The following is a 57671-nucleotide window of genomic DNA, read 5'->3' as shown; positions in this document are numbered from 1 at the left end:
CAGCCGCGCCGCTCCACGTCCCTGCTGATCGCTTGGGAGACGTCGCGCAGAAAGCGTTCCAACTGCGGGAGGGCCGGTCCCGGGCCGCGCAGAGCCGAACGCCAGGCTCCGATCGCGTCACTGTTATAGCTGTCCAGAGCCTGCAGGAACAGGGCGTGTTTGTCTCCGAAGGCCCCGTACAGGCTTCCGCGTCCCAAGCCCGTGACGGCGCTCAGATCATCGATGGAGGTTCGGTCGTAACCGTGGGACCAGAACTGGTCGCGAGCAGCCCGAACAACCTCCTCGTCGTCAAACTGCCGAGGCCGGGACATGAGAAAACTGTACGCCGCATACGGGGCATTACGGGGCGAAGACAGGACAGTACGAGCCTGTTTTGAGGCTTGCGAACATCGGCTCGCCCGAACGGCCAAGCTTGTACTGCCTGCCCCGCTCGCCCTCAGAAGGGGACCCCGGGAACCCCTATGACCCGATGAACGGAAGAAACGGCAGAGGCCCCTTCGCCGACTGCAGCGGCGACACGCTTGATGGACCCATGTCGTACATCGCCTGCAGCAAATACACGGGGAATGCTCGTTTCAAAGGGAAGCGGGGGACGTTGCAGTTCCTGCCAGGGCGGCCCCAGACTTTTTTCAGCAATGTGCACATCGGTATATATGAATCCGTCCTTGTCGGCTGCGCAGGCATCATTCAGCCAGTCGGTTGCCGGCGTTGCACCTATGAAGCAGAAAAGCCCGCTGCATCTCAGCAGAGATTCGACGCCAGTGGCGGAATTTCGGATCCTGATGGCCTCCAGGGAGTCTTCCCCTTCGAGTGCTGTCACTTCGCTTGACGTATGAACGGTAACGCGCGGATCCGCGAGGAGGCGGCGAACAAGATAGGAGGACATGCGAGCCAAGATGTTGTCGCGGCGCAGGATGATGTTCACTGCAATTGATTTACCGGCCAGGAACAGAGCTGCTTGCCCTGCAGAGTTCGCCCCTCCCAGCACAGCCACCGATCCGCCTGCGCACGAACGGACTTCTAGCTCAGTCGCAGCGTAATAGATTCCCGCGCCTTCGAAGTGTTTCCAGCGGGCGATTGGAAGGGACCGGTAGCGGGCGCCGGTGGCGATAATAGCGGCGCGGGCAAGTATATCCGTGCCGTCGGACAGGGAAATCTGAATCCGGTCGACAAGGGGCTGGAGGCTTACGGCGCGTGAAGGCGAGTAGAGGCGAGATCCGAATTTCAGCGCCTGTATGGCGGCGAGGCGGGTCAGTTCGGCGCCACTGATTCCGTTAGGGAATCCCAAATAGTTCTCGATGCGGGAACTTGCTGCTGCCTGACCTCCAGGGCCCACGGCATCAAGCAGGACTGTTCCGAGTCCTTCTGATGATCCATACACGGCGGCGCCCAGCCCGGCAGGGCCACCCCCGATGACAGCGAGGTCTATCTCTTCATCCTTGATTCTTTCATGTGAAAGTCCCAGATTCATCGCGAGGCTTCCGGGCGTGGCGTTGCGCAGCGAGCGCCCCGGAAGGAGAACGGCAGGCAAATCACCTGCGGTGAGCGAAGCGAGCCCCATCAACAGCAACCCGTCTGGCGTTGCATCGTCCATCCAGCGATACGGAAGTGCCATGTGTTCAAGGTACGAGCGCAGCGCCAGGCACTCGGCAGAGGAAGCGCTTCCGATGACCTCAATGGTGTGCGAGGCAGACTCCATCAAAATTTCACGTCGAGCCCTGAAAGCGGTGAGCAGGATGTCGGATAGTGCGGTCTCGGTTTCCATCAGCAAGCGAAACCGGTCGGGTGGAATTCGATAGATACGGCCATCCGTGGCAGCGCGGGCAGGGAGATACACCAACTGTCCCGTGAGAATGCTGAGTTCACCGATAAATTCTCCGGGTCCGAAGGTGACAATCACCTCCTCGGAATAACCCGGCCCTGCCTCTCTGATGATTTCAAGCTGGCCTTCTTCGATGACCACCAGGTCATACTTGTCATCTCCCAGACGGAATACAAACTGCCCTGCGGAGATGTTCTGCGGAACTCCGAACTCAAAAAGTCGGGCCAGCTGGTCTCCCGCAAGATGCGGATAGGCTCTATCGCCCCAGATTCGGCGGCCCGGTTGTCGCGAGGGCATGACCTGCTCCCCTAGATCGAGGCATTACATCAGCAGCCGGTCCCGCACTGCACTGACATAGGTTGGCCCTTCCCGGCTCCGAGTTCTTCGACGCCTGAGGCAAGAATTAGCACTTCAAGGACAGGGGCGCAGTTCCCCAGGCCTCCGCCGGCAGCCGGGCCAATCCGTCTTCGGGCCTCTCTTCGCGGCGATGCCAGCACATGGCGGCCGTATTCAGACCTGGACAAGGCCGCCGTCAACGAAGAGCTCGGCTCCCGTGGTGAAGGAGCTCTGGTCAGAGGCGAGAAAGACGGCCGTGGCGGCGACTTCGTCGGGGCGTCCTATCCTGCCGAGGGGAATCTCGTCGGCGAGACGGTCTGCCAGTTGCCGTTCGCCCTTTGCCGGGCTGCCCAGACCGCGGATGCCAGGTGTCTCTATCGGTCCCGGGCTGAGGGCATTGACACGGATGCCGCGCCCCGCGAGTTCGGCGGCCCAGGTGCGGGCCAGGTTGCGGATAGCTGCCTTGGTGGCGCTGTAGACCGTCATGGCCTGGACGCCCATCGAGGCGTTGGTGGACGAGAGCACGATGACCGAGGCGCCGTCCGGCAGCAACGGGAGTGCCTTCTGGACCGTGAAGATCGTCCCCTTGACATTGATGTCGAAGGTCGAACGGTACTGCTCCTCGGTGATCTCCTCCAGCCGCGCCAGCTCGCCGCCGCCGGCGTTGGCGACGACGACGTCCAGCCGTCCGCTGCCGCCCTGGATGATCGCGAACAGCTCATCCAGCGCATCGAGATCCGAGACATCACTTTGTATGCCGATGGCCCGTTCCCCGAGGGTTTCCACAGCCGCGTCAAGTTCGGGTTTGCGCCGGCCTGTGAGGTACACGGTGGCGCCCTCGGCGACGAACCCACGTGCTATGGCCAGACCGATCCCGGTCGAGCCGCCAGTCACCAGGCTGATCTTGCCATCAAGCTGTCCCATGATGTCCACATCTCCCTTGCGGCAACCCGACCAGAGACCGACTGAAGGCCCAGCGCACCGGCACGCGGCAACTACGCCCCACCCGACGGCGGAGCCCTCCGCGGCCTAGCTCACGGACCGCATGGTTTAGATCGATTTGTACCTATTAGTAAAGAAGCTCTGAGTGGCGCGCTGCAACCGGAGGGGGACGCGCCTGCGGACTGTCGAATCCTGGATCAGCCAACGGGAGGGCTCTGGCAGCGATTCAAGCTGAGCGGTGCCCGGGCCCGGGGAAGTCCACAAGGTCCGCGAGTTCGATCACCGAGTTCTTGTCCGATCGCGGCGGTCTCGGCGCTGCCGAGCCCGCCGAACTGGTCGCTCGGCCTCTCGAATGTGACAGGCGAGAGTTCCCATGCCCACCCCTCCAAGACGAAGTGCGCACATCGCGGTCGGGGTCTATGGCCGTGATCGCTGCCGGGCGGCGAGGTAGGGCGCCCAGCTGTTCCCGGCGAGCTGGGACCAGCGGTGGGCGGTCGCGGGGCTGATGCCGAAGAGGTCGGCGACGACGATGGGCGGCAGGTCGGTGATGGCCTCCATCAGCGCGGTGTTGCGTGCAGCGCGTAGGGGAAGCCCGTGGTGCCTCATCTGGTCTGCCAGACCGGCGGGGTTGCGGGGACGGCCGGGCACGGCGCCCGGCAGGAGGAGGTGTCGGCGGCCCGGCGGGGCCAGAGGATCGTGAAGTTGAGCGATCTGCTTATCCACAGGCCGGCGTGTGACCGGCTGCAGGCCCGTACGGTGTGGGCTTCGCTGATCACGAGCACGGGGGTGCGTTGTGCCGTACGAGGTTGACCTGGCCATCCGGGCGGAGGATGCGCTGGAGGACCTGCCGCCGCAGGGACGCCAAGAGGTCATGGAGACGATTGCCGCGGCGCTGGTGTGGCCCCGCGCGTGGCCGGAGCCCGGCGGGTGGCATGCGGCGGTGGTGTTCGGGCCCCGCTCGTGGGTGTCGTTCACCGCGTTCCTCGGTGGCATCGAGGTGATCGACGTGGGCTGGGCGGGTTGACGCAGTCCGGCGTGCTCGCAAGGAGCGCGGCCGCGCAGGCCAGCACGTCCTGCGGAGTGTGCTGGGCGAGCAGGCCTTGCAACTGCGACTCAAGACGGTGACGCCTCTCGCGTCGCTCGCGCGCGAGACCGGTCGTGATCCGCTCGCCGAGTACGTCCCGAGGGCGCCGACCGCTGGCGGCCGCCTCCCGGCGGATCAGAGCATGGAGGTCCTGGGGGAGGCCGACATTGAGCAGCACGCGGCCATCGCGATCGGGGTAGTGCGTGGTCAACACGTCGATCGGCAGAACATCGTCCAGCCTGCGCCGCAGCCGGTGCAGCGCACGGCCCGGACTCGTGCCGCTGTGCACCGTCATCAGCCGGGTGCGGTCGGCGTTCGCCGCGAAAGGCATCCTGCGACGGGCCCGGTCGAGCTCCCGGGCAGTAGCGGGTCTGGTCAAGGAGATCTCGACGGCATACTGGTGCATCGTCACGAGTGGGCCTGCCGAGGTGCGGGACTGCCGGGACCGGGACGGCGCCGGTGTGCGGGCAGGCGGGTGTGGATGTGTTCGTGGTGACGGAGCGGGTCGAAGAGCTCCCAGTCCGCCACAGCGAGATCACCAGCCGTAGGGGTGGCGTCATGCTGAAGACACCGCTGACTGCGCCAGCGCAACTGCTCCTGATACGGCAGCGCAGACAGGCTGTAGACAGCCATGACGTCCGACGGCAGCGCCAGTTGACCGCGCTGCGCGCTCACGGGCACCAAACTCCACATGCCACGCAGAGCGCCAGAACCGAGTACCTTGTCGCGGCAGCGCACGCGGCGCCGGGTCTGGGTGACGCACTGGATTTCCTCGATGGGACAGGACGCCAGGTAGCGCAGGTACAGCAGCTGCACCACGGGCCTTGCCGGGCGGCATACCTCCTCACCCGGTCGCGAGCCATTCTGCGGCGGGGCCGCAGACGGGGCGAAGACCCCAGCATCCAGCAGCCTGCGCGTGCGCAGCGCAAGAGAACGCCGCAGCCCGGATAGCTGCGGTGCCTCCAGCGGTGCCGGACGCGCGGGACACAGCACGGCGTGCGGCAGGCGGCACCAGCTGCTCCCGTCGCCAGAGGGATGAGCGACACCGGAGCTGACGTGCCAGCGGCAGGACTCCGGCACCCGGCTGGCAGGCATCTCCTGCGGATGCATCCGCACCCGGCGCTCGTCACTGCGCACGTACCACTCGACCGCATTGCCGCACTCGCGGCAAGACGCGGTCTGGCCACAGCGCAGCAGCCGGCTGACACCCTCCGGGTCGACCCGCAAGGACCTGCGGGGTGGGGCGCTCACGCGGCTGCCGTCCCAGCGCCGCGCAGAAGGATGAGGCGAAGAGCACATGCGGGCGAAGCTGCCAGCCAACACGCCGCGCCGACAGCACCCGGCCCGCCGGATCCCCCGGGCAGACCAAAACAAGGCGACAGCAGTACGAACGGCTGATCGCGCGTTCGATCACCACTGCCGGTTCGGGTGATTCGCGGCATCCCACGCCGCCCCCTGATCAGCCGTCGCTACCCCGGGGCGGCTCGTGTCCGCGACAGAGGGTGGCGAAGAGCTCGTCGAACGGCGTCTCAAAGGCATGGGCGAGGGCATGCCACGTCTTGAGCGTGCCGACGGTGCGCCCCTGCTCGATCTCGATCACAGTGCGCCTGGCCAGGCCGCTGCGGGCCGCGAGCTCGTCGTAGCTCCACCCGCGGGCGGCCCGCAGTCGCGCCAGCTCCAGCCGTAGCGCGTCGAGGTCCGGATCGGGCGGCAAGATCGTCACCCGACCATCCGACGGGGCAGACCCCTGCCCTGTCAGTGCAGACCTCTGCCCTATTTCTCCCGGCTGCCCCGGCGGCGAGAGGGCAGAGCTCTGCACTACGGTGACGGCCGCCCGCCACAAGACAGGAGGGATCGGTGCCGGATCGGGAAGGAGGGCCGCTTGTTCATGCCACTGCGCACCGTGCGTCCTGCAGCGCCGCGCGCCTGGACGGTGGAGCTGCGGTCCCAGTCCGGCCGACTGGTCATGACATGCCAGCAGTGCCCCCTGGCCAGCCGGCCGGTCACCGCGGCCTCCGCCCGTTCGGCGGCGCTGGCCCACCTCGCCCGGCACGCTCGCGGTGATCTGCGAGCACCTCATCTGCGGACATGCCACTGCCATGAACGCGGTTGCCGCTGGCACCGCCGCCACCGCGGGTGCGACGGTCCCATTCGCCTGCTCCTGGCCTGTGAACGTGGTGGTCGGGTATGGCGCCTCGTCGACGCCTGCGGCGCGTGCGCCGCAGCAACCGACCAGGCCGCTGTCGTCCCCGACACCGCCATTGTCGGCTCCCTCCACCCGACTTCCACGCGGCCGCGGCGCCCACGGCTCATGAGAGGGCCGGGCGAGCACGTGCGTGTGGGCGAGATCCTCAGCTACCTCGCCGTGGCCCTACCTTCGGAGGTGTCCGCCGAAGCAAGGCTCCTCGCCCTGCAGTGCGCGCTGCGCATGAACGCACAGATGAGGGTCGCCCTCTCTGCAGGCGTGCTGCACAGCCTTCGCGTCGGCGCAGCACAAGCCTGTCGCGAGTTGGAGCAGGCGCGGTGGCTGCGTCTCGATGACCCGCCCGGAACGGCCGGAACTGCCGCGCAACTACTTGATGCCGCACTGCTCGCCCAGCCACCCGCCCGTCCTGACCGAAGACGCGCCGCCGACTGGGCGCTGCGCACTGGGTGCCCGGCACGGATCGGGGTGGCAGAGCCACAGATGCAGCTCCTCGGTACCTCCCTCATCGCCCACACCGATCCGTCTTCAAGAGAAGGGCTGCGCGAAAGCGACCGGGTCCTACGTGACTGCGGTATGCCCGAACACGAACTCGCCCGCGTTCTGAACCGTTTGGCGGACAGCGGCGTTCTGGAGAGGTGGCAGATCTGCCCGCGCTCAGGCGACGTCCATTGGACTCTCACACGGAGGCGCTGAACTTGCGCTCGAGCCAGGTGCAGCTCCGGGCCGGATACAGCAAGGTGCTGGCGGTCAGGGCTCTTCGGCCGCACGCGATGCCCGCGCGTGGTAAGTGGGTCAACGCGGCCAGCCGCTCGACGAATACGGCGCGCTTGTCCTTGTGGAAGGTGCGGGAGGTGAGGGTGAGGCGATCGAGTTGGCGGTGGGCTGCCTCGATCAGCGCGGGGTGGCGGTGGCCGAAGCAGAGGGCTGAATCGCGGTTCGGGACCGGTTCCTTGGCGCGGAACAGGTCTGCGGGCGACGGAACGTCGATGCCCAACAGGCAGATCGTGGAGGGGAGATACTGCCGGCCCGCATGTGCCGCCAGGTGAAATTGTGCGGCGCCCGCGATGCTCTGCTGGAAACATGGTGGCCCGTGGGCACGACGCTGGTCAGTTCGACCAGGCGTCACCGTCTCGCCCGCCACGCGCGTCACACACATCGCGCGGCGCGCAGAACCAGGAGACGCCGATGACAGAGGCTGCCGACTCGCCGAACCTCCACATGGCCCCACCGTCGGTCTATCTCGATCTGTGGGTGTGGATCCGGCTGGCCTGCGCGGCGAACGGAGCGCAGCGCGACGCATACGACACCGCCGTGCTCGCCGCCGTCAGGGACGCTTCCGCGGCAGGTGTCGTGTCCCCGCTCTCGGCCACCCACTACACGGAGATCGGGAAGATCACCGACCCGCGCCAGCGGGCGGACGTGGCCCGGATCATGGCATCGGTCTCCCACTGCCGCACCATGCGTTCACACCGTGTCCTGCTCCGGCACCAGATGCTGCACGCCATGCATGTGAGCTTCGGCCGGCCGGCGTTCCGGCCCAGCCCACCGCGAGTGCTCGGCATCGGGGCAGCATGGGCGCTCGTGGGCGAGCGCGCCCCGCTGGTCCTGCGTGGTCCCTCCGGCGACGTCGACATGGACACGGTCCCGGAGCTCCGCGACTTGCTGCGCAAGGCCAACCAGTACGCCGAGTTCCAGCTGCTCGCGGGGCCCAGGGACGAGGAGATCGAGGGCCTGCGGCGGCTCGGGTACCGGCCCGAAGCTGTACGGGACGCTGCCCGGAGCAGGCTCGAATGGGAGCAGACGTATGCCGGGATGCTCGCAGACGATCCGATCAGTCGGCACGAACTGCGCGTACGGGTCCAGGCACGCGAAATCCTGCACGAGCACTACGAACTGCTCCGGGAGCTACTGGCCGAGTACCGCATCGACCTTCACCGGGAGATCGGACTCGACACGGCTCACCCGAGGTCGGGCCGGCCGCGCATGACCGCGTTCACGGACCGGATGCCGTCGGTGCGCATTGCCGTGGACCTGAAAGCCGAGCTGTTCAGCAACCAGACCAAGGCCTGGACGGTGAACGCCCTGTACGACATCGATGCGTTGGGCATCGCGGTGCCGTACTGCCACGTCGTTGTGCCGGACCGAGAGATGGCGAATCTGCTGTCACGGTCCAAGGCCGGTCCGCGTAACGGCACTCGCGTCGTCACGCGACTGCGGGACCTGCCGGGCGAGCTGGCCGACCTCCAGGCTCGGATCCGTACCGCCGACGGTGGCCGATCGGAAACCGACTGGATCGCTCCTGACGAAGACTTCTGCACCAACATGGAGGATCTGCGCGCGCTCGCACCGCGCCGCCCTGCCGCGTGATCGGGTGAAGGCGCCGACTGAGCTCAGCAGCCCCCGTGCCATGACCGCTGATACGTTGAAATGGCGCATTTCCGGGGCGCGGGAGTGTGGAGACGCCACGTCACACAACGGATCTGCGTCGGTCCGACGTGGTCACGGGCAGCACATGGGGCGGGGATGGCTGAAGTGAACGCGTTGGGCTATCGGCTGGTGCAGCGCAATGTGCGGCCCCCGCGTGCCCTGACTCTGCTGTGTTCGGGCGGGGACTGGCGGGCGGATGTACTGCGGATGGTGGAGTGCTATGCGCGCACGTGGGGTGGTGACGGCCACGGTCTGATCGCTTGCTCGCCCGAGTGGGAGGTCGCGGAGCCGTTCTGGAGGCTCGCGGAGGCTTTCGACGCGGATCACTGGGCGGTGTTCGCCCGGACAGGGCGGGGCCTGCAGATGTCGGACCCTCAGGCGTACGAGGCGCAGCTCGCCTCGATCGTGGAAGGGTGGGCCCGGGAGAACGACGTTGACGAAGCCCAGGCCCGGCGGATGCTAGAGCCTCAGCTCCTGTCGTCCGGGGGCGCGGGGAGGGTGGCGCCGCAGGAGCTGGGGGACCGTATCCGGCGGCGCATGGCTCCGCTGGCGTCGGCACAGGTCGCGGTAACAGCGGAGTTCCGGGCGGACGAGGCGCCGCCGCACCGGCTGGTGGACATGTGCGGGTTGACGTTTCAGCCCGAGCGCATCACCGGCCTCGACGTGGACGGGCTGCCGCCTGCGGTGCAGCTGCTCGTTGCCGCGCGCGCCGGCCTGGTGGCGCCGGGGCATCTGGCGCGGCTGCGAGAGCGCGGCGAGGTGGACCACGCCACCGTGCCGGTGGACCGGGAGGACCTGGTCCAGGTGCTGCGGTACGCGTGGACGGGCCGGCCTGAGACCGGCGTCGGTTTCACCGAGCAGGAGTTCCTGGACGATATGCCGCTGGCGCAGTCCCGGCTGGGCTGCTCCTGGTTCACCACGTTCGACGCGGACGCGGACAGCGAGCCGTTGGTGGTGATCTGCGGGGACGGCGCCGAGGACTTCTGCTACGCCTACACCCGCCAGCGTGTGGTGGGGGATGCGCACTGGCTGCCGGTCGGCCCGGACACCGCAGATCTCAGCCTGGAGCTGTATACCGAGTTGATGCGGCTCCTGTACGACCTTGCGGTGCCGCCGGTCTCCGCCCGTCCGGTCCTGCTGTCATCACTCACTCTCGATGAGGACCAGCTGCACGAAGTCCGTGACCGGCTGCTGGCCACGCCGTGGGGGCGGATGGCCGCCTCCGGCTCCCCAGGCCGTTTGGACGTGCGTGTCTGTGCCCCGTCGGATCTGCCGGTGCGCCGCCGCCTCCACCTTCTCGACAAGGCGCACGTCGGCGACACCTTGCACGAGCCGTTCCTTGGGACCGACCAGGCACGGAAGGTCGAGATCCCGCTGCCCAGCGAGGCGGTCGGGGTCCAGCCGGACTCCTGCCGGTGGCAGGTGGACGTCCTGGACCCCAAAGCCGTCCTTCCTGCCCGGTGGGCCCTGAACGACGTGATCACCGCCGACGGCACCTCGTGGGGAGTCCGCTCCAGCACATCCGGTATCAGCATCGACTCCCACGGCCGGATCTTCACCGTCACCGGGACGTCCCTGGCCCAACTTCTGGTCCAGGTACGGCTGCGGGTTCCGACAGCCCGTCAGGTGTTCAGCACCCTCCTTGCGGGGGCGGGCGTCACCCTGGAGGAGTCCGACAAGGGCCGTTACACCCGTCGCATGATCGAACTGTGGGGAGACTTCGCGGCCCTGGCCGCCGATCTCAAGGAGGGTCCTGCCGCGAACCTGCTGTCCGGGTGGATCTCCGCCGGGAAAGAGCCCGGGCGGGTCTACCAGGACCGCAAGTACCTCACGCTCGCCGATGTCCGCATGATGACCGGCGGGAGCGAGGAGAGTGCCCGGCAGCTGCTGGATGGTTACCTGCAGCGGTCCATCGCGACGCGGGGCCTGCTGTTGACCTGCGGGCAGTGTGTCGGCACCGGCTTCTACCGGCTGGAGGACATCGGATCGCATTTCCGCTGCCAGCGCTGCCGGCAGCACAACCCGATCGTCCGGTCGGCCTGGAAGGGGCAGGAGTTGGAGCCGCAGTGGTACTACGGCCTCGATGAGGTCGCCTACCAGGGCCTGCGCTCGAACATTCATGTGCCGATCCTCGCTCTCGCGGCGCTCGCGGAGCCGGCGCACTCCTTCCAGCACATGCCCGAGGCGGTCGTCCGCCGGGACGGCTACCCGGACCTGGAGGTCGACCTCTGGGCCATCGTCGACGGCCGGATCGTCATCGGCGAGGCCAAGATCAGCGATCGACTCGAGCCGACGAAACGCGAGGAAGCGCGGCGTTGCGCCGCCCTCAAGGGCCTGATCGACGATCTCAGCGCGGACGAGTTCGTCATGGCCACTACCGGCCCCGCGTGGGACCGGCGGACCGAGACCCTGGTGAACGAGAAGATTGCGCAGGCAGCCAAGGTCACCTGGCTCACCAACCTGCGCTGATACCCAGCGCCGCTGCAGCACCACGACGCGCTCCGCCCCCCCGGTGCCGCGCTTCAGCCTCCTGCCGTCGAAGCGCCGTGTCCGGTGATCGGCGGCAGCAACGGGCGGGGCAGACGGACAGAGTCTGTTGGCGTCAGCTGTGGCGACTGTGCTCGCCGGCGCAGTCAAGGGCTAATGCGTCCAGCCTTGCCGTGACGGACTCAACCCGATCAAAATCGAACAAGTGTGCAATAAGTCATGACGGTGAGTCTTGCGTGTCTGTAGCCTGTCCGGCACGCTGAAAGGACAAGTCCTCTGCAGACTGTTGACTGAGTAACGCCGCTGCTATTGAGGAGGAGCCAGCTGTGGAAGCGCTCTCGCCTCAAGGCGCTCTGCTCGTGGCGTGCATTGCCCGTCTACCGGAGCGTTCTCTGCCGAGGCATGCGTGGGCGGCCGAAGTCCTTGTGGAGCAGCTCTGGGCAGGCTCGCCTGGCGAGCACGCCGAAACGTGGCGTGAGGTGCTTGCTCCGATGATCGGGCAAGGGGGCGTTGATGCGCGGCGCGTGCGGGCCGAGATCTGGGAACTCGCGCGTTCGGGCGCGCTGGTGCCTGTCGGTGCGGGAAACGCGGCGAGGTACGAGACGGCCGACTTCGCCGAGGCTATGGCCGACAGGGACCTGTCACCACAGGAGGGGCAGGTTGTGGAGTTCGCTGTGCGTCAGCTGACGGCCAGACTGTTGGCGCTCTCGAAGACGGCCAGCGCGGCGCTGTGATCCAAGCTGGGGACCGTTGCATCCTTTCCCAGTCGGCGCCATGAGAGCGTCTTCTTGCGGTGCGTGGTCAGGATGATCCCTCCCTCTTTGGAGGGTTTCGCTGTGATGCGCACGCGGGTCTTCGGGTTGCGGAGGAATGGCGCCTCCCAGGTCTGTTCCTCGGTCTCCTGCCAGTCCGCGATGCGGATCTTGGCGATCTGGTCGCTCATCTCCCGGGCCGTCTGGAAGCGGCGGGCCGGGTTGGGGTCGGTGGCTTTCTGGACGAGCTTCCGCAGCGACTTGCACACCCATGCGGGCAGGACCGTGTCCTCTTTGCGCAAAGGTGGCTGGCCGGCCAGGAGTGCGTCGACCACGTCAGTGGTCGTGTACGAGGCATAGTCGAATCTCCCCCGGAGCAGTTCGAGAAGGACCACGCCGAGGGAGTACAGGTCGGAGGACCGGGTCAGTGCCTCTCCGGTCAACAGTTCGGGCGGAGCGTACAGGTGAGGCGCGTTTACACAGGGAGCTCTGCCTGTGTCGTCCATGGCACCGGCCAGGCCCAGGTCGCCGATCTTTACCGTGTCGGCGTCGCCGGTGAGGAACAGGTTCGGGCTCTTCACGTCGCGGTGAAGGATCTTGTACCGCTCATGCATCTCGGCCAGGCCTTGCAGGGCCGCGCGGATGATGCGCAGCGACTGGGCTGCTGTGAAGTGCTCGCCCTCGAGCATCGCGTCGGTGATGCTGCCTTTCTCGTAGTAGGGCATGAACACTTCGACTACCTGCATGGGCGCTTTGTAACTGGGGATGCTCGCGACCGAACGCACCTTCACCACGTTCGGGTGGTTGATCATCTCCATGACCCGGGGCTCCACCAGGTCCGCGCCCTGGACTTCGGACAGGTCAATGCGTTTGCCGACCAGCCACGTCTCCAGGACCGGATCCAGCCACACGCGCACCTCACGCAGGCCGCCCGGCATGCTGTGGAGGCACTCGTAGTCCAGGATGAGCGGTCTCTCGCGCTCGTTCACTGCCCTTATCCTTCGCTGCTCTCGCTGGACATCTCGACGACGTAGGCCTTGGCCGCGGCGAACGCCTGCACGCGCCCGGCCGCCCAGTACAGGGGGAGCTGAGCGAACCCGGCCTCTTTGCAGTCGAACGAGGCCAGCTTGGGCGCAGGGACGCCGACGAGCTTACCGATCCGCTCCGTGCTCCACTCTTCGCATGTGACCCCCTGCTCCACGCAGGACAGCATGAGTGCCGAGATCAGCGAGATGCGGTCGAATGCTTCGCGGTACACCCACTGGTTCTTCCTGCGGGTCGCCACGATGATCACGGCGTCGGGCTGCAACACACGGATCTCCTGGGCGATCCTCTGGTGGGTGTCCCCAAGTCGCTGAGCTCCCGTCAGGCCGAGCGCGGGCACCAGGCGTTCCGGGGCCCCTGGCGGGTGAGATATGTCCTGCGTGCCCTGGGCGGCAGTGAGTGCTCCGTAGTGGATCGCGCCTGCTGAGACAGCCACACCCAGGACCTTCATGCGTCACGTCTTTCCGGGAAGTCCCGACCTGCGGCCCCTGCGGGCAGGCCGGTTGTGAGCGGATCATTGTCATGCCTGCGGCGGTTAGCCGCGCCAGCTACCCCTTGATCAACCGCAGGTCGGGCCGCACGGGCGCCGACTGCCTGCCGCCTCCGTCGACGCCGATAGGGACCAAGCCGAAGACGTACTCATTGAGTTCCTCAGGATAGATGTTCAACTCAGCCGCGACATCTGCCGGCGACATACTCAAGGGCTGGCGCAGCGCCTCGAACACCTTTGCGAGCAACTGGCTGCTCTCGCGGACAAGGGAAGAGCCCGGCTCGTCACGGCGGTATCCCCTGCGCGCGAGCTCCTTGACGGTCTGGGTGTAGCGCCATTCGGAGAGCAGCTCGAGCTTGCGCAGCCGGTAGGTCAGGGCCATGGCCGACACGCCCCACTTGCGCTTGGCGCTCAGTATCCGGTCGAGAGAGGCGTTGTTGAGCCTCTGGGCGAGGATCCCGGCCCGCGGCATGAGGAAGGCGGAGGCGAAGTCGTTGGCCTCGCCCTCGGAGTCCCGCCCGTGGGGGATGCGGTGCTCACAGTGCAGTACGAGATGCCCGAGCTCGTGGGCGGCATCGAAGCGGCCCCGTTCCCCGGTCTTGCGGGTGTTCAGGAAGACGTAAGGGGTGCCCGCGTTGATGGTCGAAAAAGCGTCGATGTCCAGGCAGTCCGACGGCAGGGAGAACACACGCACACCGTTGGCCTCCAGTAGGTGCACCGTGTTGGGGACGGGCGCCTCCCCCAGGCCCCACGCGGCGCGCACCTGCTCGGCCGCTGCCTCCGGCTTCAGATGGGGATAGGTCGGCACGTTCGGCCTCGGCAGTTTGAACAACCCTGTCAGCCAGGTGTTGAGCGCCACGGCCACGGCCCCTGAGCTCAGCGCGCTGTCACGCTCCGAGGCTGTCATTTTCGACGGCGCCCTGAAGCTGACCGCGTCCAGCTGCAGTTGAGCCGGCGGAGGAGCCTCGAAGAACGCGACCGGGTAGTGAAGCGCGGCCGCGAGGGAGGAAAGCGTCTCCGGCGACGGCGGTCTGCGGTGGTTCTCGAACGCAGTGATGCTCTGCGCCGAGAACCCAGACCGACGGGCCAGCTCGGCCAACGTCATCCGTCGCCTCTTACGGGCAAGGACCAGCCGTTCAGGGGTGAACACTTTCCTCAGCTCCCACGTCCGCACTTCTACATTCCGGTCAGCCCCCCAGCAGCTCCACGACAACGTCCGGGCCGCTGTCGTCGCCCGGATCGTCCAGCAGCGCGATGTCCGCACCGGGGTCGCCCAGGTCGGGCAGCACCAGAGGGATGCGCTCCTGCCACTCATCGACGAACTTCCCGTTCATCTTGATCGGCAGGGACAGCTCGGCGGAGATCACTCCCTTGTCCCACTTGTAGAGCAGGCACCACGTCGGGATCTGGTCGAGCTCACGGCCGTACAGCACCTCGTCGTGGCTGAGGAACGCGAACTGGCCATTCCTCTCCACCAGGCGGGCCATGGCAGGACCCTTCGGGTTCTTCGACTTCACCCGGGCATTCAGATCGCCGACGCCTCCCTGGGCGCTGATCGCCGTGACCGCGTGACTCATGCTGGGGTGGATCATCCGGAGGATGCTGTCCCGCGAAGTGTGGCCCCACCCGTCCGGGTGAAGCGTCTCGGCGAGGTACCGGTTGGTGCGGCTCCAGAACGTGAACCCGGCCATGGCCGGCGCGTCGAAGTCGGTGCAATTGCGGACATCGGCCGCCGCCAGGTCGAGCGCCCCATGGAAGAGGTCATTCGAGAAGTCGAGCTGCGCGAGCCGCTGCACGCACCACTCGGGATCCAGGTTCTGCACAGCCCCTCCAGACAACCGTGGGTTTCAAAAACCATACCTCATTCGAGGTGGCGTTTTTGAAACCACGATCATCATCGCATGTCAGTTCGAATATGTCATCTCGTCGGGTCTCCGCCGCGGACGTCCGTCTGGGACCGAATGCCAACGGGGGATGTGTGACAGGGCACTCGTGATCATCTTGCCTCGACGGACTTCTCGGGTTTCCTCCGCCCGGGGCAAGCGGCTTCCGTCGTCCCCAGAGGGCGTGCCTGATCGTCCCTGATCGCTGGTCCGCCTGCGGGAGCGGTCAGGCATCAGAGAGTTCGGCGAAGGCATGCTCGTCGAGGGCCTGGCTGAGGAGTTCGTGCAGGTGGGTGCTGGCCCGGTGCATGTACGGGGGCAGGCTGTGGCCGAAATCGCGGAGTGTCGCTGGGGAAGGGGTGCGGAAGACGCGTCGGGCGGCAGCGGCAGGGTCCGGGCTGTCGAGGACCTCGCTGATGACGGTGAGCTTGGCGGCCGCGGTGACCGGATCGCGTTGCTGTCTGGAGCTGCTCGGTGACGTGCGGCGCCAGGGGTAGAGGAAGCCGCAGTCGGAGCGCTGCCAGCCGACGAGGCAGTCGGCGTCGTCAAAGTGGTCCCAGCGCATGGAGACTTCGTCGCCGTCGAAGCGCTGCCGGAGGGCCGGGTCGGTGCTGGTGAAGACCTGGACACGCAGCGCGTGAGGTTCTTCGAGGAGGATCCTCAAGGTCCGCAGGTCGTCGTACCACTGTTCAAGGTCGGGGTGAGCGGCCGTGTCCTCGGCGTCGAGCCGGACCAGGCGTTGATGGATGGAGCGCAGGGCGGGGTCGGTGACGGGCGGCGTTTCGATCTCCCACAGGGGCCGGCCACAGCGTTTGCGCTTGGCGCGGCGCCGGCCAGGCGGCGCGAGAGCGTTGTCGTCGCGCCGCAGGAATCCGGGGCATGTGCCCGGGGCGTCGCCGCGCAGGAGGGAGGGGGAGAACGGTGAGCCGCAGTCCGGGCAGTAGGACGCGGTGTAGCAGTCATGTGTGGGGCACATCACCGCCCAGGAGTGGTACCACCACAGGGGCCATCGCTCTGGAGGTTTCAGGCACTGGGGGCAGAATGCCCAGGTCTCTTCCGGGGCCCAGCGGAAGTCGGGATGGCGTGGCGCCCTGCCCTCGCTGCGTTTGACGATGCCGAAGAGAGTCATGGCACGCAGCTGCTGGGGGTCGAGGCCGGTTGCGGCGAGCAGCGGGAGTGCGGAGGCGAGGGGGAGTTCGGCGGTGTAGCGGGCAAGCCGGGCTGCGTGCGCGGTCGCTGGCTCCAGTCCGAGCCGGGCCATGGTCTGGGTACGGTCCGTCTTATATTCAGCGGCCAGGTGATCGACCCAGCTGAACAGTGATTCGCAGGGCTGCGGAAGCGGGACGACGGGCAGCCTGCGGGGCGTCGTCCGTGCTGGCTGAGGGCCGTCCTCACCTGTCGGGTGCGGCTGCGGCATGGGGATCCTGTTCGGTCTGGTCGATCCGGGACGGCGGCAGGCGCAGCGGTCGCCGGGAGCGGAAGGGTCTTCGCGATATGAAGTTGTTGCTGGAGGGGCCGGGATGGTGCTCGGGTGTCAGTGTCCGTCGGGACCGCTTGAGCGTGGCGAACTCGCCGGGGCCGAAGACATCGTCGAGGAAGCGGTGCAGCCGGACACTGGCAGCTCGTGGATCGGGTGACCGGTACGCAGTCAGGTAGCGGCGCATCCTGACGCGGCTGCGTATCTCCAGCAGCTCTTGGGCGGTGGCGCTCATGTCGTGAGAGCCCAGGATTTTCCCGAGCACGCTGAGCCTGCAGGCTCTGGTGATCGGGTCGCGGTAGGACAAGTGGGTGCCGTCGGAGAGCGTGCGGCCGGGCTCCAGGAACCCGCTGGAGTCGACCACGTAGCCCGGAGCGGTGATGCGCTGGGGTGAGTAGCGGCGCTGCAGGACGGGATCCGGGCTGTCGAAGGAGCGGACTTCGAAGACAGGCCGGTCGAAGAGCGCGTTCAGTACGTGGTAGGTGCGCAGCCACGAGCGGGGCCGGCCGCGGGAGGTGAGACCGTGCCGCAGCTGGTTCACGGCATCGAGTACGACGGGATCGCTGACCGGCGTGGTGTCGATCTCCGACAGGGTCATGCCGCAGTGCTCGCGGCGCGTGCCCGGAGGCAGGAGGCGGAGGTAGGGGTCGCGAAAGCCCCTGCACCGCACTGCGGAGCCCCAGCGTGAGCTGGTCCTTTCCGGCGTGAACGGAGTGTCGCAGCGGGGGCAGAAGGAGACCAGGTAGCACAGGTGCACCGGACAGGCCACGGCCCACGGCTCGTACCACCACAGCGGCCAGCGGCCCCCGGGGGCCAGGCACTTCGGGCAGAACGCCCAGGTCTCCTTCGGCATACGGGACGCTGAGATGCCGGCGTAGGGGGGCCCGATGTCCTCGAGTGTCATCAAGGCGAGTTCCCGGGTGGTCAGGCCCGTCGCCGTTCCCACGACCCGGGATGCCTGCGCAGGCAGCTGCATCGTGTAGCGGATCAGATCCCGCGCGGCCCATTGCGGCGCGGTCTGTATCAGGCCCAGCGTGTGCATCATCGGGCCGCGGTGGACCTCGTAGGTGTGGGCGAGGTGGTCGACCCAGCTGAAGAAGGACTCCCCGGCCAAGGGCAGCGGGACCACCGGCAGCCGCCTGGGCAGCCCCCAGGGGATGCTTCGGTAACTGACCTGCGTGGGCACGTGAGTTCTACTCCTCGTCGTGGTCCTGGAACAGCTCGTACGGCTGGACGCTCAGGGCCTGGGCGAGGGCCGGGATCCGGTCGACGGACACGCTGTGGACGGCGGCCTCGACCTCCGCGTAGAAGGAGCGGTCCATACCCGCCGCCTGGGCCGCCGCGGTCTGGGTCAGTCCCGCGCGCCGGCGCAGGGCCCGCAACCGGGCCGCGAAGGCCAGCCGCTGGGCCGGGATACGGCCGGAATCGCTGTTCGCCACAGAGGAAACCGTAGTACGGTCCCAGGTTTGTAGGAGATCTCCTACAAACGGTGGGTGTGGAGGGGTGCGTGCGGGAGGGCGGACGGCCGCGGCGGCTGCCCGCGGTGCTGGTGCCGCAGGCCGGTGAGTCGTTCGCGTCCTGGCTGGCGAGAGCATCGGTGGACTGGGAGCTCTCCCCGGGGCGTGCCGCGCAGGCCATCGGGCTGGAGTGCCGGCCAGGCTCAGGGGTATGGCCGCCGTTGTTCGGCATTGCGCTGACGCGCCGTAGCCTTGCCGGGGCCGAGGCGGCCACGGGGCTGGACGCGCGCACCCTGCAGGCCATGCAGTTGACCCGCTACCGCGGGACGGTGCTGGACTTCGCCGGGTGGAATCCGGCGGTGGACTCCTCGCTGGCGCCGGTGGTGCGCCGTGAGTGGGCGCTGTTCACCTCCAGCCGCGCCTGCCCGAAGTGCCTGGCCGAGCGGCCGGTGTGGCCGTTGTGGTGGCGTCTGGGCATCGCCGCAGTCTGCCCGGTGCACCGGGTGCTGTTAGTGGATAAGTGCCGCCGCTGCGGGGCGCGGGTGGGCCGCGGCCACAACGGCCACCCCCGCGGTCTGATCACCCGCCAGACGGTGACCGACCCCGCGCGGTGCTGCAACCGGCGCCCGGCGCAACGGCAGCGTCAAGCCGGACTGTGCGAGCAGCGGCTCCAGGACCTGCCCGCGGCGCCGATGCCCGCCGCGCTCGCTGACCTGCAGCAGCGCGTGCTGGCCGTCGCCGACGGCAGCGAGGCCCAGGTCGCCGGTGAAACGGTGGAACCGGCCGAGTTCTTCGCCGCGCTGCAGTTCACGACGGCGGTGATCCGTCTGGTCGCCTCCGCCGACGACCTCTCCTCTTGCGCCGCCTTATCCGAAGCCGAGGGCCTGGCGGAGGCCTTCTTAGCCGACCTGTGGGTGCGCGAGCGGGCACGGCAGGGAGGCGCGGGGACCCAGCTGGGGGCCAGCCCTGCCAGCGCGGCTCACGCCGCGAGCGTGCTCGCACTGAGCGCCACGGTGCTGTTCGCCCGTGACCGCAAGGCCGCCGGGCAGGCGCTGGCCGACTGGACACGGCGCGCGGCGAGCCAGCGCCGCGACCCCGGCAAGAGCGACCCGCTGCGGCCCCTGTCCCCTCCGGCGTGTCTGGACGCGCTGGTCCGAGCGGCCCGGTCGCCCTCCTCGCGGGTCGCCGGCGCCCTGGCCCTGCGCCCCGCACCCCGGATGCGGATCACAGCCCGGCATGTGCCGCATCTGGTCGACGCCGGTGACTACACCGACCTGATCGCCTCTCACCTGCCCGGCACCGCCCCGGTCAGCGGCCGACGCCTGGCCGCCGTGGCGCTGGTGCGGCTCGGGGGCGCGGCGAGCTGGCCGCGGGCCGCCGCCGACTTGAACATGAACCCCCAGCGGGCAGCCCGCGTAACCAACACCCTCGTCCAGCGCATCAGTGACCCGCGGGCCTTCTGGGCGGACATCGAACGGCTCGGCGCACGCATGAAGGAGCGGGGCTGGGTCGACTACGCCGCCCGGCGGGAGACGCTGGCTGCGCTGACCGCGGTGCCGCACGCCGTCCTGTATCCGGTGTGCCGGCCGCTGGAGCACGACGTCACCCTTCAGCGGCGGCGTCACGCCGCAGCTTGGGTGTGGCAGCACTTCACCGGAGGTGATGTACGCGAAGCGCCCGCCTACGCCGCCGAGTTGTGGCCGCAGACGAGCACCGAGTCAGTGCGGGAGGGCTGGCGACGCTTCGACGCCTGGATCCCCGCCCCTGTCACCGCCTGCCTGACTTCCTTCGGGCACAGCCTCCTTCAGCACGACGTGCCAGATGCGACAGGAGGGGCATGACCCCGAGAAGACCACAGACCCTGCGGCCGCTGCGGCAAGCCTCCCATCAGCTCTACTTGCACTTCTACGACGCTGGCGGCACTGAGCGCCTGCTGCCCGCCGACCAGGCCCACGACATGCGCTTCGAGACTTGCCTGCCCGCCCGCGACTTCCCCACGTACGAAGGCCAGCAGCACACTCCCGGCTCCTACTGGGCGGCCAGCAGCGACACCATGCTGGACTACGAGAGCTACCTGGAAGCCCGCTGGATGAAACTCCTCGACTTCGACGCGAAGGTCGCCTGCTTCTCGGCCCAGCCGTTCATCTTCGAAGGCACCGACGGCGACAGGACGTGGAGCCACTACCCCGACCTGTTCGTCCGCCGCACCGACGGCTCCGTCCTGCTGCTGGACGTCAAGAACCCCGAACAGATCGACAAGCCCCGAGTACGCCTCCAAGCCGCCCGGACTCAGGCCGCCTGCCGGCAGCTCGGCTGGGACTACCAGATGGTGGGCGAGCCGGATCCACAACTGTGGGCCACCGTCGAATGGCTCGCTGGCTACCGCAGACCCCTGAACGCCGCAGCCCCCGTCGCTCACGTCCTGCTCTTCCGCGCCCTGCAGCCCCTCAGCATCGCCGAACTGCTGTCCCTGTGGCCCGAGCCGGACATCGAGCGGGCCGTCACCTACCACCTCATGTGGCACCACCGACTGCTGTTCGACGTCACCCGCCCACTGCGCGACCACACCATCGTGTGGGCCGCACCCGACCCGGAGCACACCTGATGGACCAGCGCTACCGCATCGCAGCCGAAGACTGGATCGAGTTCGAGGAGGAACAGCACCAGGTCACCGGCCTCACCGGTGCACTTGTGCGGCTGCGCTCGATCTCCGGACACCATCAGACGATCATGCTCAGCGTCCTGCTGACCGATCCCTCCTTCCGCGCCCTGGCCGCCCCGCCCGAGACCGTCGACAACACCGCCGCAGGCCTGGACCCCGGCGGTGTGCTGGCGACCCTGAAGGACGAGAAGGCTCGTGACGACGCCCTGGAACTCGAAGCCCAGCTGCAGGAGGCCACTACCGGCTACCGCTCGGGCTCAGAGTTCGACGCCGCACCCGGTGAACCCCGCCCGCAATACGACCCCGGCCTCCCTCTGACCGAGCGCGTCGTGACCAAGGCCGGCGAGCTGCGCCTGACCGAGCGCCGCGTTTGGCAGCTGATCGAGGCGTGGAAGGAGAAGGGCCTGTGGGGGCTGGTCGACGGCCGCAAAGCCCGGCTGAAGAACCCGCTGCGCAACATCGACGAACGGGTGATCACCGCGATCCGCGAACAGGCCGCCGTCGAGCGCCTCGACAGCTCCTCCAGCGTCTCCACCCGCTTTAGGCGTCGCTGCCAGAACCGGCTGGACGCAGACCACGGCACCGGCGCCGTCCCGCTGCCCAAACCGGACACGTTCCGCCGCGTGGTCAAACTCCTGCTGCACCGCAGCCCCTCCGACCCCGCCTACCAGCGGATCTCGGACGCAGGCCAGCCCGACCGGACCTTCGGCCACGTCATCGCCCACCGGCCCGGCCAAGTCGTCATGCTCGACACCACCCCGCTCGACGTCCTGGCCTACGACCCGGCGACGAACGACACCTACAACATCGAACTCACCGTCGCCATCGACGTCGCCACCCGCTCCATCCTCGCCTGGCGGCTCACCCCGCTGGGCACCAAGGCCATCGACATCGGCCTGCTGCTCGCCGACGTCATGACGCCCGAACCGATGCGCCCGAAGTGGGCCGACGCCCTGCGCTACCAGATGCTGCGCATCCCCTACGAGCGCCACCTCAGCGTCGACGAACGCCTCGCCGAAGCCGCCGCCCGGCCCATCGTCTACCCCGAGACCCTCCTCTACGACCACGGCAAACCGTACAAGTCCGATGTCGTCAAGCGCGCCTGCCGCACATGGAAGATCGACCCGCAGGACGCCCGCAAACTCAAAGCAACCGACAAACCCCAGGTCGAGCGGCTGTTCTTGACGATCCGTGAGCAGTTCTCCATGCACGTCGCCGGGTACAAGGGCTTCAACGTCGCCCACCGCGGCAAGAACGTCGAGCAGCAGGCCCGCTGGACTCTGGACGAGATCGCCGAGTTTTTCGCCGAATACGTCATCGCGGTCTACCAGAACCAGCACCACCGAGGGCTGCACCTGCACGGTTTCCCCGACCTGCACGTCTCACCCAACGAGGCGTACGCCATGGCGCTCGGCTCGGCCGGCTTCGTCGACTGCCCCAGAGATCCCAACCTCTACTACGAACTGCTGCCCATCGCCGACAACGGCCGCGTCATCAACCCCTACGGTGTCGAACTCAACTACCTGGTCTACGACGCCCCGGTGCTGTACCAGTTCCGCCGGGCCAAGTCGCCCTACGACAACGGGCTCTGGCCCATCCGCTACGACCCGCGCAACCTGCTGCACGCCTACTTCCACAACCCCCGTGACAACACCTGGCACACGTTGGGATGGACCAAGGCTCTCAGCGACCTGCAGCCCTTCACCGACATCACCCTGCGGGAGGCCAAACGCCTGGTCGAACTGCGCGGCGGCGACCCGAAGGACAAGGAGTACCAGGAGCAGATCGCCGAAGCCCTGCGGGACCTGCAAAACCGTATCGACGCTCCCGAGACGTGGACCAGGACCGACCGCAAGCGCCATACCCGTGACCGGCACCGCGCCGACGCCCAGGCCCAGGACGAAGCACGCTCCACCCCGGCGGCCCCCGCGCCACCACCGCGTCCCGTTCCACCGGCCGCGAAGCCGACCGTTCCCGCCCTTCACGCCGTTCCCGACCTGTCCGGCGAGGACGACGACTTCAACCCGCACGCCGTCCAGCCCGCCGAGGTCTGGAGTCCCCGAACCAGCCAGGAGGGCTGACCCCGTGACTACCCCCGACCCGTCCGACGAGCAGCCCGAAGAGCAGCCCGAAGAGCAGCCCGAAGAGCAGCCCGAAGAGCAGCCCGAAGAGCAGTCCGAAGAGCAGCCCGAAGAGCAGCCCGAAGAGGCCTACGGAGCAGGCGACTTCAAGCATCCCGGCCTGTCCGAACCCCGGACCAAGGAGGAATGGCGCGAATACCTCGACTACGTTCTCCCGCCGAAGCCGGTCCTGCTGCCGCTGGAGGCCTATGAGCAGCTCAGCACCGAAGAACAACGCCGGCACAACGCGGCCCGGGTGGCCCACCACAGCGCCCTGGTCATCGTCCGCACCAGCCAGATGAAGTCCATCCACCACCAGATCCGCCGCCGGATGATGACCAACAGTTTCCAGCCGGCCGGCGCCCGACGCGGCATCGTCCTCGACGGTCCCGCCACCCTCGGCAAGTCCACCCTGGTCAAGACGTTCGCCTACGACTTCGAGCACGAACTGCGGCTGAACCATCCCGACCGCTACGACAAGAAGTACATCGTCGACGGGCGGGTGATCGACTACACGCCCGTCGTCTACGTCAACATCCCCTCCCAGGCCACGCCGAAGGACCTGTCCATCGCGCTCGCCGAGTACCTCGGCCAGCACTACCGCACCGGTGCCACCAAGAGCGACATCACCCGCCTCGTCCTGGAGAACATGCGCCGCGTCGGCGTCGAACTCGTGATCATCGATGACGCCCACTTCATGGACCTCTCCCTCAAGGAGGGCAAGGTCGTCAACGACCACCTCAAGCACATCGCGAACCACACCGCGGCCACCTTCATCTACACCGGCGTCGACCTCAAGCACTCCGGCCTCTTCCTCGAAGGCACCGGCGGCCGCCGCGCCACCCAGACCGCCGGCCGCAACCTCCTGCTCCACATGACCCCCTACGGCATCCGGACCAGGGCAGAGAAGGAGGACTGGGTCTCCGTCATCACCGCGATGGAAGAAGCCCTCGTCCTGTACAAACACCAGCACGGCACCCTCGTCGGCGAGTGGAAGTACCTGTACCGCCGCACCGGAGGCAACATCAGCTCCCTGGCGGAACTCATCCGCGAAGCGGCGGCCGACGCGGTGCTCACCGGCACGGAGCGCATCGACCGCGCCCTCCTCGAGACCATCGTGATCAACGAGCACGCGCAGAGCACGTACGACGCCATGTGGCACGAAGAGCCTCTGCCTCCCTCACCAGAGCAACGCCACAACCCCGAGGACGAAGACGGCCAGGCCGCCGCCGGCTAGAACACCCCTCGCCACGCCGTGACGAGCAGGAAGGCAGACGCAGCCGACCCGAACGAGCCAGGCCCCGCCTACCAGTTGGCGTCATCCATCGGGGGATCTGACCGACGGCTTGAGGCAGCTCAGGTGGTCTGGGGCGCTTCGTCGACGCGGCGGACTTCGCACTTGTCGAGGAGACGAGCGAAGTAGCTGTAGGCGGCCAGGCGTTCCATGCCTTTCTGCTCGCTCAACTCGTCACGGGTATGCGTCGTGACGTTTCTGACCGTGAGATTCAGTCCGGTCGCCAGGCTGTTCAACGCCTTGCCCAGCGGCTCCAGCCCACCACGCATGCTCTTGGTCGTCTTGTCCGCGGGATCGCCAGGCCACGCGAGCTTGGGCCTGCCAGGCTCAGGCTCACCCGGCGAGAGAGTCTGCTGCCAGAGTGGGGTGTCGTCCACGTCATGGCGGCCCAGGCGCGTTTTCCAATGCACGGTCAGCGCCTCCGACGCCTCACGAACCGCGACCCGGTACTGATGGGTCGTCCAATGCGCCGCCGCCGCAGTCCAGATGACCGGATGCAGCTCAGACGGGGCGAACCCGGGCACAGCCGTCTCCGCGGCCGCCTCGGCCTCGTCGATCATCATGCTCAGCCGGCCCCGGACCGTCGCCGCTGTATTGCGGACATCCTGCGGCGAGAAGAGTGCCTTCGGAGCCGACAGGAGTGACCAGTTCGCGATGGGATCGACCGGGCCGAGTCCAGCGACACCGATACGAGCCCCGGTGACGGCGACAGCCCGCGCAGCAGCGCCTGCGGTCTCCGCCACGTCGAGCTCAAGCTCCCGCACTGTCCCCTGATCCTGCCCGTCCTTCACATGGACCGTAGGAAACAAGGCGGATTCAATCGGTCGTTGCAACGCCTCGTCCTCGGAGGTGTTGATGGGCAGGCCAGCAGGGTGGATGGCGGCGCTCACTGGACGGTCGCCGATGAAGTCCCCGGGTGCGCCGGCGCTTCGGCGGGAAGTAGAACGTCAGTTCTGGCGGGAGATCGCGAAGGGGTTGCTCGCCGAGGAGGCGGCAGCTGCGGTTGGCGTATCCCAGGCGGCGGGTTGCAGGTGGTTCCGTCACGGTGGCGGCATGCCACCAATGGATCTTGCTCCGCAGTCCGGCCGGTACCTGTCCTTTCACAGCGTGAAGAGATCGCGATCCTCAAAGCGCAGGGCATCGGAGTCCGGGAGACCGCGCGACGTCTCGGTCGCGATCCATCGACGGTATCCCGGGAGCTGCGGCGCAACGCCGCGCCCCGTGGCGGCCGGCTGGAGTACCGGGCTTCGAGTTCGAGGCGGCCTACCACCGCTCCATCACCAACCCGAACGCAGCCTGAAACACACAAGATCGGCCGCTACAAAACTCGGGGCAGCTCAGTACTCCGGCCTCTCGGGCAGCAGCGCGGCGAATTGGTCCCAGAGCGGTTCGGTCAGCCATGATGGAAGCGCGGGCACAGGTCTCCCCAGTGATCACAGAGCGTCGCAACTCCATGGTCACCGGGACCTGTGCCCGTCCTGTTGCCGGTGTCCCCAACCGCGCCTATCCGCGCGGCCTCTTATCGTCGCCGTCATCATTCCCTTCTTTCGTTGTTTTCAATGGTTCAGGTGAGGCACGGGGGGATCCCGTGGTGCTCAGCGGACGATGTCGCTCGCCAGCTCCCACAGGCGCTCGGCGTTCTCCGGGTCCAGCGCGTAGGCGGCCACGCCGGGGACGCCGAATTCGGTGGGCCGGGCGTGGGCGACGGGCGCTTCGTTGATGTCCTCGAAGTAACGGCCGCCGACGCCTTCGACCAGCGGGGAAGCGGCGAGGAACACGGTGGTTGCGGCGCCCTGCCCGATCGTCTTGCGGTAGGGCTCGGGGGTCCGCAGGCCCCCGGTGTGGCGCTGGAGGTTGGTGGCGATCGCACCGGGGTGCAGAGAATTGGCCGTGATGCCGTCGCCGGACCAGCGGCGCTGCGCCTCGACGGCCAGGAGGACCTCGGCGGTCTTGGACTGGCCGTAGGCGGCGAGTGCGTCGTACGGGCGGAAGCGGAAGTCGATGTCGTCGAAGACGACGGGGGAGAAGAGATGGCCGCTGGAGGAGACCGAGACCAGGCGCGCGCCGTCACCGTCGGCGAGGGCGCGGTGCAGCCCCAGGGCCAGGGCGAAGTGCCCCAGGTAGTTGGTGGCGAACTGCTGCTCGTGGCCGCCGATGCCCCGCTCGAGCTCCGGCGGCATCATGATGCCGGCGTTGTTGATCAGGATGTGCAGCGGACCCTGCCAGGCGGCCGTGAACGCCCGCACCGACTCCAGGTCGGCCACGTCCAGGCGCGTGACGTGGATCGCCTCGTTCCCGGTGGCCCCGCGCAGGTCGGCCGCGACCTGCTCGCCGGCCTCCGGACGGCGGACGGCGAGCGTGACCTCGGCGCCGTTGGCCGCCAGAGCGCGGGCGGTCTCCACGCCGATGCCCGAGCCGGCCCCCGTGACGATCGCCCGCCTGCCTGACAGGTCCACACCTTCGATCACCTCCGTGGCGGTGCTGTCGCGGTCGTACGGGGTCGTGAAGAGCTGAGACATGTGAAGCATTCCTCCGGTCGTTGCGAACGTGCACCGGCAGCCTGCGCCGAATGGCGCGGGACGTACCAGGACGGGCTGAGACTGGGACTGACAGGGCCACTCACGAGCCCGGAGCGCGCCCGTACGCTGGAACGATGACAGCCGCCGCAGACGCCAACGCACTGGGCCGGTATCTGCGCGCCCGCAGGGAGCTGGTCCGACCCGACGAGGCCCGGGATCAGGGCCACCGGCGCGTCCCGGGGCTGCGCCGCGAGGAGGTCGCCTTCCTCGCGGGGATCAGCTCCGATTACTACAACCGCTTGGAGCAGGGCCGCGACAAGAACCCCTCGGAGCAGGTTCTGCGCAGCATCGCCCGCGCCCTGCAGCTGGACGAGGAGGCGACGACCTACCTACTGGAGATCGCCACACGCAAGAGCCCGCGGCGCAAGCGGCCCCGCAAGCCCGAAAAGGTCGGCGACGGTATTCGCGCGCTCATCGACTCCTGGCCACTCACCCCGGCGTACGTCCACGGCAAGTACATGGACGTCCTGGCCGCCAACAGCCTCGCCATCGTGCTCTCACCGTTCAACGCGCCCGGGCGCAACGGCATTCTGGCCGCGTTCCTCGAGCGGGAGATGCGGGAACTCCACCGGGACTGGGAGGACATGACCGCCCGGATCGTTCCGTACCTGCGCTCGGTCGTCGGCGCGGACATCGAAGACCCGCGTCTTGTCGAGATCGTCGGAGAGCTCTCCCTGCGCAGCGAGCGCTTCCGCACTCTCTGGGCCCGGCAGGACGTCAAGCACAAGACCACCGGCACCAGCCTCCTCCAGCACCCGCAGGCAGGCGCTCTGGAACTGCACTACGAAAAGCTGCTGGTCCCGGGCACTGATGGGCAAACGCTGGTCACCTACCACGCGCAGCCGGGCAGCCCCTCCGAGGAACGCCTGCGCCTGCTCGCCAGCATGTACGCCCCTGACCATGTCAGCGGTACAGGGGCCGCAACCGACCGGACCCGAGCACCTGGGCGCACCATGCCCTGACAGGCCCGCTCCCGGGTGTCTCTGCCGGTGTATGCATCCCTCCGGCAACGGGATTGCCACTCGGTGCTCATCGACCCGGAATGCGCGACCCGGCTCCAGGACCGCACGGGGCATTCGTATTCCGGAGGATTCCCCGTCGATAACCGTGTTTCCCCTGGACGGCGTCGGCGTCCTACGGTCGATGACGTGGCCAATGATCGCCGTGATCCGCTGGGGCCGGGAACAGCGGCCGCCGCCCGGCCGCTCGTGCCCCGTCCCGGCCTGGATGACATCGGAATGCTCCTCGGGGACATATCACGGGGAACGCCCATCGAGGTGGCCGACGGCACGGTATCGGCCGTCGAGGACATCACCGCCGGCCACAAGGTCGCGCTGCGGGACATTCCCAAGGGCGCTCCCGTCCGCAAGTACGGCGAAATCATCGGCGTGGCGCTGGCCGACATCCCCGCGGGCAGGCACGTCCACGTGCACAACCTGGGAATCGGCCGGTGGGAGGAAGCCCGACCGAGCACATCGCCGACGCGTACGCAACCGACCGGTGCGGCCCCCACGCGAGACCATTTCCTCGGATACAGCCGTGTGGACGGCCGCGCGGCGACCCGGAACTACATCGACGTCGTCCCGACCGTGAACTGCTCCGCCACAGTGGCCCGGATGATCGCGCGGCGGGTCGACGACCTGCACAAGGGGACACGGGGCCTCGACGGCATCATCGCGCTCCCGCACGACCTCGGCTGCGGCATGGGGAAGGCACTTTGGGGGACGACATCCTGCGGCGGACTCTGCGCGGGCACCTCGGACATGCCAACGTCGCAGCGACCCTCGTGATCAGTCTCGGCTGCGAGGTGAATCAGCCGGAGAATCTCCTCGCGGGCGACGACGCGGGGGTCGAGACGCTCACGATTCAGGAACTGGGCGGCACCGCGGCGACGGTGAACGCGGCGCTTGCACACATCTCGCATCTGGTCGCGCAGGTGACGGAGTCGCGTCGAGTACCGATCCCGCTCGCAGAGCTGACCCTGGGCTTCAGTGCGGCGGCAGTGACGCCTATTCGGGACTGACCGCCAATCCCACGCTCGGTGTGGCGGCCGACCTGCTCGTCGAGGCCGGTGGGAAGATCATTCTCGGCGAGACCCCGGAGATCTACGGCGCCCATCATCTGGTGCGTGACAGCGCGTCGAACCCCGCGTCGGCCGCACGCATCGACGAACTCATCGTCTGGTGGCAGGAGGACGTCGGCGACAACGGCGCGACTCTCGACAGCAACCCGTCCCAGGGAAACCGGGTCGGCGGGATCACGACCATCTGGGAGAAATCCCTGGGCGCCGTGCTCAAGGCCGGTACCAGCCCGCTGAACGCCGTCGTCGGATACGGCATGCCGGTCACTCCCGCTCGCCCCGGCCTCGCCGCGGTCTTCCAGTAGGGCGATTGACGCCGTGGTCCGCACGGCCTGCTCCTGTGCCAGCCATCCGTACAGCGCGCGCAGTTCCACTTCCGCCGCGCTTTCGTCCATCTTGACGTGCACTTGCATCGGGCAGCCCGCTTTCGCCGGCCTCGGACGCCGTGTGGTGTCGTTGATTTGGTCAGCGGAGATCTTGTGGGTGCCAGCCGGTGGGGATTTTGGGGAGGCCGATAAGGGCGTCGATGTCGAGGTGTTCTTTGAGGAGGGCTTTGAGTCCGCGGCCGTCGATGAGTTCCATGCGGCCGGTGCGTTGGGCGAAGTCTTTGCTGGCGGTGCCGAACCAGGAGGTGGTGACAAGGACGCCATGGCGAGCCGAGCGCCCTCGCGGGCCGTCTCGGCGCCGTCGGAGGGTGCTCAACGACGACCAACGCTGACAACCGTCGACAGCTAAGTCGCAGGTCGCAGCGTTGATCGATTACACGTCCGCAGGTCAGGGACTCGCCCCTTCACTTCTTCGGCCACTGATCGCACCAGGGGCGCTTGACGTCGCCCATTGAGACTCCGCCGACCGCGCCGCCACCGTCGAGGTCCCCTCGTCCTGAGCCTCGTATCCCCGGCACGCTCGGAGCGTAGGTGTTCCGGTGCCGGGTGGCGGGCAGGGACGGCCTTCCACCCTGCGTGATCCGTACACAAGGCGCACCGACGGCGTGGGAACGCTGCCACATCATGGGGCGAGCTGTGACTACTCGCTCGTATCGTGAAAGGACAGACATCAGCGTGGCAGGCAGGAAAATCATGGAAGAACCGGCGGTCGACTACGCGGCAGTGTTCCGGGCCCTCCCAGGGGCGGTGGCGTTGCTGACCCCGCAGCTGATCTTCGTGGACGTCAACGCGGAGTTCCTGCGCATCACGCGCCGTAACCTCGAGCAGCGCCGCACCACCTGCGAGGAATGGGTCGGTCGCTTCCTGCTCGAGGACCTCCCCGAGTTCTTGGACCGCCCCGAGAAGTACTCCTTCGTACGCAAAGTTTTGGCGTCACTGCGCCGGGTGGCGGATACCGGTGAGCGCGACACCATAGCCCTGCAGCGCTACGACTTGGAGGACCCCGACCAGCCTGGGGTATGGCATGAGCGGTATTGGACCCTGACCAACGTTCCCGTCTTCGGCCCGGACGGGCGGGTGGCGCTGCTGGTGCACCGGGTGGAGGACGTCACCGAACTCACCGAACTCATCCGCGCCCGTGAAGTCGCGCTGACCTTGCAAGAAGCCATGTTGCCCCCTCCCTGCCCGGTCGGCCGCCACCCGGCGGCCGTACGCTACCGGCCCGCCGCCGAAGCGCTGAATGTGGCCGGCGACTGGTACGACCTGGTCGACCTGCCCGGCGACCGCATCGCCGTCGCCGTCGGCGACGTCGTCGGCCATGGCCTGTCCGCGGCCGGCGTCATGGGACAACTGCGCAGCGTCCTCAGCGCCGCCTCCCTCGTCGCCGAAGGCCCGGCCCGCGCCCTGGACGTCCTCGGGCTGTACGCCCGCACCATCGACGGCGCCGAGAACACCACCGTGGCCACGACCTTCATCGACTGGGACACCCACACCATCACCTACAGCAGCGCCGGCCACCCCCCACCGGCGCTCCTGCAGAGGGACGGGAACGTCGAGTTCCTGGACCAGGCCACCGACCCGCCACTGGGTGCCCGCCCTCAACACGTCCCCCGGATCCAGGCTGCCGCGGCCTTCCGCGAGGGCGCCGTCCTCGCGCTCTACACCGACGGCCTGATCGAACGCCGCCGCGAAGACATCGACACCGGCCTCGCCCGGCTCGCCGATTCCCTGGCCCGCCACCAGGCAGACGACCTCGAAACCCTCGCCGACGCCGTGCTCACCGACCTACTCCCACCCGGTGACGCCACCGACGACACCGCCCTGGTCATCGTGCGCCTGTGAACCTGGCCCGCCACGTTCGCCCGCTCGGCCGCCCAGCTCGGCAGCGGATCCACCATCACCGGGAGAAGGCGCCGCAAACTCCCCGTGATGGAATGGGGCGGGGGCGCAGCCGACCTGCCGACACAGGGCCTGAGCGCCCGCAAGAGGGCCTGGTGCGCCCCTGGGTGCCCGATCCGACGGACTGCGGCGGGGGAACAGCGGGGAACCCCGGCGAACGTCCCGGGAACACGCAGGTCAGCGTTTCGCCAGGTCAGCCAAGACCCAGTTACGCGATCTTCCAAACTAGTGCACCGCCGATCAGGAGTAGAAGCCCCGGCCGTACTCCTCCGGCCCGACAGCGAAGTCGTCCGGACGATCACGGCGCAGCTCCTCATACCAGACCACGAACACGTCTCGCGTTCGAAGGCCCGCTCGAACCGCTCCACAGCAGCGAGCAACCGCTTCAGGTATTCAGCGCCGTACGTCGCCACGCGCTCCCCCTCCTCTGATCTTGCCTGTCTTGCACCGAGAGCCTAGGAGAGCACTGCACCACCACCTCCTTCCGCATGGGCGGGGGCGGTTTCCACCAGTGCGCGGAGGCGGCCCGTCGTATCGTGACGTGTGCCCGTCCCTTCCGCTGCCCGCAGTCTCCGACGTCTGCCGGTCGTGCCTCTGCCGCTTCCGAGGGAGTCGCTCCTCAGCTGGCTGGGACACCTGAGCGCGGTCTACGAGGTCTCCCGCACCTCGATGGCCACGGCGTGCGGGCTCCTGCGGCCGGGCGACAACGCGGCGCGCATCGCCGACTCGGGGCCGACGTCGCTCGTGTACGGCCTGGGCGACGAGGCCGTTCTGCGCGTCGAACAGGCAACCGGACTGTCAGGTGACGAACTGCAGGCGATGACCTGGATGCGCTTCCTGGGGACCGCCGTGAAATTTGATCTGGTCAAAACCGCTCCGCGGAACCTATTCCGGGTTATGAAAGCTAGCTGGATCGACCCGCGGGAATTTAAGTTCTGCCCTTCTTGCGTCGAAGAAAATGATGGACGCTGGCCCCTCGAATGGTGTACGCCATGGATGTTTGCGTGCTTGCGGCATCGATGCTATCTGCTGGCCGCATGCCCCGAATGCCATACTCCACTACCCGGGGCGCACGTCAACCTCGATCAAGGAAGCTGCCACGGCTCCGAAAAGCATCGCATGACAGACGTCATGCTGTGGCGATGCGGCACCGCTTACAAAAAGTGGAAGGCTCCTGATCTACACGACGAAGTGCTCGCTGACCTGCAAAAATTCCTCGAAGAGCGCCTCGCATTGGCGCGACCGGACACCGTTCAGCTGCGAGGTGTTTTTGCCGACCTGGCGGCCATGGCGGACTTTGCCTTCCACGTAGCCAGACCGGAAAATATTGAGGGAGCCGACCCGGTTGTCGCTGACGGATTTACTGATTTCTGCACGCCGTCCAATCAAGGAGCCTACGCACCCAGGATTGCAGGGCCGAAACCGATGGCTAAAACAGCGGCACTGCGAATCTCTGCCCAAATCCTATTCAGTGGCGATCCGTGGTCTGCCGCCCGGGCGATCGTTGACTTTGCGGGCCGCCCACTCCCGGTTCGAGCGTTGCCACTGAATCAGGCATGGCGTAAAAAGCCGCCGCAGGACACGACGCGACTCATCGCTCGAATCGTCGAGTCAGTGCGGGTCGCCGCCCCCTCGGTGAAGGGGCACAACGGCCGGGTTCTGCGCTAGGCACCGACTGCTGCGCCGACGATCAAGCTGATGCCCTGCCTCGTCGAACGCGCTAGGTGACGTTGACGCTTCAGGCCCGCCGCTCTCCGATGAGCTGCTCTTTTCGCGGTGAGTGACGATCCTCCCGGGCTTGGCCTGCGCGTGGATCGGACACTGAAATCTTTTGTGCGACAAATGTGATGTAGGTCACCTCGCGGAAGATTTCAGTGCCCTGGTCAGCGACGTGCCATCTGAAATCTTTCCCGCCATCCGACAGCTGCGGCACTTTGCACGCGAACGCGGCGGCCCAGGTGCCTGCCCGGCTGGAGGCGCTGGGCACCGCGGCGGGTCTGGACCGGGCCGCGCTGCACAGCCAGCTGGCGGCGGCGGTGTCGGTGGTCCTCCACCTTGTGCGCGACCGGACCGGGCGACGCCGGATCGCGGAGGTGCATGTGCTGGAACGGGACGCGTCGGGACTGGTGGTGACGGTGCCCGCACTGCGGTGGGGTCCGGAGGCGTTCATGCGCGAGCGGGGCTGGGAGCGGCTGTGGTCGCTGCTTCGGGACGGAAGCAGCGGAAGCAACGGAAGCGACAAAAGCGGTGAGAGCGGCGTAATTGAGGGGAGTGAGTTGCTGTGACGGGGATCGGCCAGATGTCCGTCGGTGCAGGACTGGTGTGCGCCGGCGCGGCGGCCTGGATGATGAGCGGCCCGGACACGGGGGCGCGGCGAGCCCGGTTGCTGTTCGCGAGCGGTGGCGCGCCCGTGGTGGTCGGCCCGCCGCCCTGGGAACGGGCCTTCGTACGGCTGCGGCGGTTGCCTGCCGAATGGTGGTCGGTCGCCGTGGGTGCGCTGCTCGCTGTGCTCGGCGCATCGGTGCTGCCCTTGCTGGCCGGGGCCGTCGGTGTCCCCGTGCTGCGCAGGGTGCGGCTGGCGCGCCAGGCGCGGCAGGCACGGAACCGCCGGGGTGAGGCGGTGATCGCGCTGTGCGGGGCGCTCGCCGGGGAGGTGCGCGCGGGGCGCCAGCCGGGTGAGGCGCTGCTGCATGCGGCCCGCGACTCGGGCGGGCTCGGCGAGGCGCAGGCGGCGGTGCTGGCGGCGGCGCGGTTCGGCGGGGACGTACCGGGCGCACTCGCGGACGCGGCACGGCAGCCGGGGGCCGAAGGGTTGTCGGGGCTGTCAGCGTGCTGGGGGGTGGCCGTGGACCGGGGTGCGGGCCTGGCGGCCGGGCTCGATCGGCTGGAGGCGGCCCTGCGTGCCGAGCGCGATCAACGGGCCGATCTGCAGGCCCAGTTGGCAGGAGCCAGGTCGACGGCGGTCCTGCTCGCGGGGTTGCCGGTTCTCGGCCTGCTCCTGGGCACCGCGCTCGGCGCCCGCCCACTGCACGTACTGCTGCACACCGGAGCGGGACTGGCCTGCCTCGTGGTCGGCGGAGTGCTGGAGGGCGCGGGGCTGTGGTGGGCGCTGCGGATCGTACGGGGAGCGGAGGCGGCGTGAGCGAGAACGTTGTCCACAGGCTGGGGGTGCTGTGTGGAGTGCTGGCCGTGTGGTGGCCGGTGTGGATGCTCGCCGCCGCGCGACGCGAACGGAGGGTGCGGCGACGGCTGGGTGCAGTGCTGGTGCCGGGTGTTGCGGCTGAGGGGAGAAGGTTCCGGGCGCCTGCGGTGACGCCTCGGCGGCGGGGCTTCGAGGCGCGGGTGGCCCAGCCCGGCCGACAGGGCTCCGGTGCGCTGCGGCGGCGGGTGGTGGCACGTGATGCCGTGCGGAGATGGCTGCCGGTCGCGGGGGCGGTGTGTGCCGGCTGGGTGCTGATCGGAGGGCTCGGCGGGCCGGTGGCCGGGCTGATCACCGGGGTCGGCGCCTCGCGGTGGAGGGCACGGCAGGAACGCGACCGCGACGCGGAGGAGTACGACCACGCCGTGGCGGCCCGTCAGCTGCCGCTGGCCGCCGATCTGCTGGCGGCGTGCATCGCGGCGGGCGCGACTCCGGTGTCGGCCGCCCAGGCGGTGGGCGAGGCGCTGGAGGGGCCAGTGGGGGAGCGGCTGGCCCGTGGGGCGGCCGAGGTGCGGCTCGGGGGCGAACCGGCCGACGCATGGCGGCGGCTCGCCGCCCTCCCTGGCGCCGCAGCGCTGGCGCGCCTCCTTGAACGGGCGGGCGAATCCGGCGTACCGGCGGCCGCACCGGTCGGCCGCCTGGCGAGGGACGCCCGCGCCGAGTGGGGCCGTGCGGCAACGGCGCGGGCCCGCCGCGCGGGCGTCATGGTCACCGCGCCGGTGGGGCTGTGCTTCCTGCCCGCGTTCATCGCGGTCGGGGTGCTGCCCGTCGTGATCGGGCTCGCGGGAGGGCTGCTGGGGGGAGGTGGCGGATGACGCGGGCAGCACGAGGTGAAACCACGGAACGAAACATGATCAAACGTAACCAGACCTAGAGAACCTGATCAAAGTGATCCGGACCGATCGACTGGGTCAACAGGACAAGAACCTGACGGGGGTTGAGATGGCCAAAGCAGTACGAGTACGAGTACGAGCCCGGGTGCGGGCGCTGGTACGCCGGGTACGGGCGGCGGTGCACGGGGACGACGGCATGGTCACGTCCGAGTACGCGGTGGGGATCATCGCGGCCGTGGGCTTCGCTGCGCTGCTCTACAAGGTGCTGACGAGCGGGCAGGTCGGCGCGGAACTCCAGGACATCGTGAAGAGGGCGCTCAATGTCCGGATGTGACGGGGCGCGGCGACGCCCGGACCGGCGACGGGGCCGACGCCGGGGCCAAGGCCGGGACCGTGGGTTCGTGACGGCGGAGACCGCGGTCGTCCTGCCCGCCCTGGTGCTCTTCGCGATGGCTCTCCTCTGGGCCCTGCTGGCCGCGTCCGCGCAGATCCAGTGCGTGGACGCGGCCCGGGCCGGGGCCCGGGCCGCGGCCCGGCAGGAGCCGTCCCGCGTGGTCCGGGAGATGGCCCGCCAGGCGGCGCCGGACGGTGCGAGGGTCACGGTGACCCGGCAGGGCGACCTTGTGCACGTGCTGGTCGTCGCCCGCCCACCGGGCCCGGACGAGCTGCCTCTCGAACTGCGCCATGAAGCAGTCGCGTTGGCGGAGGACACGGTGGCGGTGAACCGGTGAAGAGATGTGAACCCGCGGGCGGACCGGCAAGGACGCGCCGGTCACGCGGCTTCCGCTCCGTGCTCGCTTTCCTGAACGCCCGTGCACAGGGCCCGTGTTCGGACCGGGGCTCGGTGACCGTCTGGGTCGCCTGCGTGATCGGCGCCCTGTGCGCCGTGTTCGGGGTGCTGCTGGCCCAGGGGGAGGCCGTGCTGGTCCGTCATCGTGCGGCCGGCGCGGCCGACCTGGCGGCGCTCGCGGCCGCCGACCACTGGATGGAGGGAGGTGAGGCGGCGTGTACCACGGCGGGCCGTATCGCAGAAGCCCAGGGCAGCCGGATCGTGCGGTGCGCCGTGGCGGGGGATGTCTCGGACGTTACGGCGGCGTCGGTCTCGGGGCCGTTCACCGTCGAGGTCAGGGCGAGGGCGGGCCCGGCGGAACCGGGGGCGCCGGAGGGGCCTGCGGCGCCCCCGGCCCCGCAGGCTCCGACTCCCCTGCCTCGTTCCCCGCATCCTCCGGCGCCCCGCGCAAAAGCACCGTGAGGAGCCGTACGGCCCCCCTCTTGTGCAGCGGATCGTTGCCGTTGCCGCACTTGGGGGACTGGATGCAGGACGGGCAGCCCGCCTCGCACTCGCAGGACGCGATGGCCTGACGGGTGGCGGTCAGCCAGGCGCGGGCCGTGTGGAAGGCGCGCTCGGCGAAGCCCGCGCCGCCCGGGTGGCCGTCGTACACGAAGACCGTGGGGAGGAGGGTGTCCGGGTGGAGCGGGACGGAGACGCCGCCGATGTCCCAGCGGTCGCAGGTGGCGAAGAGCGGGAGCATGCCGATCGAGGCGTGTTCGGCGGCATGCAGGGCGCCGCCGAGGATCTCCGGGCTGATCCGGGCCTGGTCCAGCTGGTCCTCGGTGACCGTCCACCACACCGCACGGGTGCGCAGAGTACGAGGAGGGAGGTCGAGCTTCGTCTCGCCCAGCACTTCACCGGTGATGACACGCCGGCGCAGGTAGGAGACGACCTGGTTGGTGACCTCGACGGAGCCGTAACAGAGCCGGCCCGTGCCCCAGGGGACTTCGACGTCCGTTTCCAGGACGGAGATGGAGGTCGTGTCGCGGGCGACCGTCGAATACGGCGGGTTGGCCTCCTCGACCAGGGCCACCGAGTCCTCCAGATCGAGCGACCGCACCAGATACGTCCGGCCCTGGTGCAGATGGACCGCGCCCTCGTGCACCGTCGTGTGCGCGGCGCCCGCGTCGACCGTGCCGAGCAGTCGTCCGGTACCGGCCTCGACGACCTGCACGGGGCGCCCGCCCTCCCCGCGGATGTCCGTGAGGTCGGCGGCCCGCTCCCGGCGCGTCCAGTGCCAGGCCTTCGTCCGGCGGCGCAGCAGCTTCGCGGCCTCCAGCTGCGGCAGCAGCTCCTCGCAGGCGGGACCGAACAGTGGAATGTCGTCGTCCGTCAGCGGCAGTTCTGCCGCCGCTGCGCACAGGTGCGGGGCCAGGACGTACGGGTTGTCCGGGTCGAGGACCGTGGACTCCACCGGCTGGTCGAAGAGGGCCTCGGGATGGTGGACGAGGAATGTGTCCAGTGGGTCGTCGCGGGCGACCAGGACTGCCAGGGCGCCCTGTCCGGAGCGGCCGGCGCGGCCCGCCTGCTGCCACAGGGACGCCCGGGTTCCCGGGTAGCCGGCGATCAGGACGGCGTCCAGGCCCGAGACGTCGACGCCGAGCTCAAGGGCGGTGGTGGCGGCCAGACCGAGGAGCTCGCCGGAGTGCAGCGCACGTTCGAGGGCGCGGCGCTCCTCGGGAAGGTAGCCGCCGCGGTAGGCGGCCACACGCCGGGCCAGGGAGCGGTCCACCTCGGCCAGGCGCTCCTGGGCGATCACCGAGATCAGCTCGGCGCCGCGGCGGGAGCGGACGAAGGCGACCGAGCGCACGCCCTGCACGGTCAGGTCGGTCAGCAGGTCGGCGGTCTCGGCGGTGGCCGTACGCCGAACGGGTGCACCTTTCTCGCCGTGCAGCTCGGTGAGCGGGGGCTCCCAGAGGGCGAAGACCAGCTCGCCGCGCGGGGAGGCGTCGTCCGCGACCTCGACGACCGGGAGGCCGGTGAGGCGGCGGGCGGCCACCGAGGGCTCGGCTGCGGTCGCGGAGGCCAGCAGGAAGACGGGCGAGGCGCCGTAGCGGGCACAGAGGCGGCGAAGGCGGCGCAGGACCTGGGCGACGTGGGAGCCGAAGACCCCGCGGTAGGTGTGGCACTCGTCGATGACGACGTACTTCAGGGCGCGCAGGAAGGAGGACCAGCGCGGGTGGGAGGGCAATATGCCGCGGTGCAGCATGTCGGGGTTGGTGAGGACGTAGTTGGCGTACTGGCGCACCCATTCGCGTTCCTCGGGCGGCGTGTCGCCGTCGTACACCGCGGCGCGGATCGCCGTGCCCAAAGGTTGTGAAAGTTCCTTCACGGATCGGCACTGATCCGCCGCGAGGGCCTTCGTCGGGGCCAGGTACAGCGCCGTCGCGCCGCGCCCGTTCGGGGCCTGTGAGCCGTCCAGCAGACGCGAGAGCACCGGGACGAGGTAGGCGAGCGACTTGCCCGACGCCGTGCCCGTGGCGACGACCACCGAGTCGCCGTCCAGGGCGTGCTCGGCGGCGAGCGCCTGATGGGCCCAGGGGTGCTCGATGCCCGCGGTCTGCACGGCGGCGATGACCTCCGCGCGGATCCGGTCCGGCCAGACGGCATGGCTGCCCTCGCGCGGGGGCAAGTGCTCCGTATGAGTGATGCGCGAAGCCCTGCTCGGTCCCGAGGCGAGCCGGTCCAGGACCACGCCCGGCGCGAGGCGGGATGCGGGGTCCGTCGAGGGTCGATCGGATCGGTGATTCTTGGCCATCGGCACCGAGTGTGTCACCGGCGTGACGGACAATGGGACCAAGGCGTCGTGCACGCCTGCCGGTAAGTGATTGAATGCCATCGCGGCTGGCGAACCGTCCCGGGGGCTCTGCCGAGGTGTCCCGAGGGGCGACCGCTCGATAGCAAGGTGCTGGAGGATCCGTGGACCTGTCCCTGTCGACCCGTACCGTCGGCGATCGTACGGTCGTCGAGGTCGGTGGCGAAATCGACGTATATACCGCGCCCAAGCTGCGCGAGCAGCTGGTCGAGCTGGTGAACGACGGGAATTTCCACCTCGTCGTCGACATGGAGGGCGTGGACTTCCTCGACTCCACTGGGCTCGGCGTGCTGGTGGGCGGACTTAAGCGTGTGCGGGCCCACGAGGGCTCCCTGCGCCTGGTGTGCAACCAGGAGCGCATTCTCAAGATCTTCCGTATCACCGGTCTCACCAAGGTGTTCCCGATCCACACCTCGGTCGATGAAGCGGTGGCGGCCACCGACTGACCCCGTTTCCGGGCCGTAGTGCCCGGACGGCAGAAGTAATGAGGGGGACCGGGCCCCAGTGCCCGGCCCCCTGACTGCACGCCCGAGTCCCGAGGGGGATGCATGGCCACCGTTGAACTCCGCTTCAGCGCGTTGCCCGAGCACGTCAGGACCGCCCGACTGGTGGCGGCAGCGGTGGCGCGCAGGGCCGGAGTGGACGAGGCCGTACTCGACGAGGTCAGGCTCGCCGTCGGCGAGGCCTGCTCCCGTGCCGTCGGACTGCACCAGAGCAACGGCATCTCGGCGCCGGTGCGGGTGCTGCTGACCGAGGAGGAGAAGGAGTTCTCCATCGAGGTCGGCGACGAGGCGCCGCATATGGTGCCCGGTGACAAGGCGCCGGGTGCCGTCGACGCCCACGACTCGGACGCGGAGACCGAGGAGGACGAGATGGGCCTCGCGGTCATCAGTGGTCTCGTCGACGACGTCGAGGTCACCGCCGGGGAGAACGGCGGACAGATCAGGATGAGCTGGCCGACCACGCCGCCCGCCACGCTCACCGCCTGAAACTCCTCTCTCGTACGTGCCGAAGGGCCCTGCCTGTGCAGGGCCCTTCTTTTTGTAAAGTCGTACCGCCTTCGTGAATTGCTTCACGATCAATCACCCGATAATTTGATCAAGCGGCAATCCAGTCAATGGGTTTGGGGCATTACCTCTTTTGGGTTCTGTGGCCTGCGCGTGATCTTATGCTGAAGAGCATGTGAAGGCTAATTCCGTTTACCGCGCACTGTTTTGATCAGGTTCCGCTACCTACAATCCGTCCACATCTTGAGCTCAGCCCAAGCGTCAAGGAGGACGAATGGCGGGGCTTTCTACCCCTCAACAGTTTGACCATCCCACAACCCTCGCAGCCGCAGTACTGACCGACAGCAACCGCATGATCGTCGTGGTCATCGGGGCTGTCGCCCTCGCGGCCCTCGTGGTCGCCGGGATTCTGGTGCGCCAGGTGCTGGCGGCGGGCGAGGGCACCGACAGCATGAAGAAGATCGCGGCGGCGGTCCAGGAAGGCGCGAACGCCTATCTGGCCCGGCAACTGCGCACGCTCGGCGTATTCGCCGTGGTCGTGTTCTTCCTGCTCATGCTGCTGCCCGCGGACGACTGGAATCAGCGCGCCGGACGGTCGGTGTTCTTCCTGATCGGCGCGGTGTTCTCGGCTGCCACCGGCTATATCGGTATGTGGCTCGCGGTACGGAGCAATGTGCGGGTTGCCGCAGCGGCCCGCGAGGCGACCCCGGCCGAGGGTGAGCCGAAAAAGGATCTCACCGCTGTTTCGCACAAGGCGATGAAGATCGCGTTCCGCACGGGTGGAGTCGTCGGCATGTTCACGGTGGGCCTCGGTCTGCTGGGCGCCTCCTGTGTGGTGCTGGTGTACGCGGCGAATGCGCCGAAGGTCCTGGAGGGCTTCGGCCTCGGGGCGGCGCTGATCGCCATGTTCATGCGTGTCGGAGGCGGCATCTTCACCAAGGCCGCCGACGTCGGCGCCGACCTGGTCGGCAAGGTCGAGCAGGGCATTCCGGAGGACGACCCACGCAATGCCGCGACCATCGCCGACAACGTGGGCGACAACGTCGGCGACTGCGCGGGCATGGCGGCCGACCTCTTCGAGTCGTACGCCGTGACGCTGGTGGCCGCGCTGATCCTCGGCAAGGCGGCGTTCGGCGACTCCGGACTGGCGTTCCCGCTGATCGTGCCCGCCATCGGGGTCCTGACCGCGATGATCGGCATCTTCGCCGTGGCGCCACGCCGTGCCGACCGCAGCGGCATGTCCGCGATCAACCGGGGCTTCTTCATCTCCGCGGTGATCTCGCTGGCGTTGGTCACCGTGGCCGTCTTCAGCTATCTGCCGTCGTCGTACGCCGACCTCAAGGGCGTCTCCGACGCGGCGATCCGGGCCAAGGACGGCGATCCGCGGATCCTCGCCCTCATCGCGGTGGCCATCGGCATCGTGCTCGCCGCCCTGATCCAGCAGCTGACGGGCTACTTCACCGAGACCACGCGCCGTCCGGTGCGGGACATCGGAAAGACCTCGCTGACCGGTCCGGCCACCGTGGTGCTCGCCGGTATCGCCGTCGGTCTGGAGTCGGCCGTCTACACCGCGCTGCTGATCGGGCTCGGTGTGTACGGGGCGTTCCTGCTCGGCGGTACGTCGATCATGCTCGCCCTGTTTGCGGTGGCGCTGGCCGGCACGGGCCTGCTCACCACGGTCGGCGTGATCGTCGCCATGGACACCTTCGGTCCGGTCTCCGACAACGCGCAGGGCATCGCCGAGATGTCCGGCGACGTCCAGGGCTCGGGCGCGCAGGTGCTCACCGACCTGGACGCCGTGGGCAACACCACCAAGGCGATCACCAAGGGCATCGCCATCGCCACGGCCGTCCTCGCGGCCTCGGCGCTGTTCGGCTCGTACCGCGACGCGATCACCACGGCCGCACAGGACGTGGGCGAGAAGGTCGGCGACGGCGGGCCGATGAGTCTGGTCATGGACATCTCGCAGCCCAACAACCTGGTCGGCCTCATCGCCGGCGCGGCGGTCGTCTTCCTCTTCTCGGGGCTGGCGATCAACGCGGTGTCGCGGGCGGCGGGCGCGGTGGTCTTCGAGGTGCGCCGGCAGTTCCGGGAGCACCCCGGGATCATGACCTACACGGAGAAGCCCGAGTACGGCAAGGTCGTCGACATCTGCACCAAGGACGCCCTCAGGGAGCTGGCCACCCCCGGTCTGCTCGCCGTCATGGCGCCCATCGCCCTCGGGTTCACGCTCGGGGTCGGTGCACTCGGGGCTTATCTCGCGGGCGCGATCGGCACCGGAACGCTGATGGCGGTCTTCCTCGCCAACTCCGGCGGCGCCTGGGACAACGCGAAGAAGCTCGTCGAGGACGGTCACCACGGCGGCAAGGGCAGCGAGGCGCACGCCGCGACGGTGATCGGCGACACGGTCGGCGACCCCTTCAAGGACACCGCGGGACCGGCGATCAACCCGCTGCTGAAGGTGATGAACCTGGTGTCACTGCTCATCGCGCCCGCGGTCGTCAAGTTCTCGTACGGCAGCGACAAGAGCCTCGCCGTACGGATCCTGATCGCCGTGCTCGCGATCGTCGTGATCGTGCTCGCGGTGTACATCTCCAAGCGGCGCGGAATCGCCGTGGGTGACGAAGGCAACGCCGAGAGGGTCTCCAAGTCGGCTGATCCGGCGGTGGTTTCGTAGCCGGTTCCACGGCACCCGCTCTTCCACCTGGTCAGCTACGGGCCCACGGGCGGGCGTACGGCGCACATCGAGGCGCCGTACGCCCGCCCTGTCCGTGTTCGTGGCCCTCTGCGTGAGCCTTCTCTCTCTTGGTGCAAATAGCTTCAACAGCGGTCAAAAGTGATATTTACCGTGCGGCTGTCGCCCGGTTGGCGTGTATGTTCCGGGGCCGAGAGAGCCATGGAAGGGACCAATCCGGTGAACAAGAAGCTCGCGGCCGCACTGTCCGGCGGTGCGGTACTGGTACTGGCGCTGTCGGGGTGCACCAGCAGCAGCGCAAGCAGCGGGAACGACGACAAGCTGGGCACCTGGGCCAAGCAGGTGTGCGACGCGGTACAGCCGCAGGCCAAGAAGATCGCCGACGCGAGCACCGCGATCCAGAAGCAGACCTCGGACAACAGCACGCCGGAGCAGGTCCAGAAGACCGACTCCCAGGCCTTCCAGGACATGTCCGACGCCTACAAGGCGATCGGGGCGGCCGTTCAGCAGGCCGGGGCGCCGGCCGTCGACAACGGTGCGACGAAGCAGAAGAACGCGGTCAAGGAGCTCGACGACATCTCCACGGCGTACGCCGAACTCAAGAAGCAGGTGGACGGGCTCAACACGAAGGACCAGGCGAAGTTCGCGGACGGGCTCAAGGGGATCGCGACGCAGCTGGACAAGCTGAGCAAGAGCGGTAACGACGCGTTGAAGGAGCTGGAGGCGGGCGACGTCGGCAAGGCGATGACGAAGCAGGCGAGCTGCAAGTCCGCGTCCACATCCGCGTCGGCTCCTGCTTCGGCGACGGCCGGCTGAGTCGCGCGTTCCGGGTACCTGCGGAAGGAGGGCCCACGGCGGTGAACGCACGCGGTGGGCCTTCCCACGCCACAGCCTCCCCACGCCACAATGGGGGGCGTGAGTAACTCCGGTCTGTCCACTCTGCCCTCCACCGACCGCGCCGAGGTCATCGCCCGGCTGCGGGAGGCCCTGCTCGCGGCATCCTTCACCGCCGACGGTCTGCTCGAGCTGCTCGGGGCGCCCGCGTACGCGGCGCTCGCGCGGAGCGAGACCGTACCCGCGCTCCGGGCGACGCGCGGGGACGCGCCGCTGGAGGCGCTCGTACGGCTGTTCCTGCTGCAGCAACCCGTGCCCCACGCGCGTGTGGAGGGCGTGCTGCCCGTGGACGCGTGCGTGGAGGCGGGCTGGCTCGTCCGCACCGGCGGGGACGAGGTCGCCGCGACCGTGGACGTCCGGCCCTACGGAGGACCCGGCGGCGAGGACTGGTTCATCGTCTCCGACCTGGGGTGCGCGGTCGGCGGAGCGGGTGGCATCGGCAGCAAGGAGGAGGGCGTCGTCCTGGGGGTCGGCGGTGCCTCCACCACCCTCGCCGGTATCACCGTACGGACCCCCGTCGACTCGGCTCTCGACCTCGGCACCGGCTCCGGGATCCAGGCGCTGCACGCCGCCCAGCACGCCATGCAGGTGACCGCGACCGACGTCAACCCGCGCGCCCTGCGCATCTCCGCGCTCACGCTCGCGCTGTCCGGCGCCCCGGCCGCGGACGTCCGCCAGGGGTCGTTGTTCGAGCCGATCCGGGACGACGAGACGTACGACCTGATCGTGTCCAACCCGCCCTTTGTGATCTCCCCCGGAGCCCGGCTCACCTATCGCGACGGCGGCATGGGCGGGGACGATCTGTGCCGCACGCTCGTTCAGCAGGCGGGGGAGCGGCTGAACGAGGGCGGGTTCGCGCAGTTCCTCGCCAACTGGCAGCACGTGGAAGGGGAGGACTGGCAGGACCGGCTGCGCTCATGGGTGCCGCGCGGATGCGACGCCTGGATCGTGCAGCGCGAGGTCCAGGACGTCACGCAGTACGCCGAGTTGTGGCTGCGCGACGCCGGCGACCACCATGGCGAGGTGGCCGAGTACCAGGCGCGGTACGACGCGTGGCTGGACGAGTTCGAGGCACGCAAGGTGCGGGCGGTCGGCTTCGGCTGGATCGCGCTGCGCAGGACGGACGCCGCCGAGCCCTCGATCACCGTCGAGGAATGGCCGCATCCGGTCGAACAACCGCTCGGCGACACCGTGCGCGCGCACTTCGACCGCATCGACTACCTGCGGGCGCACGACGACGCTGCTCTGCTCGCCGGCCACTTCAGGCTCGTCGCCGAGGTTGTCCAGGAGCAGGTCGGGCTGCCGGGCGCCGAGGACCCGGAGCATGTGGTGCTGCGGCAGAACCGCGGGATGCGGCGCGCCACCAAGGTGGACACGGTCGGCGCAGGCTTCGCCGGTGTCTGCGACGGCACGCTGAGCGCGGGGCGGATTCTCGACGCCATCGCCCAACTGGTCGGCGAGGACCCGGTGTTGCTGCGCGACCGGACGCCGGCTCAGATCCGGCTGCTGGTCGAGCAGGGGTTCCTGGAGCCCGCGCACTGAGGTGGACGCGTACTCCTGGAGCCCGCGCACTGAGATGGACCCGCACTCCTGGAGCCCGCGCACTGAGGTGGACCCGTACTCCAGGGACTCGCCGTCCTGGACACGCTCACGGCGGGGCACCGGATGGGCATCGTCCACCGGGATGTGAAACCGGCCAACCTCCGGCCGGCGCCGAGGCTCCGGGCGACCCCCACGCGCGCGTGCTGCGCCGCCGGCCTGTTCTCGCAATGACAGTTGCCGGGCGGCGCGGGTGACGCATGGCGGGCCGTCCGCCCTGCGTTCACCCCAGGTTCGTGTGCCGGCTTTCCGGGCGTGTCAGCCTCCCGAGGCTGAGCAGTCCGGGGTGGGAGGAACGGGACCATGGAGAGCGGACCGGCGATCTTCGCGGGTACGGTGTTCGCCCTGTTCGGAGGCGGGCTGCTGACGTGGACCGCGACCCGGCTGCACCGCCGTGAACCTGTCGCCGAGGGTGTGAGCCACGTCGCATCTGTCGCCCTCGCGTTTCTCGCCGCCGTGGCCGCGCTCGCCGCCGGGGCATGGTGCTTCATGCGCCTCTGACATCACGGTTCCCGGCCACCGGGCGGTCGGGACTCGGGTAACTGGGAGATCACCCTCCGGATAGGGCCGAAAGGGCTGGTGGACACTCCGGGCGGCAGGAATGCCGGTAGTCGGGTTACCGTTCGAGTGGCCGTTGCGGGCTTTTCCCGTTTGACACGGGGGCGGGATGTACCGTCACACTCCGCAGCGTCACCAGTGAGTGAGCCGAAGGAGCGCGACGGTGTCGAGAGAGCGAAAGGCGCGGAGGCCCGAAGGGCTGAGCACGATCGCCGCCTCGACACCGGCTGTAGCGCTCCGCAGGTGAGCGACCATGAAAGCAGTCCCGACCCCGGGATGAAGGCCTGGGGAGGCCCCAGCGTCGACCGGAGAGAAGAGCGAAGTTGTCCCCGACCAGCGAGACCGCACAGGGCGGCCGCCGACTCGTCATCGTCGAGTCGCCTGCCAAGGCGAAGACGATCAAGGGCTACCTGGGCCCCGGCTACGTAGTCGAAGCGAGCGTCGGGCACATCCGCGACCTTCCGAACGGGGCCGCGGAGGTCCCCGAGAAGTACACCGGCGAGGTCCGCCGCCTCGGCGTGGACGTCGAACACGATTTCCAGCCGATCTACGTCGTCAATGCCGACAAGAAGGCGCAGGTCAAGAAGCTCAAGGATCTGCTGCGCGACTCCGACGAGCTCTTCCTCGCCACCGATGAGGACCGCGAGGGCGAGGCCATCGCATGGCACCTCCAGGAGGTGCTGAAGCCGAAGGTCCCGGTCAAGCGGATGGTGTTCCACGAGATCACCAAGGACGCGATCCAGCAGGCCGTGCGCAACCCGCGCGAGCTGAACCAGAAGCTCGTCGACGCCCAGGAAACCCGCCGCATCCTCGACCGCCTCTACGGCTACGAGGTCTCGCCGGTCCTGTGGAAGAAGGTCATGCCGCGCCTGTCGGCGGGCCGTGTCCAGTCCGTGGCGACCCGGCTCGTCGTGGAGCGGGAGCGCGAGCGCATGGCGTTCCGCTCCGCGGAGTACTGGGACCTGACCGGCACCTTCGGCACCGGCCGCGCCGGCGACCCGTCCGACCCGTCGTCCCTGGTGGCGAGGCTCGCGACGGTCGACGGCAAGCGCGTGGCGCAGGGCCGCGACTTCGACTCGGTGGGCCGGCTGAAGGGCGCGAACACGCTGCACCTCGACGAGGCGAACGCCCGTGCGCTGGCCGCCGCCCTGGAGAACACGCGGTTCTCGGTCCGCTCGGTCGAGTCCAAGCCGTACCGCCGCTCGCCGTACGCGCCGTTCCGTACGACGACGCTCCAGCAGGAGGCCAGCCGCAAGCTCGGCTTCGGCGCGAAGGCCACGATGCAGATCGCGCAGAAGCTGTACGAGAACGGCTTCATCACGTACATGCGTACGGACTCCACGACCCTGTCGGACACGGCGATCACCGCCGCCCGAGCCCAGGTCACGCAGCTGTACGGCGCGGACTACCTGCCTCAGCAGCCCCGTACGTACGCCGCCAAGGTCAAGAACGCGCAGGAGGCGCACGAGGCCATCCGGCCCTCGGGTGATCGTTTCCGCACCCCGGCCGAGACGGGACTGACCGGCGACCAGTTCAAGCTCTACGAGCTGATCTGGAAGCGGACCGTCGCCTCCCAGATGAAGGACGCGACCGGTAACTCGGTCACGGTGAAGATCGGCGGCATGGCCGCCGACGGGCGGGACGCCGAGTTCAGCGCGTCCGGCAAGACGATCACCTTCCACGGCTTCCTGAAGGCGTACGTCGAGGGCGCCGACGACCCGAACGCCGAGCTCGACGACCGCGAGCGCCGGCTGCCGCAGGTTGCCGAGGGCGAAGCGCTGACCGCGGAGGAGATTACCGCCGACGGCCACTCGACCAAGCCCCCGGCCCGCTACACCGAGGCCTCGCTGGTCAAGGAGCTCGAAGAGCGCGAGATCGGCCGTCCGTCGACGTACGCGTCGATCATCGGCACGATCCTCGACCGCGGATATGTGTTCAAGAAGGGCACCGCCCTGGTGCCTTCCTTCCTGTCCTTCGCCGTGGTCAACCTGCTGGAGAAGCACTTCGGGCGGCTCGTCGACTACGACTTCACCGCCAAGATGGAGGACGACCTCGACCGCATCGCCCGGGGCGAGGCGCAGGCCGTGCCGTGGCTGAAGCGGTTCTACTTCGGCGAAGGCACGGGCGACGGCGGCGCCGCGGACGCCGGCAACGGCGACGGGGACCACCTCGGCGGCCTCAAGGAGCTGGTGACCGACCTGGGCGCGATCGACGCGCGCGAGGTGTCGTCGTTCCCCGTGGGCAATGACATCGTGCTGCGGGTCGGCCGCTACGGCCCGTACATCGAGCGTGGCGAGAAGGAAACCGAGAACCACCAGCGCGCCGACATCCCGGCCGACCTGGCGCCGGACGAGCTGACCATCGAGCTGGCCGAGGAACTGCTCGCCAAGCCGAGCGGCGAGCGCCCGCTGGGCACCGACCCGGAGACGAACCACCCGATCGTCGCCAAGGACGGCCGCTACGGCCCGTACGTCACGGAGATCCTCCCCGAGGGCACCCCGAAGACGGGCAAGAACGCCGTCAAGCCGCGTACGGCCTCGCTGTTCAAGTCGATGTCCCTGGACACGGTCACACTGGACGACGCGCTGAAGCTGATGTCCCTGCCGCGGGTCGTCGGCACGGACGCGGACGGTGTGGAGATCACCGCGCAGAACGGTCGCTACGGGCCGTACCTGAAGAAGGGCACTGACTCGCGGTCGCTGCAGTCCGAGGACCAGATCTTCACGATCACACTGCAGGAGGCGCAGGCGATCTACGCCCAGCCCAAGCAGCGTGGCCGCGCCGCCGCCAAGCCGCCGCTGAAGGAGCTGGGCGAGGACCCGGTCAGCGGGAAGCCGGTCGTCGTCAAGGACGGTCGCTTCGGTCCGTACGTCACGGACGGCGAGACCAACGCGACCCTGCGCTCCGGCGACAGCGTCGAGACGATCAGCCCGGAGCGCGGCTTCGAACTGCTCGCGGAGAAGCGCGCCAAGACGCCCGCCAAGAAGACCGCCGCCAAGAAGACCGCCGCCAAGAAGGCGCCGGCCAAGAAGACGGCGTCGACGGCGGCGAAGAAGACGGCTGCCAGGAAGACCACCACCGCGAAGACCACCACCGCCAAGACCACCGTGAAGAAGACGACGGCCAAGAAGACCGCCGCCGCGAAGACGGCAGCGTCGAAGGACACGGCCGAAGGCTGAGCTGGCGAAGATTTTTCGCCACGGTCCTGCACGTCCGGTTCGCGAAACGCACGCCTCGGCATCACTTTGATGACGGGGCGTGCGCACGTTCGGACGGCTGCCACAGGCTGTCGGTGGCGCCCGATAGGCTGAAAGCATGACGCGAGCCGAGCAGCCAACGGCCCACACCCCGACCCCCGACGACGCCCTGGTCGCAGATTCCCGTGAGCGCGCCGTCCGCGCTCTGCTGGGCCGGCCGCAGCTGAAACGGCTGTGGAGCGCCCAGCTCGTGGGCGGTGTCGGCGACGTCCTCGCCCTGCTCGTCCTGGTCATGCTGGCTCTCCAGGCGGCCATCGCGGACGGCTCCTTCGGCGGTGGCTACCGGGGAGTGGCCTTCGCGATCGCGACCGTCTTCGGTGCGCGGATCCTGGCCACCCTGCTTTTCGGGGCAGTCCTCCTCGGCCCGCTCAACGCCCTGACGTCCCAGGAGGGGCCGCTCGACCGCCGCTGGACCATGGTCGGCGCGGACGCACTGCGGGCCGCCCTGCTGATCGTCGCCCCCCTGTGGATCGACTGGACTCCGGGCGATGCGCTCGCGGTCCTGCTGGTGACGGCCTTCGTGACCGGCGTCGCCGAACGCTTCTGGACGGTGTGCCGCGAGAGCGCGGCGCCCGCCCTGCTGCCCGCGCCGCCCCTGGAGGGTGCGACGGTGCGCCCGCTGCCGGACCACATGGACGCGCTGCGGCGCCTTTCGTTGCGTACGGGATTCGTGGCGGTGCCGCTCGCCGCCGCCGGGCTTGTCGTCGTGTCGCTGCTGAACAACCTGCTGGGCGCGGGCATCGCCTGGTTCGCCCAGCACCAGGCGGCCCTCGCCTCGTACGTCGCGGCCGGGCTCTTCGCCGCCTCGCTGTCGGTGGTCACCTCCCTCGAACTGCCCGACACCCGCACCCCCCGCGCGCGGTCGCCGCTGGAGGGACTGCGCCGCCCCAAGACGGGCACAGGCGCCGACAAGGGTCGTACGGGCGCGATCCCGCTGCTCGTGCTCGCCTGCGCGGCCGTCGCCGGGGCCGTCTCGGCCGCCGTCGCCGTCTCCGTGCTGCAGGCCAAGGACATGGGCGGCGGCCCGGTGACGTACGGCCTGCTGGTCCTCGCGCTGACCGGTGGCACGGTCGTCGGCATCCGTACGGCGCCCAGGGTGCTGCCGTCGCTGTCGCGGCGCCGGCTGCTCGCGATCGCGATCGCCTTCACCGGGATCGCGCTGCTCGCCGGGGGGCTCGTCCCGGATGTCACCACCGTGCTGCTGATCCTGGCTCTCGCGGGCATCGGTTCCGGCGTCGCCGCGAACACCGGGCACACGCTGCTCGACCAGGAGGCCGAGGACAACCGGCGGGCACGGACGACCGAGCATCTGCACGCGGTCGTCCGGGTCTGCGTCGCCCTGGGCGCGCTGGTGGCCCCGGTGGTGGCCGGGGGGATCGGGCCGCACCGGCTGGTGAACGGCAAGTTCGTGTTCGCGCACGGGGGCGCCGCCTTCACTCTGATGCTGGTCGGCGCGCTGCTGCTGCCGGTCGCCGCGCTGGTCCTCGCCAAGGTCGACGACCGCTCCGGGGTGCCGCTGCGGCACGACCTGCGCGACGCGCTGCGCGGCGACGACCCGGTGCAGGCGACTGCGGCGAGCGGATTCTTCATCGCCCTGGAGGGCGGCGACGGTGCCGGGAAGTCCACTCAGGCCGAGGCACTCGCCGAGTGGATCCGGGCCAAGGGGCATGAGGTCGTCCTGACCCGCGAGCCGGGTGCGACGCCGGTCGGCAAGCGGCTGCGGTCGATCCTGCTGGATGTCTCCAGCGCCGGCCTGTCGCACCGCGCGGAAGCGCTCCTGTACGCGGCGGACCGTGCGGAGCACGTGGACACGGTGGTGCGCCCGGCGCTCGAGCGGGGCGCGGTCGTGATCTCGGACCGGTACATCGACTCGTCCGTGGCCTATCAGGGGGCGGGCCGTGATCTGTCCCCGACCGAGATCGCCCGGATCAACCGGTGGGCGACCAACGGTCTTGTGCCGCATCTGACCGTCCTGCTGGATGTGGCGCCGGAGACCGCGCGTGAGCGGTTCACCGAGGCGCCGGACCGGCTGGAGTCGGAGCCGGCCGAGTTCCACGCGCGCGTGCGGTCCGGTTTCCTCACGCTGGCCGCCGCCGATCCCGGGCGCTACCTGATCGTCGACGCCGGGCAGGAGCCCGAGGCGGTCACGACTGTGATCCGGCACCGGCTCGACCAGATGCTGCCGCTGTCCGAGGCCGAGGTGAAGGCACAGGAGGAGGCACGCAGGAAGGCCGAGGAGGAGGCCCGGCGCAAGGCCGAGGAAGAGGCCGCGCGCAAGGCCGAGGAGGAGCGGCTGGAGCGCGAGCGCCAGGAGCAGCTCGCCAAGCTCCGGGCCGAGGAGGAAGAGCGCAAGCGGCGCGAGCTGGAGGAGGCGCAGCGCCGCGAGGCCGAGCGGCAGGCGGAGGAGGCCCGGCAGCGGGCCGAGGAAGCCCGTCGGCGCGCCGAGGAGGAGCGGGCGCGGCTTCTTGCGGAGGAGGAGGCGCGGGCGGCCGAGGAGGCGCGCAGGAAGGCCGAGGAGGAACGGCGGCGCAAGCAGGCCGAGGAGGAGGCCCGGCTGCGGGCCGAGGCCGAGGAACGGCGCCTGGAGAAGCAGCGGAAGGCCGAGGAGGCGCTGCTGCGGGCCGAGGAGGCACGCCGGGCGGCGGCCGAGGCGTCGGCATCGGCTGCCGTGGCGGCGTCGGGCCCGGTGTCGGGTGCTTCTGGTTCCGGGGGTTCCGGTTCCGGAGGCTCTGGTGCCGGTGTGACCGGGGGTGCGTCCGGGGGTGCGTCCTCGGCGGGCTCGTCGCCGGACACCGAGACCACCGTCCCCACGCCACTGGTGACGCCGTCGAACGCGTCGGGCGGATCGAACGCGTCGGGCGGATCGAATGCGTCGGGCGGGCCGAAAGCGTCGGGCGGGCCGACGGACGAGACGACCGTACTGCGGCCGGTGCATGCCGGGGAGTCCGACCAGGAGACCACGGCCAAGCTGCCGAAGCCGGATGTGCCGCAGGGGGCTGCCGACGAGACGGCGGTGCTGCCGCCGGTGGTGCCGGGTGCCGCGGACGAGACGGCGGTGCTGCCGCCCGTCGTGCCGGGTGCCGCCGATGAGACGGCCGTGCTGCCGCCCGTACGGGACGGTGGTTCCGGTGATCCGGCGGAGCGGGTGCCGCAGGGCTTCTTCCGTGACGAACGTCCGGCGCCGCGGCCCGACGGGGCCGAGGACCGCACGCGTGAGCTGCCTCAGATGGACGACGAGGGCCATCCGCGCCGCCGGCCCCGTCCGGACTGGGCCGAGGAGACCCCGCTGGACGACCTCCCGACCCTGGCGGACGAACTGCTCGGCCCGCGCGAGGACGAGGACTGGGACGACGGCCGGGGGCGCGGACGCCGCCGCTGAGCGCATCTCTCGCTCGCCCCGTTGTCAGTGGCCCCCTTGTCATGGCCCCGTTGTCAGTGGCCCTGTTGTCAGTCGCGACCCGCACAATGGATCGCGGTAAGGGCGAAGTGCGACGGAAGGGCGGTGTCCCGTGACCGTGTGGGACGACCTGGTGGGCCAGGAGAAGGTGAGCGAGCAGCTCGGCGCGGCTGCGCGTGACGCCGACGCCCTGGTCACCGCGGCCGCCGGGGATGCCCCGCCGCCCGAGGCGTCGAAGATGACGCACGCCTGGCTGTTCACGGGCCCGCCCGGCGCGGGGCGTACGCAGGCGGCGCGGGCGTTCGCCGCGGCGCTCCAGTGCGTGAGCCCCGACCGTGCGCTCGGCGGCTCCCCCGGCTGCGGTTTCTGCGACGGCTGCCACACGGCCCTGATCGGCACGCACGCGGATGTGACCACGGTCGCGGCCGTGGGCACGCAGATCCTCGCCGACGACATGCGCGACACCGTCCGCAAGTCGTTCACGTCACCGGCGAACGGCCGCTGGCAGGTGATCCTCGTCGAGGACGCCGAGCGGCTGAACGAGAAGTCGGCCAACGCGGTCCTCAAGGCGGTGGAGGAGCCCGCTCCGCGTACGGTCTGGCTGCTGTGCGCGCCCTCCCTGGAGGACGTCCTGCCGACGATCCGCTCCCGCTGCCGCCACCTGAACCTGCGCACGCCCTCCGTGGAGGCGGTCGCAGACATGCTCGTACGGCGTGACGGCATCGAACCCGAGATCGCGGCCGCCGCCGCCCGCGCCACGCAGGGCCATGTCGACCACGCCCGCCGCCTGGCCACGGACGAGCGGGCCCGCGGGCGCAGGGCCGCTGTCCTGAAGCTCCCGCTGCGCGTCGACGACATCGGCGGCTGCCTCAGGGCCGCCCAGGAGCTGGTCGACGCGGCCACGGAGGACTCCAAGCAGCTCGCGGAGGAACTCGACGCCAAGGAGACGGAGGAGCTGAAGGCGGCGCTCGGCGCGGCGCAGGGCGGCCGGATGCCGCGTGGCACCGCGGGCGTGATGAAGGAGCTGGAGGACAAGCAGAAACGCCGCAGAACGCGCACGCAGCGCGACAGCCTGGACCTGGCCCTCACCGACCTCACGGGCTTCTACCGCGACGTGCTCGCCCTCCAGCTCGGCTCCCGCATCGCCCTCGCCAATACGGACGCCGAGGACGCCCTGGACCGCCTGGCGCGCGGCAGCACGCCGGAGTCCACGTTGCGCCGCATCGAGGCGATCGCCGCGTGCCGGGATGCCTTGGACCGCAATGTGGCCCCTCTGCTGGCGGTGGAGGCGATGACGATGGCGTTGCGAGCGGGGTGAGCCCCCTTGAGCCCCTTGAGAGGGGTAACGGCGCGCGACGAATTGACCGCATCACTCGTACGAGGCGCGTACGCCACTGATAGCGATCAATCCATCTCATAGCGTTACGCTCACAAAATGCACACCAGGCGCATTTCCGGACCGTCCCGCCGTCCCTGCCCGCCCCGCTCCAGCCGGCTCCTCCGTCCGCTGCACCTGCGGACCGGCGGCACGCTGCTCGCCGCCGCCGCGTTGCTCGTCTCGGCCTGTTCCTCAGGGACTTCGACCACGGCGGCGGCGGACGCGGCGCTGGCCGCACTGCCCGGGGCCACGCCGTCGGCGCTGGCTCCGTACTACGAGCAGAAGCTGACCTGGCACAGCTGCGGAGCCACCGGCTTCCAGTGCGCCACGATGAAGGTGCCGCGGGACTACGCCAAGCCCGCCTCGGGCGATGTCGGACTGGCCGTCGCCCGCAAGAAGGCCACGGGCCGGGGCAAGCCCCTCGGCTCGTTGCTGGTGAACCCGGGCGGGCCGGGCGGCTCGGCGATCAAGTATCTGGAACAGTTCGCGGGCGCCGGCTACCCGGCGGAGATCCGCGCCCGCTACAACATGGTCGCCGTCGATCCGCGCGGTGTGGCCCAAAGCGAGCCGGTCGAGTGCCTCAGCGGCCCCCAGATGGACGCGTACGCGCAGACGGACATCACCCCCGACAACCAGAAGGAGACGAACCAGCTGGTTGCAGCGGACAAGCGGTTCGCCGAGGGGTGCGCGAAGCAGTCACCGGAACTGCTGCGCCATGTCTCCACGGTCGAGGCGGCCCGTGACATGGACATCGTGCGCGCGGCGCTGGGCGACAAGAAGCTGAACTACGTGGGGGCCTCGTACGGAACGTTCCTCGGAGCGACGTACGCGGGACTGTTCCCGGACCGGGTCGGCCGCATGGTGCTGGACGGCGCGATGGATCCGTCCGTGTCCGCCCGCAAGCTCAATGAGGACCAGACGGTGGGCTTCGAGACGGCGTTCCAGTCCTTCGCGAAGAACTGCGTCCGGCAGTCGGACTGCCCGTTGGGCGGCCCCGGCACCTCGCCGGCGAAGGTCGGTCGGAATCTGAAGGCGTTCTTCAGGAAGCTCGATGCGTCTCCCCTCCCGACGGGTGACGCGAGCGGCCGAAAGCTCGGCGAGGCCCTGGCCACCACCGGGGTGATCGCGGCGATGTACGACCAGGCGACCTGGCCCCAGCTGCGCGAGGCGCTGACCGAGGCGATGGACAACCACAACGGCGCCGGGCTGCTCCTCCTGTCGGACACCTATTACGAGCGGGGGGCCGACGGCAAGTACTCGAACCTGATGTTCGCGAACGCGGCCGTGAACTGCCTGGACCTGCCGCCCGCGTTCACCTCCCCGCAGCAGGTGCAGAAGGCGCTCCCGACGTTCGAGAAGGAGTCGCCGGTATTCGGGGAGGGGTTGGCCTGGGCGTCGCTGAACTGCGCGTACTGGCCGGTGAAGGCGACGGGACGACCGCACCGCATCACGGCGAAGGGCGCGCCGCCGATTGTGGTGGTGGGCACGACCCGCGACCCGGCGACCCCCTACGCCTGGGCGCGGTCCCTCGCCTCCCAGCTCTCCTCGGGCAGGCTCCTCACCTACGACTCGGACGGCCACACGGCGTACAACCGCGGCAGCAAGTGCATCGACGCGGCGATCGACGCGTATCTGCTCCGGGGCACCCCGCCGGCGAAGGGAAAACGCTGCTCGTAGGCGCCGCCGCTCGCCCCGGAAGCGTCGCTTCCGGGGCGTGGTCAGAGCACCCCCGGAAACTGTGTAGACTTACCGACGTTGCTGATCGCACCATAGTGCGGACGGCGCGCCGCCTTAGCTCAGATGGCCAGAGCAACGCACTCGTAATGCGTAGGTCTCGGGTTCGAATCCCGAAGGCGGCTCCATCGAACCCCAGCCCAGATGGTCTCTGAGCTGGGGTTTTTGCGTTCAGCGGATGCGTCGACGGCGGCGGGAACGGGCCGCGCGGCTGTCGGGGGTCTCAGTTCTGGTCTCAGTGTGGCCGGGCACGGACCTGGCGTGAACACCCCAGCCGTCCAACGAACTGCCAGTGCGGGCTGAACAAGTCGGCTGCGGCAACTAATTGGCAGAGCTAAGGTCGCTGACACAGCAGGCGCGTCACCTTCATAATGGTCGGCGGAAGTGGGACGGTGCGGAGTGAGGCGAGGGTCTTGGGCTTGACGAGCCGGAGCTCCCCGCAACGCGCTGGAGCGCGCGCTCCACGATGAGCGTCTCGCGTCGAAGTCGACCGCATCCCAGCGCAGCCCCGGCAACTGCCCCCGGCGCGTCCCCCGGATCAGGTCGAGCACGTAAAGCGCGTGCAACCGGTCCTCGGTGGACTCACGGATGAGAAGCCGCGCCTCGGCGACGCTGAGCCCCTTCCCGGTGTCGTACGACGGTGTGGGGAACTGTACGAGCTGGGACGTTCCGCACGATCAGTTCCTCATGGCCGAACGGGCTAGTTCAATCTTTTGCCAGCTCCCACGCCTCCAAAATCATAGCTGAGTCATGCCGTCCCAATTGCGAAATACGAGACAAGAGAGACTTGATATATAGGTCGAGACCTAGATCCTCCATGCAGAAAAGCAGTGGGGGAATATCTGCCGTAGCCCGAGACTGGGAAATCACTTCAATCATGATTGGTACTTCGACGGGGTCCATGTCGCGCAGTAGTTCTGCTAGCTTTCCGGGGCTGCGTCGGGCTGCGCACTCCATCTGAATGTGAAGCGCCCAAGAGGGCAAGCCAGATTTTTTGAGTATGCTCATAAGGAGCGAGACTTCGGTGGAGTCGCGGAACCAGGCGAACTGCGCCAATGAGATCTCGGCGAGATTACTGGCGACCCTGCTTGAATCCTGCTGGACCAGCGAGGACAGGAAAATTTGCAGGGATTGTATGCTCCTCTCCTTGCCTACCCGGCCGGCCAATTCTTCTGCCGCGACCTCGTAGCCCTTTTCCCAGAGATTCAAGCAGACCCCTCTAACACTCTCAATGGGTGTCAGCTTGGCAACCGCTCTGCTGAGGTCATAGAGGGCCGACTCGTCTCCCTTTGCTGAAAGTCGAAGGAAGTCGCGTGAAATTTCCATGGCGCTGCGGTTGGCCAGGCTTATATCGCTTCGCTCCCTTTCCTTGGCCGCCTCTTCCCTGGCGCGCTCGAATTTTTGTCGGGTTGCCTCCACTGCGGACTTCCGCACTGCTTCGAGCTCTTCCAGTGTGGATTCGCGCGCTTCTTTCAAGTCTTCGAGTTGCTGCCTGAGCTCGTCTGCAACTGCCTTCGCCTCCGCTGCGGCCCGTTGCGCCTCCTCTAGTTCGTTAGCCTCCCTTGCTTCCTGGCCTGCTTGCGCCTTATCTTCGACCTCTGCCAAACGCTCCTCCAAAATGCGGCACCGGTCCTCGGCTTGACGGCTCGCATCCCTCGCTCGCTCCAGTTCCACGTGTAGCTGCTCAACTTCTACTTTTAGCCGCGCCAACTCCTCTGCGTCCGCCTTTTGGGCGAGGGTCAGGTCTGCGACTGTGTTCTCGCGCTCTCGAACCTCGTTCTCCCAGCGCGCGGTCAGCTCTATTTGCTTTGTCTCAAGCTGGGCAATTCTGTGCTCGCGTATTTGGAGCCCTTCCGTGAGGACCTGCTCGCGAATTACTGCCTGTTGGACGCGTAGGTCTGCTTCTTCGAGTTGGTCTCGAAGATTTTGCACCTCATACAATCTCTTGTTGCTAAGGGCTGTCCCGTAACCGCTGGTCATGCATCGCCAAGCCCCGCGCTGGCTTGCGAGCGCCAGGGTCGTCACTGGGTATCGATGCGCAGATCC

General features: G+C 68.8%; 46 protein-coding genes, 1 tRNA gene and 4 pseudogenes (1 of these 51 running past the window's edge). 32 read left to right on the top strand and 19 right to left on the bottom strand.

Annotated elements, in window-relative coordinates; translation table 11 throughout:
- From ABT186_RS18155 to ABT186_RS18140, 4 genes are all read right to left on the bottom strand, one after another.
- A protein-coding gene (locus tag ABT186_RS18155) for a TetR/AcrR family transcriptional regulator (protein WP_351925773.1) crosses the window boundary here: on the bottom strand, positions 1-311 show its start. The gene continues 325 nt to the left of window position 1, outside the view; only the first 311 of its 636 coding nucleotides appear in the window; it begins with the start codon at positions 309-311; its stop codon lies beyond the left edge, outside the window.
- A gap of 125 nt (positions 312-436) precedes the next feature.
- Positions 437-2119 carry an FAD-dependent oxidoreductase gene (locus tag ABT186_RS18150; protein ID WP_351925771.1) on the bottom strand — a complete coding sequence of 561 codons (1683 nt, stop codon included), beginning with the start codon at positions 2117-2119 and terminating at the stop codon, positions 437-439.
- Between the two features lie 213 nt (positions 2120-2332).
- Complete coding sequence (locus ABT186_RS18145; protein WP_055492251.1) at positions 2333-3082, bottom strand: SDR family NAD(P)-dependent oxidoreductase; 750 nt, start codon at positions 3080-3082, stop codon at positions 2333-2335.
- Positions 3083-3517: 435 nt separating this feature from the next.
- Positions 3518-3658, bottom strand: a complete 141-nt coding sequence (locus ABT186_RS18140; protein WP_234376966.1) for a hypothetical protein — start codon at positions 3656-3658, stop codon at positions 3518-3520.
- A 235-nt stretch (positions 3659-3893) separates the two neighbouring features.
- On the opposite strand from ABT186_RS18140, the gene ABT186_RS18135 reads away from it, so the two are divergent.
- Positions 3894-4124, top strand: coding sequence for a hypothetical protein (locus ABT186_RS18135; protein ID WP_351925769.1), 231 nt, complete (start codon positions 3894-3896; stop codon positions 4122-4124).
- 468 nt (positions 4125-4592) lie between these two features.
- On the opposite strand, the gene ABT186_RS47975 is transcribed toward ABT186_RS18135, so the two are convergent.
- The 3 genes and pseudogenes from ABT186_RS47975 to ABT186_RS18115 all read right to left on the bottom strand — a co-directional run.
- The gene (locus tag ABT186_RS47975; protein ID WP_502973242.1) at positions 4593-5483 is read right to left on the bottom strand and encodes a DUF6083 domain-containing protein; all 891 of its coding nucleotides are present in this window, start codon (positions 5481-5483) and stop codon (positions 4593-4595) included.
- A gap of 160 nt (positions 5484-5643) precedes the next feature.
- Positions 5644-5907 carry a helix-turn-helix transcriptional regulator gene (locus ABT186_RS18120; RefSeq protein ID WP_055492059.1) on the bottom strand — a complete coding sequence of 88 codons (264 nt, stop codon included), beginning with the start codon at positions 5905-5907 and terminating at the stop codon, positions 5644-5646.
- A 1267-nt stretch (positions 5908-7174) separates the two neighbouring features.
- Positions 7175-7378, bottom strand: a pseudogene (locus ABT186_RS18115) (hypothetical protein); the annotation flags it as partial.
- A 197-nt stretch (positions 7379-7575) separates the two neighbouring features.
- On the opposite strand from ABT186_RS18115, the gene ABT186_RS18110 reads away from it, so the two are divergent.
- The 3 genes from ABT186_RS18110 (at position 7576) to ABT186_RS18100 (ending at position 12038) form a co-directional block, all read left to right on the top strand.
- Positions 7576-8757, top strand: coding sequence for a hypothetical protein (locus ABT186_RS18110; protein WP_351925767.1), 1182 nt, complete (start codon positions 7576-7578; stop codon positions 8755-8757).
- A gap of 156 nt (positions 8758-8913) precedes the next feature.
- Positions 8914-11286 carry a hypothetical protein gene (locus tag ABT186_RS18105; RefSeq protein ID WP_351925765.1) on the top strand — a complete coding sequence of 791 codons (2373 nt, stop codon included), beginning with the start codon at positions 8914-8916 and terminating at the stop codon, positions 11284-11286.
- A 344-nt stretch (positions 11287-11630) separates the two neighbouring features.
- A complete protein-coding gene (locus ABT186_RS18100) occupies positions 11631-12038 on the top strand; it encodes a hypothetical protein (RefSeq protein WP_159039656.1) in 408 nt (135 codons plus the stop codon).
- Here ABT186_RS18100 and ABT186_RS18095 read toward each other — a convergent pair.
- The 7 genes from ABT186_RS18095 to ABT186_RS18065 all read right to left on the bottom strand — a co-directional run bounded on the left by ABT186_RS18095 (position 11984) and on the right by ABT186_RS18065 (position 18389).
- The gene (locus ABT186_RS18095; protein WP_055492055.1) at positions 11984-13045 is read right to left on the bottom strand and encodes a protein kinase domain-containing protein; all 1062 of its coding nucleotides are present in this window, start codon (positions 13043-13045) and stop codon (positions 11984-11986) included. The two genes, ABT186_RS18100 and ABT186_RS18095, sit on opposite strands and share 55 nt — an antisense overlap.
- 5 nt (positions 13046-13050) lie before the next feature.
- The gene (locus ABT186_RS18090) at positions 13051-13536 is read right to left on the bottom strand and encodes a hypothetical protein (RefSeq protein WP_159039654.1); all 486 of its coding nucleotides are present in this window, start codon (positions 13534-13536) and stop codon (positions 13051-13053) included.
- A 112-nt stretch (positions 13537-13648) separates the two neighbouring features.
- Positions 13649-14740, bottom strand: coding sequence for a helix-turn-helix domain-containing protein (locus ABT186_RS18085; protein WP_055492249.1), 1092 nt, complete (start codon positions 14738-14740; stop codon positions 13649-13651).
- A gap of 37 nt (positions 14741-14777) precedes the next feature.
- Positions 14778-15413 (bottom strand): hypothetical protein, encoded by a 636-nt coding sequence (locus tag ABT186_RS18080; RefSeq protein ID WP_055492053.1) that lies wholly within the window; start codon positions 15411-15413, stop codon positions 14778-14780.
- Between the two features lie 286 nt (positions 15414-15699).
- Positions 15700-16890, bottom strand: a complete 1191-nt coding sequence (locus tag ABT186_RS18075) for a TniQ family protein (RefSeq protein WP_351925761.1) — start codon at positions 16888-16890, stop codon at positions 15700-15702.
- Positions 16865-18136 carry a TniQ family protein gene (locus ABT186_RS18070; RefSeq protein ID WP_351925759.1) on the bottom strand — a complete coding sequence of 424 codons (1272 nt, stop codon included), beginning with the start codon at positions 18134-18136 and terminating at the stop codon, positions 16865-16867. Before ABT186_RS18070 ends, ABT186_RS18075 begins: the two co-directional genes overlap by 26 nt.
- 7 nt (positions 18137-18143) lie before the next feature.
- The gene (locus ABT186_RS18065) at positions 18144-18389 is read right to left on the bottom strand and encodes a helix-turn-helix domain-containing protein (protein WP_055492050.1); all 246 of its coding nucleotides are present in this window, start codon (positions 18387-18389) and stop codon (positions 18144-18146) included.
- Between the two features lie 68 nt (positions 18390-18457).
- Between ABT186_RS18065 and ABT186_RS18060 the strand changes: the two genes are divergently transcribed.
- Genes ABT186_RS18060 through ABT186_RS18045 form a run of 4 tightly spaced genes read left to right on the top strand, consistent with a single transcriptional unit; the run spans position 18458 to position 24426 of the window.
- Positions 18458-20248: a TniQ family protein gene (locus ABT186_RS18060; RefSeq protein ID WP_351925757.1), complete on the top strand. Its 1791-nt coding sequence runs from the start codon at positions 18458-18460 to the stop codon at positions 20246-20248.
- Positions 20245-21012 carry a TnsA-like heteromeric transposase endonuclease subunit gene (locus ABT186_RS18055; protein ID WP_055492048.1) on the top strand — a complete coding sequence of 256 codons (768 nt, stop codon included), beginning with the start codon at positions 20245-20247 and terminating at the stop codon, positions 21010-21012. Before ABT186_RS18060 ends, ABT186_RS18055 begins: the two co-directional genes overlap by 4 nt.
- The gene (locus ABT186_RS18050) at positions 21012-23150 is read left to right on the top strand and encodes a transposase (protein ID WP_351925755.1); all 2139 of its coding nucleotides are present in this window, start codon (positions 21012-21014) and stop codon (positions 23148-23150) included. Before ABT186_RS18055 ends, ABT186_RS18050 begins: the two co-directional genes overlap by 1 nt.
- A 4-nt stretch (positions 23151-23154) precedes the next feature.
- Positions 23155-24426 (top strand): TniB family NTP-binding protein, encoded by a 1272-nt coding sequence (locus tag ABT186_RS18045; protein ID WP_351925753.1) that lies wholly within the window; start codon positions 23155-23157, stop codon positions 24424-24426.
- A gap of 119 nt (positions 24427-24545) precedes the next feature.
- On the opposite strand, the gene ABT186_RS18040 is transcribed toward ABT186_RS18045, so the two are convergent.
- A complete protein-coding gene (locus ABT186_RS18040) occupies positions 24546-25373 on the bottom strand; it encodes a TIGR02391 family protein (RefSeq protein ID WP_351925751.1) in 828 nt (275 codons plus the stop codon).
- Here ABT186_RS18040 and ABT186_RS47970 point away from each other — a divergent pair.
- A pseudogene (locus ABT186_RS47970) lies at positions 25360-25733 on the top strand (helix-turn-helix domain-containing protein); the annotation flags it as partial. The gene ABT186_RS18040 and the pseudogene ABT186_RS47970 overlap by 14 nt on opposite strands.
- A 345-nt stretch (positions 25734-26078) precedes the next feature.
- Here the strand turns inward: ABT186_RS47970 and ABT186_RS18030 are convergent.
- Positions 26079-27002, bottom strand: a complete 924-nt coding sequence (locus ABT186_RS18030) for an SDR family NAD(P)-dependent oxidoreductase (RefSeq protein WP_351925749.1) — start codon at positions 27000-27002, stop codon at positions 26079-26081.
- Positions 27003-27136: 134 nt separating this feature from the next.
- On the opposite strand from ABT186_RS18030, the gene ABT186_RS18025 reads away from it, so the two are divergent.
- The 4 genes from ABT186_RS18025 to ABT186_RS18010 all read left to right on the top strand — a co-directional run bounded on the left by ABT186_RS18025 (position 27137) and on the right by ABT186_RS18010 (position 29447).
- Positions 27137-28024 carry a helix-turn-helix transcriptional regulator gene (locus ABT186_RS18025; RefSeq protein WP_351925747.1) on the top strand — a complete coding sequence of 296 codons (888 nt, stop codon included), beginning with the start codon at positions 27137-27139 and terminating at the stop codon, positions 28022-28024.
- 186 nt (positions 28025-28210) lie between these two features.
- Positions 28211-28852 carry a UxaA family hydrolase gene (locus tag ABT186_RS18020; protein ID WP_351925745.1) on the top strand — a complete coding sequence of 214 codons (642 nt, stop codon included), beginning with the start codon at positions 28211-28213 and terminating at the stop codon, positions 28850-28852.
- Complete coding sequence (locus ABT186_RS18015; protein WP_351925743.1) at positions 28780-29085, top strand: UxaA family hydrolase; 306 nt, start codon at positions 28780-28782, stop codon at positions 29083-29085. The genes ABT186_RS18020 and ABT186_RS18015 overlap by 73 nt, the downstream gene beginning before the upstream one ends.
- A gap of 20 nt (positions 29086-29105) precedes the next feature.
- Positions 29106-29447, top strand: a complete 342-nt coding sequence (locus ABT186_RS18010) for a hypothetical protein (protein ID WP_351925741.1) — start codon at positions 29106-29108, stop codon at positions 29445-29447.
- A 160-nt stretch (positions 29448-29607) separates the two neighbouring features.
- On the opposite strand, the gene ABT186_RS18005 is transcribed toward ABT186_RS18010, so the two are convergent.
- On the bottom strand, positions 29608-29844 hold the full coding sequence (locus ABT186_RS18005; protein WP_351925739.1) for a restriction endonuclease: 237 nt from the start codon (positions 29842-29844) through the stop codon (positions 29608-29610).
- A 377-nt stretch (positions 29845-30221) separates the two neighbouring features.
- Here ABT186_RS18005 and ABT186_RS18000 point away from each other — a divergent pair, with 377 nt between their 5' ends.
- From ABT186_RS18000 to ABT186_RS17965, 8 genes and pseudogenes are all read left to right on the top strand, one after another.
- Positions 30222-31370 carry a PP2C family protein-serine/threonine phosphatase gene (locus tag ABT186_RS18000; protein WP_351925860.1) on the top strand — a complete coding sequence of 383 codons (1149 nt, stop codon included), beginning with the start codon at positions 30222-30224 and terminating at the stop codon, positions 31368-31370.
- A gap of 600 nt (positions 31371-31970) precedes the next feature.
- On the top strand, positions 31971-33095 hold the full coding sequence (locus ABT186_RS17995; RefSeq protein ID WP_351925737.1) for a TniQ family protein: 1125 nt from the start codon (positions 31971-31973) through the stop codon (positions 33093-33095).
- Positions 33096-33352: 257 nt separating this feature from the next.
- A pseudogene (locus ABT186_RS17990) lies at positions 33353-33712 on the top strand (TadA family conjugal transfer-associated ATPase); the annotation flags it as partial.
- A gap of 14 nt (positions 33713-33726) precedes the next feature.
- The gene (locus tag ABT186_RS17985; protein WP_351925735.1) at positions 33727-34569 is read left to right on the top strand and encodes a type II secretion system F family protein; all 843 of its coding nucleotides are present in this window, start codon (positions 33727-33729) and stop codon (positions 34567-34569) included.
- Positions 34566-35441 carry a type II secretion system F family protein gene (locus ABT186_RS17980; protein WP_351225711.1) on the top strand — a complete coding sequence of 292 codons (876 nt, stop codon included), beginning with the start codon at positions 34566-34568 and terminating at the stop codon, positions 35439-35441. Before ABT186_RS17985 ends, ABT186_RS17980 begins: the two co-directional genes overlap by 4 nt.
- Before the next feature lie 127 nt (positions 35442-35568).
- A complete protein-coding gene (locus tag ABT186_RS17975) occupies positions 35569-35793 on the top strand; it encodes a DUF4244 domain-containing protein (protein ID WP_351225713.1) in 225 nt (74 codons plus the stop codon).
- Complete coding sequence (locus tag ABT186_RS17970) at positions 35780-36190, top strand: TadE family type IV pilus minor pilin (protein WP_351225715.1); 411 nt, start codon at positions 35780-35782, stop codon at positions 36188-36190. The genes ABT186_RS17975 and ABT186_RS17970 overlap by 14 nt, the downstream gene beginning before the upstream one ends.
- Positions 36187-36543: pseudogene (locus ABT186_RS17965) on the top strand (Rv3654c family TadE-like protein); the annotation flags it as partial. The gene ABT186_RS17970 and the pseudogene ABT186_RS17965, both read left to right, overlap by 4 nt.
- A 40-nt stretch (positions 36544-36583) precedes the next feature.
- Here the strand turns inward: ABT186_RS17965 and ABT186_RS17960 are convergent.
- Positions 36584-39130 carry a DEAD/DEAH box helicase gene (locus tag ABT186_RS17960; RefSeq protein ID WP_351225717.1) on the bottom strand — a complete coding sequence of 849 codons (2547 nt, stop codon included), beginning with the start codon at positions 39128-39130 and terminating at the stop codon, positions 36584-36586.
- 80 nt (positions 39131-39210) lie between these two features.
- Here ABT186_RS17960 and bldG point away from each other — a divergent pair, with 80 nt between their 5' ends.
- The 11 genes from bldG (at position 39211) to ABT186_RS17905 (ending at position 55753) form a co-directional block, all read left to right on the top strand.
- On the top strand, positions 39211-39552 hold the full coding sequence (bldG, locus tag ABT186_RS17955; protein WP_009189842.1) for an anti-sigma factor antagonist BldG: 342 nt from the start codon (positions 39211-39213) through the stop codon (positions 39550-39552).
- Between the two features lie 102 nt (positions 39553-39654).
- The gene (locus tag ABT186_RS17950) at positions 39655-40095 is read left to right on the top strand and encodes an ATP-binding protein (protein WP_351225719.1); all 441 of its coding nucleotides are present in this window, start codon (positions 39655-39657) and stop codon (positions 40093-40095) included.
- 292 nt (positions 40096-40387) lie between these two features.
- A complete protein-coding gene (locus tag ABT186_RS17945) occupies positions 40388-42790 on the top strand; it encodes a sodium-translocating pyrophosphatase (RefSeq protein WP_351925733.1) in 2403 nt (800 codons plus the stop codon).
- Between the two features lie 219 nt (positions 42791-43009).
- Positions 43010-43624, top strand: a complete 615-nt coding sequence (locus tag ABT186_RS17940) for a small secreted protein (protein WP_351235059.1) — start codon at positions 43010-43012, stop codon at positions 43622-43624.
- 90 nt (positions 43625-43714) lie between these two features.
- The gene (locus ABT186_RS17935) at positions 43715-45244 is read left to right on the top strand and encodes a DUF7059 domain-containing protein (protein ID WP_502973241.1); all 1530 of its coding nucleotides are present in this window, start codon (positions 43715-43717) and stop codon (positions 45242-45244) included.
- A gap of 360 nt (positions 45245-45604) precedes the next feature.
- Positions 45605-45802 carry a hypothetical protein gene (locus tag ABT186_RS17930; protein WP_351235056.1) on the top strand — a complete coding sequence of 66 codons (198 nt, stop codon included), beginning with the start codon at positions 45605-45607 and terminating at the stop codon, positions 45800-45802.
- A 380-nt stretch (positions 45803-46182) separates the two neighbouring features.
- A complete protein-coding gene (gene topA, locus ABT186_RS17925; protein WP_351925729.1) occupies positions 46183-49038 on the top strand; it encodes a type I DNA topoisomerase in 2856 nt (951 codons plus the stop codon).
- Between the two features lie 136 nt (positions 49039-49174).
- On the top strand, positions 49175-52495 hold the full coding sequence (tmk, locus tag ABT186_RS17920; protein WP_351925727.1) for a dTMP kinase: 3321 nt from the start codon (positions 49175-49177) through the stop codon (positions 52493-52495).
- 130 nt (positions 52496-52625) lie between these two features.
- The gene (locus tag ABT186_RS17915) at positions 52626-53831 is read left to right on the top strand and encodes a DNA polymerase III subunit delta' (RefSeq protein WP_351925725.1); all 1206 of its coding nucleotides are present in this window, start codon (positions 52626-52628) and stop codon (positions 53829-53831) included.
- 117 nt (positions 53832-53948) lie between these two features.
- Positions 53949-55568: an alpha/beta hydrolase gene (locus ABT186_RS17910; RefSeq protein ID WP_351925723.1), complete on the top strand. Its 1620-nt coding sequence runs from the start codon at positions 53949-53951 to the stop codon at positions 55566-55568.
- 108 nt (positions 55569-55676) lie between these two features.
- Positions 55677-55753, top strand: a tRNA-Thr gene (locus tag ABT186_RS17905).
- A 577-nt stretch (positions 55754-56330) separates the two neighbouring features.
- Here the strand turns inward: ABT186_RS17905 and ABT186_RS17900 are convergent.
- On the bottom strand, positions 56331-57671 hold a 1341-nt coding region (locus ABT186_RS17900), incomplete at its 5' end, for a hypothetical protein (protein ID WP_502973240.1).

This window comes from Streptomyces sp. NPDC001634, assembly GCF_040298185.1.
GTDB lineage: Bacteria > Actinomycetota > Actinomycetes > Streptomycetales > Streptomycetaceae > Streptomyces.
Note: the sequence above shows the minus strand (reverse complement) of the source record. Positions and strands in the feature narration are given on the sequence as shown.

Coding starts and splice junctions, on each gene's coding strand:
- ABT186_RS18050 (WP_351925755.1), top strand. CDS start 21,012: ATGGACCAGCGCTACCGCATCGCAGCCGAAGACTGGATCGAGTTCGAG.
- ABT186_RS18000 (WP_351925860.1), top strand. CDS start 30,222: ATGGAAGAACCGGCGGTCGACTACGCGGCAGTGTTCCGGGCCCTCCCA.
- ABT186_RS47975 (WP_502973242.1), bottom strand. CDS start 5,483: ATGTGCTCTTCGCCTCATCCTTCTGCGCGGCGCTGGGACGGCAGCCGC.
- ABT186_RS17945 (WP_351925733.1), top strand. CDS start 40,388: ATGGCGGGGCTTTCTACCCCTCAACAGTTTGACCATCCCACAACCCTC.
- ABT186_RS17960 (WP_351225717.1), bottom strand. CDS start 39,130: ATGGCATTCAATCACTTACCGGCAGGCGTGCACGACGCCTTGGTCCCA.
- ABT186_RS17970 (WP_351225715.1), top strand. CDS start 35,780: ATGTCCGGATGTGACGGGGCGCGGCGACGCCCGGACCGGCGACGGGGC.
- ABT186_RS17975 (WP_351225713.1), top strand. CDS start 35,569: ATGGCCAAAGCAGTACGAGTACGAGTACGAGCCCGGGTGCGGGCGCTG.
- ABT186_RS17985 (WP_351925735.1), top strand. CDS start 33,727: ATGTCCGTCGGTGCAGGACTGGTGTGCGCCGGCGCGGCGGCCTGGATG.
- ABT186_RS17950 (WP_351225719.1), top strand. CDS start 39,655: ATGGCCACCGTTGAACTCCGCTTCAGCGCGTTGCCCGAGCACGTCAGG.
- ABT186_RS18075 (WP_351925761.1), bottom strand. CDS start 16,890: ATGCCGCAGCCGCACCCGACAGGTGAGGACGGCCCTCAGCCAGCACGG.
- ABT186_RS17930 (WP_351235056.1), top strand. CDS start 45,605: ATGGAGAGCGGACCGGCGATCTTCGCGGGTACGGTGTTCGCCCTGTTC.
- ABT186_RS17940 (WP_351235059.1), top strand. CDS start 43,010: ATGGAAGGGACCAATCCGGTGAACAAGAAGCTCGCGGCCGCACTGTCC.
- tmk (WP_351925727.1), top strand. CDS start 49,175: ATGACGCGAGCCGAGCAGCCAACGGCCCACACCCCGACCCCCGACGAC.
- ABT186_RS18025 (WP_351925747.1), top strand. CDS start 27,137: ATGACAGCCGCCGCAGACGCCAACGCACTGGGCCGGTATCTGCGCGCC.
- ABT186_RS18140 (WP_234376966.1), bottom strand. CDS start 3,658: ATGGAGGCCATCACCGACCTGCCGCCCATCGTCGTCGCCGACCTCTTC.
- ABT186_RS18030 (WP_351925749.1), bottom strand. CDS start 27,002: ATGTCTCAGCTCTTCACGACCCCGTACGACCGCGACAGCACCGCCACG.
- ABT186_RS18105 (WP_351925765.1), top strand. CDS start 8,914: ATGGCTGAAGTGAACGCGTTGGGCTATCGGCTGGTGCAGCGCAATGTG.
- ABT186_RS18055 (WP_055492048.1), top strand. CDS start 20,245: ATGACCCCGAGAAGACCACAGACCCTGCGGCCGCTGCGGCAAGCCTCC.
- ABT186_RS17935 (WP_502973241.1), top strand. CDS start 43,715: ATGGGGGGCGTGAGTAACTCCGGTCTGTCCACTCTGCCCTCCACCGAC.
- ABT186_RS18145 (WP_055492251.1), bottom strand. CDS start 3,082: ATGGGACAGCTTGATGGCAAGATCAGCCTGGTGACTGGCGGCTCGACC.
- ABT186_RS18110 (WP_351925767.1), top strand. CDS start 7,576: ATGACAGAGGCTGCCGACTCGCCGAACCTCCACATGGCCCCACCGTCG.
- ABT186_RS18150 (WP_351925771.1), bottom strand. CDS start 2,119: ATGCCCTCGCGACAACCGGGCCGCCGAATCTGGGGCGATAGAGCCTAT.
- ABT186_RS17910 (WP_351925723.1), top strand. CDS start 53,949: ATGCACACCAGGCGCATTTCCGGACCGTCCCGCCGTCCCTGCCCGCCC.